The organism is Pseudomonas sp. JUb52 (genome assembly GCF_004341115.1).
GTDB lineage: Bacteria > Pseudomonadota > Gammaproteobacteria > Pseudomonadales > Pseudomonadaceae > Chryseomonas > Chryseomonas oryzihabitans.
On record NZ_SLYS01000011.1, the window covers coordinates 112,044 to 158,835 of the forward strand.

General features: G+C 68.0%; 37 protein-coding genes, 1 other RNA gene, 1 pseudogene and 1 riboswitch (1 of these 40 running past the window's edge). Of the genes and pseudogenes, 13 read left to right on the forward strand and 26 right to left on the reverse strand.

What is annotated here, in order from left to right:
* The 6 genes and pseudogenes from EC839_RS18295 to EC839_RS18315 all read right to left on the reverse strand — a co-directional run.
* Positions 1-117, reverse strand: partial view of an AI-2E family transporter gene (locus tag EC839_RS18295; RefSeq protein WP_007161081.1) — the beginning only. The gene continues 894 nt to the left of window position 1, outside the view; 117 of the gene's 1,011 nt are visible here — the first part of the coding sequence; it begins with the start codon at positions 115-117; the stop codon falls past the left edge of the window.
* A gap of 131 nt (positions 118-248) precedes the next feature.
* Complete coding sequence (locus EC839_RS18300; protein ID WP_007161082.1) at positions 249-1,190, reverse strand: diguanylate cyclase domain-containing protein; 942 nt, start codon at positions 1,188-1,190, stop codon at positions 249-251.
* Positions 1,187-6,049 carry a PAS domain S-box protein gene (locus EC839_RS18305; RefSeq protein ID WP_007161083.1) on the reverse strand — a complete coding sequence of 1,621 codons (4,863 nt, stop codon included), beginning with the start codon at positions 6,047-6,049 and terminating at the stop codon, positions 1,187-1,189. The genes EC839_RS18300 and EC839_RS18305 overlap by 4 nt, the downstream gene beginning before the upstream one ends.
* Before the next feature lie 344 nt (positions 6,050-6,393).
* Entirely contained in the window at positions 6,394-7,158 is a 765-nt protein-coding gene (locus EC839_RS25080) for a methyl-accepting chemotaxis protein (RefSeq protein WP_372237672.1), read from the reverse strand.
* 93 nt (positions 7,159-7,251) lie between these two features.
* Positions 7,252-8,286, reverse strand: a pseudogene (locus EC839_RS25085) (cache domain-containing protein); the annotation flags it as partial.
* A 183-nt stretch (positions 8,287-8,469) separates the two neighbouring features.
* Positions 8,470-9,411, reverse strand: coding sequence for an AEC family transporter (locus EC839_RS18315; protein ID WP_039975957.1), 942 nt, complete (start codon positions 9,409-9,411; stop codon positions 8,470-8,472).
* 333 nt (positions 9,412-9,744) lie between these two features.
* Between EC839_RS18315 and EC839_RS18320 the strand changes: the two genes are divergently transcribed.
* From EC839_RS18320 to EC839_RS18360, 9 genes are all read left to right on the forward strand, one after another.
* A complete protein-coding gene (locus EC839_RS18320; RefSeq protein ID WP_132832949.1) occupies positions 9,745-12,177 on the forward strand; it encodes a glucose/quinate/shikimate family membrane-bound PQQ-dependent dehydrogenase in 2,433 nt (810 codons plus the stop codon).
* Positions 12,178-12,448: 271 nt separating this feature from the next.
* On the forward strand, positions 12,449-14,839 hold the full coding sequence (pqqF, locus tag EC839_RS18325; RefSeq protein ID WP_007161087.1) for a pyrroloquinoline quinone biosynthesis protein PqqF: 2,391 nt from the start codon (positions 12,449-12,451) through the stop codon (positions 14,837-14,839).
* 184 nt (positions 14,840-15,023) lie between these two features.
* Positions 15,024-15,095 carry a pyrroloquinoline quinone precursor peptide PqqA gene (gene pqqA / locus EC839_RS18330; RefSeq protein WP_003243383.1) on the forward strand — a complete coding sequence of 24 codons (72 nt, stop codon included), beginning with the start codon at positions 15,024-15,026 and terminating at the stop codon, positions 15,093-15,095.
* A 55-nt stretch (positions 15,096-15,150) separates the two neighbouring features.
* On the forward strand, positions 15,151-16,062 hold the full coding sequence (pqqB, locus tag EC839_RS18335) for a pyrroloquinoline quinone biosynthesis protein PqqB (protein ID WP_007161088.1): 912 nt from the start codon (positions 15,151-15,153) through the stop codon (positions 16,060-16,062).
* Positions 16,063-16,067: 5 nt separating this feature from the next.
* On the forward strand, positions 16,068-16,817 hold the full coding sequence (pqqC, locus tag EC839_RS18340; RefSeq protein ID WP_007161089.1) for a pyrroloquinoline-quinone synthase PqqC: 750 nt from the start codon (positions 16,068-16,070) through the stop codon (positions 16,815-16,817).
* Positions 16,814-17,089, forward strand: coding sequence for a pyrroloquinoline quinone biosynthesis peptide chaperone PqqD (pqqD, locus tag EC839_RS18345; protein WP_007161090.1), 276 nt, complete (start codon positions 16,814-16,816; stop codon positions 17,087-17,089). Before pqqC ends, pqqD begins: the two co-directional genes overlap by 4 nt.
* Before the next feature lie 22 nt (positions 17,090-17,111).
* Positions 17,112-18,263 (forward strand): pyrroloquinoline quinone biosynthesis protein PqqE, encoded by a 1,152-nt coding sequence (pqqE, locus tag EC839_RS18350; protein ID WP_007161091.1) that lies wholly within the window; start codon positions 17,112-17,114, stop codon positions 18,261-18,263.
* 161 nt (positions 18,264-18,424) lie between these two features.
* Positions 18,425-18,949: a GNAT family N-acetyltransferase gene (locus tag EC839_RS18355; RefSeq protein ID WP_007161092.1), complete on the forward strand. Its 525-nt coding sequence runs from the start codon at positions 18,425-18,427 to the stop codon at positions 18,947-18,949.
* Positions 18,950-19,068: 119 nt separating this feature from the next.
* Entirely contained in the window at positions 19,069-20,475 is a 1,407-nt protein-coding gene (locus EC839_RS18360) for a YncE family protein (protein ID WP_007161093.1), read from the forward strand.
* Between the two features lie 878 nt (positions 20,476-21,353).
* On the opposite strand, the gene pcaC is transcribed toward EC839_RS18360, so the two are convergent.
* The 7 genes from pcaC to EC839_RS18400 all read right to left on the reverse strand — a co-directional run bounded on the left by pcaC (position 21,354) and on the right by EC839_RS18400 (position 28,337).
* Positions 21,354-21,749 carry a 4-carboxymuconolactone decarboxylase gene (pcaC, locus tag EC839_RS18370; RefSeq protein ID WP_007161094.1) on the reverse strand — a complete coding sequence of 132 codons (396 nt, stop codon included), beginning with the start codon at positions 21,747-21,749 and terminating at the stop codon, positions 21,354-21,356.
* An 11-nt stretch (positions 21,750-21,760) separates the two neighbouring features.
* The gene (gene pcaD, locus EC839_RS18375) at positions 21,761-22,549 is read right to left on the reverse strand and encodes a 3-oxoadipate enol-lactonase (RefSeq protein WP_007161095.1); all 789 of its coding nucleotides are present in this window, start codon (positions 22,547-22,549) and stop codon (positions 21,761-21,763) included.
* Positions 22,550-22,565: 16 nt separating this feature from the next.
* A complete protein-coding gene (locus EC839_RS18380; RefSeq protein ID WP_007161096.1) occupies positions 22,566-23,924 on the reverse strand; it encodes a 3-carboxy-cis,cis-muconate cycloisomerase in 1,359 nt (452 codons plus the stop codon).
* 16 nt (positions 23,925-23,940) lie between these two features.
* Entirely contained in the window at positions 23,941-25,233 is a 1,293-nt protein-coding gene (locus tag EC839_RS18385; protein WP_007161097.1) for an MFS family transporter, read from the reverse strand.
* 255 nt (positions 25,234-25,488) lie between these two features.
* Positions 25,489-26,703 (reverse strand): 3-oxoadipyl-CoA thiolase, encoded by a 1,215-nt coding sequence (gene pcaF / locus EC839_RS18390; protein WP_007161098.1) that lies wholly within the window; start codon positions 26,701-26,703, stop codon positions 25,489-25,491.
* Positions 26,700-27,485, reverse strand: a complete 786-nt coding sequence (locus EC839_RS18395; protein ID WP_007161099.1) for a CoA-transferase subunit beta — start codon at positions 27,483-27,485, stop codon at positions 26,700-26,702. The genes pcaF and EC839_RS18395 overlap by 4 nt, the downstream gene beginning before the upstream one ends.
* A 3-nt stretch (positions 27,486-27,488) precedes the next feature.
* Positions 27,489-28,337 carry a CoA transferase subunit A gene (locus tag EC839_RS18400; protein WP_007161100.1) on the reverse strand — a complete coding sequence of 283 codons (849 nt, stop codon included), beginning with the start codon at positions 28,335-28,337 and terminating at the stop codon, positions 27,489-27,491.
* A 207-nt stretch (positions 28,338-28,544) separates the two neighbouring features.
* Between EC839_RS18400 and EC839_RS18405 the strand changes: the two genes are divergently transcribed.
* A complete protein-coding gene (locus EC839_RS18405; RefSeq protein WP_007161101.1) occupies positions 28,545-28,766 on the forward strand; it encodes a VF530 family DNA-binding protein in 222 nt (73 codons plus the stop codon).
* A 99-nt stretch (positions 28,767-28,865) separates the two neighbouring features.
* Here the strand turns inward: EC839_RS18405 and EC839_RS18410 are convergent, their stop codons facing one another.
* Positions 28,866-29,813, reverse strand: coding sequence for a class I SAM-dependent methyltransferase (locus tag EC839_RS18410; RefSeq protein ID WP_007161102.1), 948 nt, complete (start codon positions 29,811-29,813; stop codon positions 28,866-28,868).
* A 232-nt stretch (positions 29,814-30,045) separates the two neighbouring features.
* On the opposite strand from EC839_RS18410, the gene EC839_RS18415 reads away from it, so the two are divergent.
* Together EC839_RS18415 and EC839_RS18420 are read left to right on the forward strand one after the other, a co-directional pair.
* Positions 30,046-32,199, forward strand: a complete 2,154-nt coding sequence (locus EC839_RS18415) for a TonB-dependent siderophore receptor (protein WP_007161103.1) — start codon at positions 30,046-30,048, stop codon at positions 32,197-32,199.
* A gap of 61 nt (positions 32,200-32,260) precedes the next feature.
* A non-coding RNA gene (locus EC839_RS18420) (sX9 sRNA) lies at positions 32,261-32,336 on the forward strand.
* Between the two features lie 19 nt (positions 32,337-32,355).
* On the opposite strand, the gene EC839_RS18425 is transcribed toward EC839_RS18420, so the two are convergent.
* From EC839_RS18425 to EC839_RS18445, 5 genes are all read right to left on the reverse strand, one after another.
* Entirely contained in the window at positions 32,356-33,153 is a 798-nt protein-coding gene (locus EC839_RS18425; protein ID WP_132832950.1) for an ABC transporter ATP-binding protein, read from the reverse strand.
* A complete protein-coding gene (locus tag EC839_RS18430; protein ID WP_007161105.1) occupies positions 33,150-34,208 on the reverse strand; it encodes an iron ABC transporter permease in 1,059 nt (352 codons plus the stop codon). Before EC839_RS18430 ends, EC839_RS18425 begins: the two co-directional genes overlap by 4 nt.
* A complete protein-coding gene (locus EC839_RS18435) occupies positions 34,205-35,227 on the reverse strand; it encodes an ABC transporter substrate-binding protein (RefSeq protein ID WP_007161106.1) in 1,023 nt (340 codons plus the stop codon). The genes EC839_RS18430 and EC839_RS18435 overlap by 4 nt, the downstream gene beginning before the upstream one ends.
* Positions 35,228-35,585: 358 nt before the next feature.
* Positions 35,586-36,962 (reverse strand): MFS transporter, encoded by a 1,377-nt coding sequence (locus EC839_RS18440; protein ID WP_007161107.1) that lies wholly within the window; start codon positions 36,960-36,962, stop codon positions 35,586-35,588.
* Positions 36,963-37,080: 118 nt separating this feature from the next.
* Positions 37,081-37,935, reverse strand: coding sequence for an IclR family transcriptional regulator C-terminal domain-containing protein (locus EC839_RS18445; protein ID WP_007161108.1), 855 nt, complete (start codon positions 37,933-37,935; stop codon positions 37,081-37,083).
* Between the two features lie 143 nt (positions 37,936-38,078).
* Between EC839_RS18445 and EC839_RS18450 the strand changes: the two genes are divergently transcribed.
* Complete coding sequence (locus EC839_RS18450; protein ID WP_007161109.1) at positions 38,079-38,597, forward strand: DUF962 domain-containing protein; 519 nt, start codon at positions 38,079-38,081, stop codon at positions 38,595-38,597.
* On the opposite strand, the gene EC839_RS18455 is transcribed toward EC839_RS18450, so the two are convergent.
* The 7 genes from EC839_RS18455 to cobG form a co-directional block, all read right to left on the reverse strand.
* Entirely contained in the window at positions 38,582-39,346 is a 765-nt protein-coding gene (locus tag EC839_RS18455; RefSeq protein WP_007161110.1) for an ABC transporter ATP-binding protein, read from the reverse strand. The genes EC839_RS18450 and EC839_RS18455 overlap by 16 nt on opposite strands.
* Positions 39,343-40,377, reverse strand: coding sequence for an iron ABC transporter permease (locus EC839_RS18460; RefSeq protein WP_007161111.1), 1,035 nt, complete (start codon positions 40,375-40,377; stop codon positions 39,343-39,345). Before EC839_RS18460 ends, EC839_RS18455 begins: the two co-directional genes overlap by 4 nt.
* Entirely contained in the window at positions 40,374-41,390 is a 1,017-nt protein-coding gene (locus EC839_RS18465; RefSeq protein ID WP_007161112.1) for an ABC transporter substrate-binding protein, read from the reverse strand. The genes EC839_RS18460 and EC839_RS18465 overlap by 4 nt, the downstream gene beginning before the upstream one ends.
* A 30-nt stretch (positions 41,391-41,420) precedes the next feature.
* Positions 41,421-41,568, reverse strand: a riboswitch (cobalamin riboswitch).
* Positions 41,569-41,574: 6 nt separating this feature from the next.
* Positions 41,575-43,245, reverse strand: a complete 1,671-nt coding sequence (gene cobJ, locus EC839_RS18470) for a precorrin-3B C(17)-methyltransferase (protein ID WP_039975927.1) — start codon at positions 43,243-43,245, stop codon at positions 41,575-41,577.
* Positions 43,233-43,973, reverse strand: coding sequence for a precorrin-2 C(20)-methyltransferase (locus EC839_RS18475; protein ID WP_007161114.1), 741 nt, complete (start codon positions 43,971-43,973; stop codon positions 43,233-43,235). Before EC839_RS18475 ends, cobJ begins: the two co-directional genes overlap by 13 nt.
* On the reverse strand, positions 43,973-44,599 hold the full coding sequence (locus tag EC839_RS18480) for a precorrin-8X methylmutase (RefSeq protein WP_007161115.1): 627 nt from the start codon (positions 44,597-44,599) through the stop codon (positions 43,973-43,975). Before EC839_RS18480 ends, EC839_RS18475 begins: the two co-directional genes overlap by 1 nt.
* Positions 44,592-45,878 (reverse strand): precorrin-3B synthase, encoded by a 1,287-nt coding sequence (cobG, locus tag EC839_RS18485; protein WP_080568390.1) that lies wholly within the window; start codon positions 45,876-45,878, stop codon positions 44,592-44,594. The genes EC839_RS18480 and cobG overlap by 8 nt, the downstream gene beginning before the upstream one ends.
* Between the last annotated feature and the right edge of the window lie 914 nt (positions 45,879-46,792).

The following is a 46,792-nucleotide window of genomic DNA, read 5'->3' on the forward strand; positions in this document are numbered from 1 at the left end:
CACCAGCAACCCGGCCAGCAGGCTGGGCAGGAGCTTGAGCGGGAGAACCAGATAGAGCGCGGTGAAGACGATGATCCAGCTGGCCAAGATGGCCTGGCGTTGCGTGAAGGCGTACATAGATTACCGGCGGCAGAATCCCTGCCCGCAGTCTGACAGTCTGCCGCCTCGCCGCCCAGCCTGGATAACGAAGAAAGCCCGGACCTCTGTTACCCGGCGTTACCCGACCGGGTGCTTTGGCACCCCTCGCCTCAGCCGGCCAGTTCTGCGGCGCAGACCCGGGCGCGGCCCTGGTGCTTGGCCGCATAGAGCTGGGCATCGGCGGCGGTGATCAGGGCGGCCGGATCGACGGCGGTGGGCGGCAGCGCCGTGGCCACGCCCAGACTCAGGGTGACGTAGCCGGTCACCGAGGAATAGCCATGGGTCAGGCGCTGGTCGCGCACCTGCTGCAGCAGCCGTTCGGCGACCTGGGTGGCGCCTTCCAGGTCGGTGCCCGGCAGCAGGCAGCCGAATTCCTCGCCGCCATAGCGCGCCAGCAGGTCGTAGGGGCGGAACAGCCCCTGCCCCAGTGCCTGGGCCACCTGGCGCAGGCACTGGTCGCCGGCCAGGTGGCCATAGTGGTCGTTGTAGGCCTTGAAGTGATCGATATCCATGAGAATCAGCGAAAAGGGCGTGCCTTCGCGCTGACTCTGGCGCCAGCCGCGCAGCAAGGCTTCGTCGAACTGGCGACGATTGGCGACGCCGGTGAGGCCATCGACCAGGGCGATGCTGCGCAGGGCGTCGCGCTGCGCCTTGAGGGTCAGCTGGGTGCGCACCCGGGCGCGGACGATGACCGGATTGATCGGCTTGCTGATGAAATCCACCGCGCCCAGCTCCAGGCCGGTCACCTCTTCGTCGGGGCCCTCCTGGCCGGTGACGAAGATCACCGGGATGGCGGCGGTGGCCGGATCGGCCTGCAACCGGCGCAGGACCTCGTGACCGTCAAGCTGGGGCATCATCACGTCGAGCAGGATCAGGTCCGGCTGCTGGGTCAGGGCCAGTTGCAGGGCCTGGGCGCCGCTGGTGGCCATCAGCGTCTCGCAATCCTGGCGAAAGAGTTCGTGGAGGATGCGGATGTTCAGCGGTTGGTCGTCGACGATCAGCAGTTTGGGTTTGCTGCGCCGCCCAGCGGCCTCGGCGGTCAGCGGAGTCATAGGGCTTCCTTCAGGTCAGGCAGGGTGGTGAGCGCCGCGGCGAAGTCGAGGGTCTCGACCTGGGCGCGCAAGAGGTCGTAGCGCACCTGGGCTTCGGCGCGGCAGTGCACGGGCAGCTCGGCGATCAGCGCCAGGGCGTCGAGATTGCCCTGGCTGAGCAACGCTTCGAGTTCGTCGAGTCGGGCGCGCCAGTCGACCGGGGTGTCTCCGTCGGTTGGGCTGTCCGCTTCGGCAGGCGCAGGCACGGCAGGCGGCAGGACCTCGGCCAGGGCGCCGCGCAATTCGCCGAGGGCTTCGTCGAGCAGTTGTCGCAGGGTCGTCAATTCCACCGCCACCTCCGTGGGGACACCCGCTCCGGCCTTGCCGGCGCGTTCGCCCTCGGCGGCGCGCGCGGCCAGGCGCTGGGCACCCATGGTGCCGGCGCTGCCCTTGAGGGAGTGTAGTACCGCCACCGCCGCCTCGCTGTCGGCGGTATGCCAGGCCTGGGCGAGCCTTTCCAGCAGGCCGGCGGAATCCTCGGCGAAGCGTTCCAGCAGCGAGCCGAACAACCGGGCATCGCCGCCAAAGCGGCGCAGGACGATGCTCAGGGGCTCCACCTGGCGATCCTCGATGACCGGGGCGGCAGCGGGCGCTGCGCTCACCTCCTGGCCGGTCAGGCGCCGCAGGCGGGCGACCAGCAGTTCCAGGTCGATGGGCTTGCCGATATGGTCGTCCATGCCGGCGGCCAGGCAGGCGTCGCGATCGGTGTGGGAGGCGTTGGCGGTCATCGCCAGGATCGGCAGGGTGCGGAAGCGCTGGTCGGCGCGGATGCGGCGGGTGGCTTCCAGGCCGTCGATGTCGGGCATCTGCATGTCCATGATGACCACGTCCAGCGGCCCGCCCGAGAGCACCCGCTCGACGCCTTGCAGGCCACCCTCGGCCAGTTCCACCTGGGCGCCCTGGGCCAGCAGCAGCTCGGCGGCCACCTGGCGGTTGAGGGCATTGTCTTCCACCACCAGCAGGCGCAGGCCGGCCAGGCGATGGCTTTCGTCGACCACCGCGGCGGCGTGCACGCCGGCCGGGATCTCCGCGCCCAGAGCGCGCTCCACCACCTCGACGATCTGCGCCGGGGTCACCGGCTTGGTCAGGTAGTCGTCGAAGGGCGCATCGTCGCTCTGCTGGGCCTCGGTAAGGAAGTCGCGACCGAAGCCGGTGAGCATGATGACCTTCGGTCGGTTGTCGGCCTGCCGCTCACGCAGCTGCCGGGCCGCCAGCAGGCCATCGCCGTCGGGCATGCGCCAGTCCATCAGCACCGCCTCATAGGGCTGTGCCTGCTGCTGGGCCTGGGCGACCCGCGCCAGGGCGGCGGCGCCGCTGGTGACCAGATCCACCTGCCAGCCGAGAGCCGCCAGGGTCTCCACCAGCACCTCGCCAACCAGGGTGTTGTCGTCGGCCAGCAGCACCCGTCGGCGTACCGGCGCCAGCTGGGCCTCGCCCTGGCTATCCACCGCCAGGGCGGCATCGAACCAGAAGCGGCTGCCCACGCCCAGTTCGCTTTCCACCTGCAGCTGGCCATCCATCAGCTCCACCAGGCGCTTGCAGATGGCCAGGCCCAGCCCGGTACCACCGAAGCGCCGGCTGATCGACGCCTCGGCCTGGGTGAAGCCCTGGAACAGCTGTTCCTGCTGGGCCGGACTGATACCGATGCCGGTGTCCTGCACCGAGAATTCCAGGCGCAGCTGACCGTCCGCGCGCGACAGCTGGCGCACGCTGACCAGTACCTGTCCCGCTTCGGTGAACTTGAGGGCGTTGCCGGCCAGATTGATGAGGATCTGCTGCAGGCGCAGGCTGTCGCCGATCAGGGCGGTGGGTAGCCCGGCGTCCAGGTGGTAGTTGATCTCGACGTTTTTCTCGCCGCTGTTGCCCGAGAGCACCACGCCCAGGTTGCGCAGCACCTGCTCCAGGCTGAAGGGATGGACATCCAGCTGCAGCTTGCCGGCTTCGATCTTGGAGTAGTCCAGCACGTCGTTGAGCAGCCCCAGCAGCGAACGCGCCGCTTGCTGGGCCTTGGTCAGATAGTCGCCCTGGCGCGCGTCGAGCGCGGTGCGTTGCAGCAGCTGCAGCATGCCCAGCACGGCATTCATCGGCGTACGGATCTCGTGGCTCATGTTGGCCAGGAAGGACGACTTGGCCTGGCTGGCCAGGTCGGCACGGGTGCGTTCCTCGCGCAGCCGGTGTTCCAGCTCCAGCTGTTCGGTGATGTCGCGGTTGATGCCCACCACCCGCAGCACCCGCCCGCGCGGATCCCGCTCGGTACGGGCGCCGGCGATGATGTGGCGCAGCGAGCCGTCCTGGCGGCGCACGCGGAACACCGGATCGAACACCGCGCGCCCGGCCATGGCGGCGCCCAGGCGCTCTTCGGCGCTGGCCAGGTCGTCGGGGTGCACGCGGCAGCGCCAGTCGTTGTAGGTGATGCCCTGGGCGCGCTGGGTCTCGGTCCACTCGTAGAGTTCGAACATCCGGTCGTTGCACTGCACCTGGCCGGTGTCGGGCTGCCAGCACCAGATGCCCAGCTGGGCGACGTCGGCAGCCATGGTCAACTGGTCGCGGGCCTGCAGCAGCGCCTGGCGCTGGCGGCTCTGCTCGGTGATGTCGGCGATGATGGCCACCGCCAGGCGCTCGCCGTCGGTCCACATCACCCCCAGGCTCAGGGTGAGGGGGAAGACGCTGCCATCCGCGCGGCGCCCTTCCATCTCCTGGCCCTGCGGGCTGGCCTGGTCGTCGGGGATCTCCTGCGGGCAGCTGAACAGCGCTTCGTAGCCGGCCAGGTAGCCGGGGATCAGCCGGCGGACCGGCTGGCCCACCACCTCGGCGGCGCGATAGCCGAAGATGCGCTCGCCAGCAGGGTTGAAGGAGCGCACCAGGCCCTGGCTGTCGACGGTGACGATGGGGCTGACCGCGGTGTCCAGGATCGCCCGGGTCAGGGCCAGGCTGGCCGCCAGTTCCTGCTCGGCGGCCTTGCGTTCGGTGACGTCCGAGGCGATGCCCAGGTAGCCGCTGATCTGCCCGCCGGCGTCGCGCATGGTGGTCACCACCAGGCTGACGTCGCGGTGCTCGCCGTCGCGGCGGACGAAGGTCCACTCGCGGGCGTCGGCGCCGGTGCGCTCGGAGCGCTCCACCAGCACCCGGAAACCGGCGACCGGCAGGCCGTACTCGGCTTCCAGGGCCGCACCTTGGGTGGCCAGTTCTTCCGGCAGATGGAGGTCACTGGCGTGCCAGCGCCCCACCACCTCCTCGGCGCGATAGCCGAGCAGCCGCTCGGCGCCCTCGTTGAACAGGGTGATCAGGCCGTCGCGGTCGGTGGCGATGATGCCCACCTCAGAGGCCGCGCGCAGCACGTCGCCGAGCAGGCGGTTGGTCTGGCTGAGTTCGGCGGTGCGCTGGGCCACCTGCTCTTCCAGGCGGGCGTTGAGCGCCAGGATCTCGGCCTGGGCGGCCTTCTGCAGAGAGATGTCGCGCACCGTCTTGGAGGCGCCGACCACTCGGCCGTCACGGCCACGCATGGGCGAGACGCTGACCAGGACATCGATCAGGTGACCGTCGCGGTGCTGGCGACGGGTCTCGAAGTGCGGCACCGGCTCGCCTCGGCCGATGCGTTCGAGTACCCACCACTCCTCGTGTTCCAGCTCGGTGGGCACCACCAGATCGAGCAGGCGCTGGCCCACGGCTTCGCTGGCCGGATAGCCGAACAGCTCTTCCGCCGCGTGGTTCCAGCTCAGTACCACACCGTTGAGGTCCTTGCTGATGATGCCGTCGGAGGAGCTTTCCACCACCGCGGTGAGGTTGGCCTGGTCCTGCTGATACTGGCGCCGCCGCTGGCGCGTGGTCAGCACGGCGAAGGTGAGGCCGGCAGCCAGCAGGCTGACCAGTTTGCCGACCAGATGGACCAGAGGTATCGAGACCAGATTGAGGCCGGCAACAAAGGCCGGGGTCGCGGTGAAGGCCATCTGCCAGCTTCGCCCATAGACCTCGCGGGTGAGGATCACTTCCGAGAGCCCCTCGGCAGCCGGCTCACTGGTATCGCCACGGGTATAGAACAGCGTGGGGCTGGCAGGCTCGGTCACGTCGGTCAGGCGGATCAACAGACCCGGGATGTCCAGGCGCAGGCTGCCGAACAGCTCCTGGATGCTCAGCGGCACATAGGACCAGCCCAGGGTGGCGCCCTCGCGTTGCGCCGGGTCCTTGGGTAGCAGGCCGTCACGATAGATCGGCAGCATCAACAGCAGGCCGCGCTCCGGTGGCTGATAGGCCTGCAACTCCACTGGCCCGGATAGGTGCATGCTGCCGCGTTGCATGGCCAGCACGGCCGTTTCACGGCGGACCGGCTCGGACGCCGCATCCATGCCGACGGCGCGCTGGTTGAGCGCTACCGGCTCGACGTACTGGACGACAAATCTGTCACCGTCGTGGGGTGCGAAGCTGCGAATGGCGAAATTCGGCCAGCCATCGGCGCGTGCGGCGTGGATGAAACGCTCTTCCTCGCCAACGGGAACCCGGCGGATGAAACCTATGCCACGCGCACCGCGAAACTCCTGATTCAGGTCGTGGGTACGACCATAGTGCTGTAGCAGTTCCCGCGACAGCCCCGCGCCGGCCACCACGATGACGTCACGCATGCCGCTCAGGCTGTACTCATAGACCCGCAGCCGCTCGGCGATCTGCTCGCGCACGTCGGTCGCCGCCGCGTTGAGGGCCGCATGTATCTGTCGCTCGTTGCGCTCGGTCAGATGGCGCATGGTCAGGCTGGTCAGCAGGACGCCGAACAGAAAGACGCCGAGACTCCAGCGTACGCGAGAGGATTTGCACAGCCTGCTGAACATGGAGCCCCTGGTGGCAAAAGGTGCCACGCCGTTGGTTAGGCGGTGCCAGGAGCGGGAAGCGCGAACGGAACGGGGCCTCCACCAGACCTGGCGGTAACAGCTAGCCCATCGGCGGGAAAAAAGGCTTTCTTGATACCGCGGATCGGCCGCCGGGCTGAAGCGCAGCGGCGGGTGCGTGCAAAGCGGCAGTCCAGAGCAAGTTCACGCGCTAATTAGTTTTACTGTTTCTGACGAGTGGTCGAGGAAAGATCGGCATTCACACAAGTCTTCCTGACCTTCCGGACAGCAAAAAGGGAGAGCCGACCTGACGTCGACTCTCCCTTTTTGCTGACTTTTCGCGCGAATCAGATGCGGAAGCCACCCACCAGGCGCTGCAGGCGACCGGCTTCGGCTTCCAGGGCGGTACAGGCCGCCAGGGTGGCCTGGAGGTTGTCGACACCCTGCTGGTTCAGCAGGTTGATCTCGCTGATGTCCATGTTCAGGGTCTCCACCACCGAGGTCTGTTCCTCGGTCGCGGTGGCCACCGACTGGTTCTGGCCATCGATCTCGCCGATGCGCTCGGTCACGCTGCCCAGCCGCTCGCCGGCGCTCTTGGCCACCTGCATGCTATGGGCGCTCTGCCGCTGGCTTTCCTGCATCAGGGCCACGGCGTCGCGCGAACCGCTCTGCAACTCCTCGATCATCTGCTGGATCTGTTGCGCCGAACTCTGGGTACGGCTGGCCAGGGAACGCACCTCGTCGGCCACCACGGCGAAGCCACGCCCGGCCTCACCGGCCCGCGCGGCCTCGATGGCGGCGTTGAGCGCCAAGAGGTTGGTCTGCTCGGAGATGCCGCGGATGACCTCGAGGATCTGGCCGATGTTGGCGGTCTTGCCGTTGAGTGCCTCGATATGTTCGCAGCTGGTGCCGATCTTGGCGGACAGCGCCTGCATGGCGTGCAAGGCTTCGTCCAGCACCTCGCGGCCCTCTTCGCCTTGGGCGCGCGCCGTGCTGGCCTCGCCGGATGCATGGGCGGCATTGCGGGCGATCTCCTGGGCGGCGGCGCCCAGTTCGTTGATCGCCGCGGCCACGCTGGTGGTGCGCTGGGCCTGGATATCCGACTGCTGCATGGACGATTGCGAAGACTCCAGCACGCGCCGAGTGCTCTGATTCAACTCGCCAGTGGTCTGGGCTACGTCACGGATCGAGGTGTGGATGCGCGCCACGAACTTGTTGAAGGCCTCGGCCAGGGCGCCGAATTCGTCGCGGGCCTGCACCGGCAGCCGGCGAGTCAGATCGCCCTCGCCTTCGGCGATGTCGGCCATGGCACGGGTCAGGTCGTGCAGCGGACGCAAGAGGACGCGGATCAGCAGCCCCAGCAGCAGGATGATGGCGATCACCGCCACCAGGGTGGCGACGATGGCCAGGTTGCGCGCCTGGGTCACCGGGGCATAGGCCTTGGTCTGGTCGATGGACAGCGCCAGGTACCACTTGACCGAGGGCAGGCCCGCGACCGGAGTAAAGCTCACCAGCCGCTCGCTGCCGTTCTGCATGACGTGGTGGAAGCCGGGGGCCAGGCTCGGCGTCTGCTCCGGGAAGATCTCCTTGAGCGATTTCAGCACCTGGTCGGCGTGGCTGCTGACCAGGATCTTGCCGTCGCCGTCCACCAGGAAGGCTTCGCCCAGACCGCCGGCGTCCAGCGAGGTGATCATCTTCATCAGGCTGTCCATCACCAGGTCGCCGGCCACCACGCCGATCAGCTTGCCGTTCTGCAGGACCGGCGCGGCGATGGTGATGCACAGAAAGCTCTGCGGCGGCGCGGTCAGGTAGGGCTCGGTGAGGATGGGACCGCCGGCGCTGACCGCGGCCTTGTACCAGTCGCGCTGGCGGGCATCGTAGCCGGCCTCCATGGGGCTATGGGGGCGGTCGGTGAAGGTGCCATCGACCTCCCCCAGGTAGGTGGAATCGAAGTTGCTCGTGTAGAGCTTCTCTTCCAGCAGGCCCACCACGTTGGCCGGGCTGCTGTCGCGGCTGAGCGCCTGGGCCTGGCTGTCGATCAGATTGACCCGCGCGTCCAGCCAGTAGGCGATGTTGCCGGCGGTGATGCGGCCGATCTCGCCCAGCGAGGCTTCGAGACTTTGGGTGATGGCCTGGCGCTGCAGATAGGCGTTGAAGCTGGCGAAGCCGGCCAGGGCCAGGGTCACCACCAGGGCGGCCGCCAGCAGGATCTTGTGGCTGAATTGGAGCGAGCGTTTCATGGTTACCACACGTAAGATTTGGGGAGTGGGCGGCCGCTCTCCTCGCACATACTTATTGCGATAGGCATCGAGAGGGCAAATCGACCGGGGACGGTCGAGGCCGCACTATTACGCATAAATCGGACTTTTAGCTGGCGCCAACCGATAAACGTTCTCACAACGCCGATGTCTGGGCGGCGTGCCCTACAGCAGGCTGAAACCTTTCAGCAGGAGCAACCCCAGGTTGGTGGTCAGCACCCCGCCCAGGGTACTGAGCACCACGATGGTCGCCGCCAGCTGGGCATTGCTGCCGGCGGCGCGGGCCATGACGAAACTCGACGCCGCCGTCGGGCACCCGAGGTAGAGAAAAAGAATGCCCAGCGCCGGTCCTTGGATGCCCAGCGCCAGGGCGCCCAGCACGCCCAGCAGCGGAATCCAGACGATTTTCCACAGGCTGGCGCCCACCGCCAGGCCGCTGCTCTCGCGCAGCGAGGCCAGCGACAGGGTGGCGCCGATGCACATCAGCGCCAGCGGCAGGGTAAGCCCGGCGAAATAGCGCGCCGAGGTGTCCAGCCAACGCGGCAATTGCCATTGGAAATAGGCGAAGGGAATCGCCAGCAGGATGCCAATGATCAGAGGATTGCCGAGGATGCTGCGCAGAAGAGTGCGCCAGTTGGCCTCCAGGTGCGGACTGTAGATCGCCAGTACGATGGCCGAGAGCACGTTGTAGAAGAGGATGACCATGCCGGCCATGATCCCGCCCACCGACAGCCCATAGTCGCCGTACTGGGTCGTCGCCAGGGCCAGGCCGACGATGCCGCAGTTGCCACGAAAGGCGCCCTGCACATAGACCCCGCGATCGGCATGGGGACAGCGCCAGATCGCCCAGCCCCAGGCGGCCAGGAAACTCGCCACCGTGGCCAGGGCGAAATAGCCCAGCAGCAGCGGCTGCAGCGCCTCGCCGAGGTCGGCCTTGAGGATGCCGAGAAACAGCAGGGTCGGCATGGTGGCGCGAAACACCAGGGCCGAGGCGGTGTTGATGAAGGGGGTGTCGATCCAGCCCAGCCGCTTGAGCACGCAGCCCAGCAGCACCAGGGCGAAGACCGGGGCGGTGACGTCGAAGGTCGCCTGGACCAGGGCAAGCACGTCGGACATGGCGGAAGGCATCGCGGGAACGGCTCGCGATGGTAGCAGGCACGACGCGCCACGGGCCCCTTCCTTCCGTCATCGCGAAGTGACATCAGTCAATGCTTAGCTTACTATCTACCCGCCCGATTCAGACGACGCCCCCGATCCATCCCCCGCTTCGCCTCAGCGCGACCGCTCTAGCTTCCTGCCAGGGAAGCCGGCGAAGGGGTGGAACAATAAGACAGACAACAGGTTCAGACGTAGCAGACGACAGATCCGCATGCGGTTCCGATTTGCGATGTCGTCGATCGAGTCGAAGTCTCTTTTCACGATTGCATTGCGAGCGCTGCCATGACTGTCACTTCCAACGCGAGACCGGGAGGCCTGCCCGCCAGGTTACTCGGCATCCTGTTCATCCTCCTGGGCTTGGCCCTCTTGGGGCTGGGCATCAAACTGGCCACCCTCGGGGGCTCCCTGTACTACCTCGGCGGCGGCGTGCTGCTCGCCCTGAGTGGCTACCTGCTGTGCATCCGGCGGGCCAGCGGGGTCTGGGTCTATGCCTTCTTCCTGGTGATGTCCACCGCCTGGGCCGTACTGGAAGTCCAGTTCGACTGGTGGCAGCTGGTGCCGCGCCTGGCGCTCTGGTTCGTCCTCGGCCTGGTGCTCTTGATCCCGGTGTTCCGCCGTCCGCTGGACAGCCGTAGCGGCGGCCTGCCGCTGGTCGGCTCCCTGGTGATCGCCGCGGTCGTCGCCCTGGTCGCCCAGTTCGTCAACTACAACCGTCTGGACGGTGACCTGGGCCGCGACACCGCCGGCACCGAGAGCGCCGCCCCGACCGCCGCCGATGGTGACTGGCCGTCCTATGGCCGCACCGCCTTCGGCGATCGCTACTCGCCGCTCAAGCAGATCGACGTCAACAACGTCAAGGATCTGCAACCGGCCTGGACGTTCCGTACCGGCGACATCCCCGGCCCGAACGATCCCCAGGAGACCACCGCGGAAAACACCCCGCTCAAGGTCAACGGCATGCTCTATGTCTGCACGCCGCACAGCCAGGTGATCGCAGTGGACCCCGACAGCGGCAAGGAAATCTGGCGCTTCGATCCCAAGCTGAGCACCCAGCACGCCGACAGCTTCAAGGGCTGGGCGCACATGACCTGCCGTGGCGTGGCCTACCACGACGACGCCACCTACGCCGGCACCACCACCGCGGGCCAGAGCCCGGCTACCGGCAGTGCCGTCCCGGTCGACGAGCAGAGCACCCCGGCCGCCAGCAGCTGCCCGCGCCGCCTGTTCCTGCCCACCGCCGACACCCGCCTTATCGCACTCAACGCCGATACCGGCAAGGTGTGCAGCGACTTCGGCGACAACGGCCAGGTCGACCTGACCGCCAACATGGGCAGCTTCACGCCCGGCGGCTACTACTCCACCTCGCCGCCAGCCGTGACCCGCAACCTGGTGATCATCGGTGGCCACGTCACCGACAACGTCTCCACCGACGAGCCGTCCGGCGTGATCCGTGCCTATGACGTGCACACCGGCAAGCTGGTGTGGAACTGGGACAGCGGCAATCCGGACGCCACCGCGCCCATCGCCGCCGATGGCATCTACACCCGCAACTCGCCCAACATGTGGTCGATGATGGCCGTCGACGAAAAGGTCGGCATGGTCTATCTGCCCATGGGCAACCAGATGCCCGACCAGTGGGGCGGTGACCGTACCCCGGCCTCCGAGAAGTACAGCGCCGGCGTGGTCGCCCTCGACATCGCCACCGGCAAGGTGCGCTGGAACTACCAGTTCACCCACCATGACCTCTGGGACATGGACGTGGGCGGTCAGCCGACCCTGGTGGATATCAAGACCGAAGGCGGCGTGAAACCCGCGCTGATGGCCTCGACCAAGCAGGGCAGCATCTATGTGCTGGACCGCACCAACGGTCAGCCCATCTACCCGATCACCGAAACCCCGGTGCCCCAGGGCGCGGTGGAAGGCGACCATACCTCGCCGACCCAGCCGGTCTCCTCGATCAACCTGGCCGCGCCGACCCTCAAGGAAAGCGACATGTGGGGCGGTACGCCCTTCGACCAGGCGCTGTGCCGCATCGCCTTCCGCGAGCACCGCTACGAGGGCATCTACACCCCGCCGTCCACCCAGGGTTCGATCGTTTATCCGGGCAACTTCGGCGTGTTCGACTGGGGCGGCATCTCGGTCGATCCGGTACGCCAGATCGCCTTCCTGAATCCCAGCTACATGGCCTTCACCTCCAAGCTGGTACCGCGTGACGAGATCGCCAACCAGCCGGCGCGCAAGGGCGAGACCGAGGGCATCCAGCCCAACAAGGGCGCGCCCTATGGCGTGATCCTGTCGGCCTTCCTGTCGCCGCTGGGCCTGCCCTGCCAGGCACCCGCCTGGGGCTACGTGGCCGGTCTCGACCTGACCACCGGCAAGCTGGTCTACAAGCACAAGAACGGTACCGTGCGCGACAACTCGCCGGTTCCGCTGCCCCTGCCCATGGGCGTGCCCAGCCTGGGCGGCACCGTCACCACCGCCGGTGGCGTGGCCTTCCTCAGCGGCACCCTGGACCAGTACCTGCGCGCCTATGACGTGAAGAACGGCAAGGAACTGTGGAAAGGCCGCCTGCCGGCCGGTGGCCAGACCACCCCCATGACCTACACCGGCAAGGACGGCCGCCAGTACGTGCTGGTCTATGCCGGCGGCCATGGCTCGCTGGGCACCAAGCAGGGCGACTACGTGATGGCGTTCGCCCTGCCCGAGAAGAAGTAAGGGCGCCCGCGCCCGAGCTCCCCTCTCCTCCGGGAGAGGGTCAGGGGCGAGGATGCTTCGAGCATTTTTGACATCCTGTTGGAACCCCCCTCGCCCCACCCCGAAATCCCGGCCCAGCCGGGATTTTTTTCGTCTGGTTTTTTTCCATAGAGGCCGCAGGGAGCGCTCTTCCCCCTCTACCCCCAGGGAGAGGGTCGGGGTGAAGGCAACCCCGGGCACCAGCGCCAACTCCATCAACCGTCGTTCAGACCGACTCGGTTAAGCTACCCCCATGCCCACCTCCGCTCCCCTCCACCGCCGGCTGCGCCTGGCCAACGGCCTGGCCGTCGCCCTGCTGCACGATCCCGAGCTGCCCCAGGCCGCCGCCCTGGTGCGCATCGGCGCCGGCAGTCACCAGGCGCCGCGGGCCTTTCCGGGGCTGGCGCACTTTCTCGAACACCTGTTCTTTCTCGGCAGCCGGCGCTATCCGGCGGCGGACGGCCTGATGCCGCTGGTGCAGCGCCTCGGCGGCGAACTCAACGCCAGCACCCGCGAGACCACCACCGACTTCTTTTTCGCCCTGCCCCCCGAGCACCTGGCCGCCGGACTCGCCCGGCTGCTGGACATGCTCGCCGCGCCGCTGCTGGCAGCCGACGCCCAGCGCCGCGAGCGCGAGGTGCTGCACGCCGAATTCATCGCCTGGTCGCGCAGCGCAGATACCCGCCGCGACCTGGCCCTGGCCGCCGGCCTGCCCGCCGACCATCCGGCCGCCGGCTTCCATGCCGGCAACCGTTACAGCCTGCCGCTACAGAACCCGACCTTCCAGGTCGCTCTGCATGACTTCCAGCACCAGCACTACCGGGCGGAAAACGCCCTGCTGGTGCTGGCCGGGCCGCAACCGCTGGCCGAACTGGCCGATCTGGCCCGGGAACAGGGCGCCCTGCTGCCCCCTGGCCCGGCGCCCAGCGCCGTAATCCCGCACGCGCTCCCGGCTGCAGGCGAATGCTGGCAGACCATCACCGCCACGCCGCCACAGCTGGCCGTGCAATTCGCCCTCGATGACCTGCCACCCGGCAGCTGGGAAGCGGCGGAATTGCTGGAAACCCTGCTGCTCGGCGACCATCCCGGCGGCCTGCCGGCCCTCCTGCGGCAGGCAGGCCAGGCCGAACGACTGAGCCTCGCCTGGCCCTACCGCCAGGCGCGCCAGGGCCTGCTCCGACTGGATCTCACGCCCGGCCCCCAGGCCAGCCCCAGCCACCTGACCGGCATCCTGTGCGCCTGGCTGGACGCCCTGCGCCAGACACCCCTTGCCGCACTGCAGCAGGGCCACGCCGAACGCATCCAGCGCCTCTGGGCCACCCTGCCCGCCCTGGCGCTGGCAAGGCGCCTGGGTGAACGCCTCTGGCTGGATCGGCAAGGAAACGCCTGGCCAAAACCGGCGCTCTCCCCTGCCGCCCAGGCCGCCTGGCCCCGGCTGCTCGCGCAACTGGTCCCCGAGCGCCTCAGCGGTTTCGCCGCCGGCCTGACCGATGCACCGAACCGGGCGTCGCCCGTCGCCACCCCCTTTGCGCTGCCACCGCCCAATCCGCTGCTCATCGAGCCCGTTACGCCGAGCGCCCCGACGAGGCAGTCCTGGCCGATCAGCCAGGCCCTCGCCCCTCAGCAGCGCGAAGGCCTGCTGTTTCTACGCTGGCAATGGCCGGGACCGGCACCGGTCGCGCCCGATGTCCGGGTGCTGGGCGCGCTACCCCGGCTGGCCGCCGAAGCGGGCGTCACCCTGCGCTGGAGTCCGCCCGGGGCACCCTGGGAATTGCGGCTACAGGGCTGGGCCAAGGCGCTGCCGGCGGTGCTGGAGCAGGCGCTCGGCCGCCTGACGAAGGCGCTGGACGTTTCCCAGCCGCTCCCCGCAGCCTCGAGCGAGCCCATGCTGATCCGCCAGTTGCTCAAGGTCCTGCCCGAGCGACTGACTGCGGTCATGCCGCTGACAGTCAATGAAGCAGACCCGCGCTGGCAGGCCCTGGCCTGCGGCCTGCCCCAGGCGGCGCAGGCATCCCTGGCCGCCCTCACGCCGCCGCCTCAGCCCCAGGCAGGACCGCTAGGCGAACCGCCCGGCTGCACCGGTCGCCACTGGCGGCAGGAGCCCAGCGCCGAAGCCCAGCAGGCGCTGCTGCTGTTCTGTCCGCAACCCGATGGGCGCCCCGCCACCGAAGCGGCCTGGCGGCTGCTGGCGGCGCGCCTGCAAGGACCACTGTTCCAGCGCCTGCGCAGCGAGCGGCAACTAGGCTATGCGGTGTTTTCCGCCTATCGCCTGCTGGGCGATCACGGTGGCCTGCTGATCGGCGTGCAGTCGCCCCAGGCCCGGGCGGCGGTGATCCTGGCGGAAATCGAGAGCTGCCTGGCCGACAGCCTCAAGGCGGTGATGGCCGAGGCCGCGACGCTGGCAGAGAACATCGGTCAGCTGGTGCGCGACTTCAGCCCCGCCACCCCTCAGCGCGCCGCCCTGGCCGAGCGGCTCTGGTGGGGCTTCCAGCGCAGCGGGGCGCTGGACCTCGCGCCCCTGCAGCAGGCCCTGGCCGCCCTGGATGACGGGGCTCTGCAGCAGGCCTGGCAACAACTCACCGCCAGCGCCGCGCCGCGCTTCGCCCTGGCCAATGCCCACGCGCCATCCGGCTGGATGTCATAGCTTTCAACACTTTCCCGGGAGCGTCGGCCAGCCTTGGCGGTCAATCTGTTGCAGGATCGGTAAGACAGTTATGTCCGCCGGACCGCCAGCGATTCGTCGCGGCAAAAACCCTTAGCTAGGTAACATTTGTTAGACTTGATGACCGGATCCTTCCGGCTTTCGCAGTCAAAAGAGGAGACCTCCCATGTGGACCAAGCCTGCTTACACTGACCTGCGCATCGGCTTCGAAGTCACCATGTACTTCGCCAACCGTTGATGCGCCCCACGCCCCGGTTCGCCGGGGCGTACTTTTTCCAGGTTTAGCCTTTCCCATGCATATCCAGATTCTCGGCTCCGCCGCCGGCGGCGGCTTTCCCCAGTGGAACTGCAATTGCGTCAATTGCGACGGCTTCCGCAAGGGCACCCTCAGGGCCCAGGCCCGTACCCAGTCTTCCATCGCCCTGTCCGACGACGGGGTGAACTGGATCCTGTGCAACGCCTCGCCCGACATCCGTGCCCAGCTGGCCGGCTTCGCCCCGCTGCAGCCGGCGCGGGCCCTGCGTGACACCGGCATCCGTGCCATCCTCCTGCTGGACAGCCAGATCGACCACACCACCGGCCTGCTCAGCCTGCGCGAAGGCTGCCCCCATGAGGTCTGGTGCACCGAGATGGTCCACCAGGACCTCACCACCGGCTTTCCGCTGTTCAACATGCTCGAACACTGGAATGGCGGTCTCAGCTGGCAGCCCATCGCCCTGAGCGGCAGCTTCACCATCCCGGCCTGCCCGAATCTGGAATTCACGCCCTTCCCGCTGCGCAGCGCCGCGCCGCCCTATTCGCCCCATCGCCACGATCCGCACCCGGGCGACAACCTGGGCCTGCTGGTCCATGACCGACGTACCGGCGGCAAGCTGTTCTATGCCCCGGGCCTGGGCCAGCCGGACGCCGCCCTGCTGGAGCTGATGGGCCAGGCCGACTGCCTGCTGGTGGACGGCACGCTCTGGACCGACGACGAGATGCAGCGCCGTGGCGTCGGCACCCGCACCGGCAACGAGATGGGCCACCTGCCGCAGAGCGGCCCCGGCGGCATGCTGGAGGTGCTGGCCGGCTTCGAGCGTCAGCGCAAGGTGCTGATCCACATCAACAACACCAATCCGATCCTGGACGAAGACTCCCCCGAACGCGCCATCGTCGCGCGCCAGGGCGTGGAAGTCGCCTGGGACGGCATGTCCATCGAGCTGTGAACGCCATGCCCAACGCCCTTACGCCCGCCGAATTCGAAGCTGCCCTGCGCGCCAAGGGCGAGCTCTACCATATCCACCACCCCTATCACGTGGCCATGTACCAGGGCCGCGCCAGCCGCGAGCAGATCCAGGGCTGGGTGGCCAACCGCTTCTACTACCAGGTCAACATCCCGCTCAAGGACGCCGCCATCCTGGCCAACTGCCCGGATCGCGAGATCCGTCGCGAATGGGTGCAGCGCATCCTCGATCACGACGGCGAGCCCGGCAGCGAAGGCGGCATCGAGGCCTGGCTGCGCCTGGCCGAGGCGACCGGCCTGGACCGCGAGCAGGTGCTCTCCCAGGAACTGGTGCTGCCCGGGGTGCGCTTCGCGGTGGACGCCTACGTCAACTTCGCGCGCCGCGCCTCCTGGCAGGAAGCCGCCAGCAGCTCCCTGACCGAACTGTTCGCGCCGCAGATCCACCAGTCGCGCCTGGACGCCTGGCCGACCCACTATCCCTGGATCGATCCGGCCGGCTACGAGTACTTCCGCACCCGCCTGGGCCAGGCCCGTCGCGATGTCGAGCACGGTCTGCAGATCACCCTGCAGCACTACACCACCTGGGAATCCCAGCAGCGCATGCTGGAGATCCTGCAGTTCAAGCTGGACATCCTCTGGACCATGCTCGACGCCATGAGCATGGCCTACGAACTGCATCGCCCGCCCTATCACAGCGTCACCGCCGAGCGCCGCTGGCACCGAGGAATCGACCTATGAGCTTCGACCGCACCCAGGTGCCGCGCTGGCGCCCTGGCTATCGCTTCCAGTTCGAGCCGGCGCAGGACGCCCATGTGCTGCTCTATCCCGAGGGGATGATCAAGCTAAACGACAGCGCCGCCGCCATCGGCGGGCTGATCGACGGCCAGCGTGACGTGGCCGCCATCATCGCCGTCCTCGACGAACGCTTTCCCGGCGTGCCCGAGCTGGGCGCCGACGTCGAACAATTCATGGAGGTCGCTCGTGCAGAGCACTGGCTCCTGCTCGGCTGATACCTCGCTGCCTGGGGTGCCCATGCAACTCCCGCAGCCGCCGGCGGTAGGCAAGCACAACGTCGGCCTGCCGCTGTGGCTGCTGGCCGAGGTCACCTATCGCTGTCCGCTGCAGTGCCCCTATTGCTCCAATCCCCTGGACTTCGCCGCCCAGGGCCGCGAGCTGACCACCGAACAGTGGTTCAAGGTGATGGCCGAGGCGCGGGAGATGGGCGCGGCCCAGATCGGCTTTTCCGGCGGCGAACCCCTGGTGCGCCAGGACCTCGCCGAGCTGATCCGCGAGGCGCGCCGGCTGGGCTACTACACCAACCTCATCACCTCCGGCATCGGCCTCACCGAGGCGCGCATCGCCGAATTCAAGGAGGCCGGCCTGGACCATATCCAGATCAGCTTCCAGGCCAGCGACGAACAGGTGAACAACCTGCTGGCCGGCTCGAAGAAGGCCTTCGCCCAGAAGCTGGCCATGGCCAAGGCGGTCAAGGCCCATGGCTATCCCATGGTGCTCAACTTCGTCACCCACAGGCACAACATCGATCGCATCGACCAGATCATCGACCTCTGCCTGGCCCTGGAAGCCGACTTCGTCGAACTCGCCACCTGCCAGTTCTATGGCTGGGCCGAGCGCAATCGCGCCGGTCTCCTGCCGACCAAGACCCAGCTGGAGCGCGCCGAAGGCATCACCAATGACTACCGCGCGCGCCTCAAGGCCGAGAACCATCCCTGCAAGCTGATCTTCGTTACCCCGGACTACTACGAAGAGCGCCCCAAGGCCTGCATGGACGGCTGGGGCAAGCTGTTCCTGACCATCACGCCGGACGGCACCGCCCTGCCCTGCCACGGTGCCCGGCAGATGCCAATCGCCTTCCCCAACGTGAAGGAGCAGGACCTCAGGCACATCTGGTACGACTCCTTCGGCTTCAACGTCTACCGCGGCTACGACTGGATGCCCGAGCCCTGCCGCTCCTGCGACGAGAAGGAAAAGGACTATGGCGGCTGCCGCTGCCAGGCCTTCATGCTCACCGGCGATGCGCGCAACGCCGACCCGGTCTGCGCCAAGTCCCCGCACCACGACCTCATCCTGGCCGCCCGCGCCGAAGCCGAGACCGCGACCCAGCGGATCGAAGATCTGCAATTTCGCAACGAGCGCAATTCGCGGCTGATCGCCAAGGCCTAGTGCCAGAGGCGGCGCCAGACACGCCGAGGTCGCCGCTGGAATCCGGTCCTCCGCGGCCGCGGCGCAGGATCTGCATCGGGACTCACCACAGCTCCGAGGCATTTGCCTCCCGGCCAGGCAGTGACCATACTGCCCGGCCGGATCTTTTCCCCCGCCTCGTCATGCCCTCGATACGCCCGCTGCGCCCTGCCGATCTCCCGGCCGTTCTCGCCATCCAGGCGGCCAACTACCCCGCCGACCTGCTCGAAGACCACGCCTTCTATGCCAATCGCCTGGAGCTCGCCCCGGAACACTGCTGGGCGGCCCTGGACGCCGAGGCGCGGCTGCAGGGCTATCTGATCGCCTATCCCTGGGACGACGGCCTGCCACCGGTGCTGGGCGCCCGCCTGGAGCAGCTGCCGGGCGCGGCCTCGATTTGGTTCCTGCACGACTGCGCCGTGCACCCCGCCGCCCAGGGCCAGGGCGTGGCCGGGCGGCTCTATCGCCACGCCAAGGGCCAGGCCCGACGTGCGCGCCTGCGCCAGGGGCGGCTGGTGTCGCTGTCCAACGCCATCGGCTACTGGCAGCGCCATCACTATCACCCGGTTCCGACCGATGCTGCGCTCGAGGCCAAGCTGGCCGGCTATGGCGCCGGCGCCTGCCTGATGCAGCGCACCCTCGATACCCCGGACAGCGACCAAGCGTAAAACCTGCAAATCTAAATGCAAGTATTTCGCTTTCGCCTTAACATGGCTTAGCCCAGGAGGGCCTCCGCTGCCCGGCGCTCTGGCGCGGGTATCTTGATCGCCGCTACAAGGAATCCCTGATGAACATCGCTCCAGCGTCTTCGGCCAAGGGCCGGCGCGTCTTTTCCGTCAGCCTGCTGGCCGCCCTGCTGGCGCTGGGCGGGCAAGCCGCCCAGGCGCGCTCCAGCTTCGAAGCCCCCGATCCGGACTACCACGGCGAGATTAAGGCCAGTCCCGTCACCGGCACCGCCATCCTGGCCGGCAGCGAGGTCGCGCTGGACGGCCGCGGCTTCACCCCCGGTCAGCAGATCACCCTGTCGCGCGGTGGCGTGGCGCTCAACCCCGACGCCGCCTACGTGGCCGACGCCCAGGGCAACTTCAAGGCGACCCTGCGCATCCCTGAAGACGCCGCCCCCGGCCAGCATCCCATCGTCATCAGCACCGCCCAGCCCTCGGGCGCCGCGGTCTTCCCGCTCAAGGTCTCGCCGGTGGTGCCGCTGTCCGGCGCCGAGGCCTATAGCCTCACCGCGGTCAAACTGGTCCCCGGTCTCTACCAGGTGGACAGCAGCGCCAAGACCGGCGCCCTCTTCGTCACCTCGGCCGTGGGCCGCCCGCCGGTCAAGGTCTCGCAGCTGCTCAAGCTCGATCCCAAGGACCTGTCCATCCAGCGCCAGATCACCCCGGCCGCCGCCCCGGGCGAGGACGCCGGTGTCTACGCCGTCTACGGCGTGGGCGTGGACGATCGCAACGGCACCGTCTGGACCACCAATACCCGGCAGAACACCGTGGCGGTCTATCGCCAGAGCGACCTGGGCCTGGTCAAGCAATTCGAACCCGGCCTCGTGCCCCATGCCCACACGGTGGTGGTCGACGAGAAACTCGACCGCGCCTTCGCCTCGGCGGCCATGACCCCGGACATCGTCAGCTTCGACGCCAAGACCCCGGCCGTGCGCAAGCACATCGCCATCGAATCGGGCGTGCGCGGCGAGCAGTTCGCAGTGGTCGGCATGCACCTGGACCCGGCGGTGCACAAGCTCTACGCCGTCAGCCTCAAGACCAACGAAGCCGCGGTGATCGATGCCAAGACCGAGACCGTCGAGAAGGTCTTCCCGATCCAGGGCGCCAAGACCCCCATGGGCGTGGCCCACGATCCCCAGACCGATCGCCTGTTCATCACCGCCCAGGGCAGCGACAACCTGCTGATCGTCGACGCCAAGACCGGCAAGACCCTGCACAACGTCACCACCGGCGCCGGGGCGCTGAACGTGGCCTTCGACCCGGTCAAGCGCCTGGCCTACGTGACCAACCGCGGCGCCGGCACCCTGACCGTGGTCGATCCGGACGGCACCATCAAGGCCAACCTGGAACTGGGCACCTATCCCAACCATGCGGTGGTGGATGGCAAGGGCGTGGTCTACGCGGTCAACAAGGCCAAGGGGCAGGATGATGCCGAGGGGGATCGGATTACGCGGGTGATGGCGAAGTAACAGGCCTGCAGCCCCCTGCCTGGGCTGGGGGCTGCTTTCGGCTTCGGTTTCGGTTTTCGTAGACTGGGTTGAGCGACGCGAAGCCCAACAAAGCGGAGCTGCCTTAGCTGGTTCTCGAGTGCTTTGAAGGTTCTTGTTTCGCCCATCCGGGCGAGTCACTTTTTTCAAACGCGGCTACGCGCCGCGGACAAAAGTAACCAAAAACGCTGTCCCCACGTTTCGGCCCTCGCTCCGGCGTCGCTCCAGGGGCACGGCACAAAGGGGCCTCCTGCCCCTCGCGCCTTGCTCGGCGTCCTGCCTCGCATCCCCCTCCGCGACACCTGCACTCGGCCTCACTGACGGGGACGGGGCGCTAGCCTGGGAGTTCGTGTTTTCAGGGAGAACCCATAGCGATTCGTAGCATGGAAAACCGCGCAGCGTTTTCCACTTAGGGGGTACGCTTAACACGTGGACAAGGCTGCGCCGTTGTCCACCCTACCGGTTTGCACCCAAGGCATCAGGCGCGTGAATCGCCCCGTTCAGCAGGGCGAACGCCAGCGTCGTGGAGCGGGTCGAGCCGCAGGGATGCGGCGAGAGGTCCAGTGGGCCATGGACGGCCCATCTGGACCGACCCCGGAACGGCACTGGCGTGAGCGGACCCGGAGCGAAGCGGAGGGCCGGATAATCGGGGCAAGCGTTTTTGCTTACTTTTTTGGCGACTGAAAAAAGTGAGTCGCCCGGGTGGGCGAAACCAAAACCATCAAAGCACTCGATAACAAGCCAAGGCACCCAATGCCCCACACCGTTGGGCTTCGCTAACCTACGCCCGCCCCCAAAACAATGACGCCCACCAGATCACTCCAGCGGGCGCCATTCAAGGGGGCGACAGAGGGGTACCCTCACCCCTCCAGCGACTCCACCCCCAACTCATCCCACACCGCCTCCGCCAGATGGAAGGTGGCATTGGCCGCCGGGATGCCGCAGTAGATGGCGCTCTGCATGATCAGCTCCTTGAGCTCCTCCCGCGTCACCCCGTTGCTGCGCGCGGCACGCAGGTGCAGGCGCAGTTCGCCTTCGCGATTCATGCCGATCAGCATGGCGATGGTGATCAGGCTGCGGGTGTGCCGCGGCAGGCCCGGGCGGGTCCAGATGTCGCCCCAGGCGTGGCGGGTGATCATCTCCTGGAATTCTTCGTTGAAGGGGGTCAGCTTTTCCAGGCTGCGATCGACGTGGGCGTCGCCCAGCACCGCGCGGCGGACCTGCATGCCGGCTTCGTAACGTTCTTTTTCGTCCAAGATCGACTCCTTCAGGCGCTGAGGAAGGCCAGCACGCGCTGGGTAAAGGCAGCGCCCATCTGCACGTTGGACAGGTGGGCGGCGGGAAACTCGACGTACTCGGCGCCGGGGATGCGCTCTTGCAGGAAGCGCCCGTCGGCCGGGGTGGTCACGGCGTCATGGCTGCCGGCGACGATCAGCGTCGGGGCCTGGACGGCGTCCAGCACCTCACGGAAATCGGCATCGCGCACCGCCGCGCAGTTGGCGGCATAGCCCTGGGGCGAGGTGCCGGCAAGCATGGCGACGATGCGGTCGACCCGATCCGGCTCGGCGCTGGCGAAATCGGGAGTGAACCAGCGACCGATGGAGGCGTCGCGCAGGTCGCGCATGGCCTGCTCGCCGCCGGCTTCGACGGTCTGGATGCGGGTATTCCACACCTCGGGGGTGCCGATCTTGGCGCCGGTGTTGCACAGCACCAGACGGGTGACCCGCTCGGGGGCGTTGATGCCCAGCCACTGGCCGATGGAGCCACCCATGGACAGGCCACAGAAGGCGAAGCGGTCGATACCCAGGGCGTCGGCCAGGGCCAGGACGTCACGGCCGTTCTGATCCATGCGATAGGGGCCGGGCGTCACCAGGGAGGCGCCGTGACCGCGGGTGTCGTAGCGCAGCAGGCGAAAGCGCTCGCTGAAGGCGGCGGCCTGGTCGTCCCACATGGCCAGGTTGGTGCCCAGGGAGTTGGACAGGATCAGCACCGGAGCGCCCTCGGGGCCCTCCAGCCGGTAGTTCAGGTCGCCATCGGCGAGACGTACACTGGGCATCAGGCAGTCCTCTGGTTTAGGAATGGGTAGGCAGGGTGCGGTGTTCGGCCAGGGCGCGGGCCACCCAGGCCCGGGCCTGGCCCTGGTAATGGGCGGGGTCCAGCAGGCGATCCAGCTCGGCGCTGGAGAGTTCGGTTGTGACCTCGGGGGTATCGCCGAGCACCAGACGCAGATGGCGACCCTCCTGGACGGCGCGCTTGCAGCTCTGCTCCACCAGGTGGTGTGCGGCCTCGCGCCCCAAGCGTCCGGCGAGGGCGATGCTGACCGCCTCGGCCAGCACCAGGCCGTGGGTCAACTCCAGATTGGCCTGCATGCGCGCGGCATCCACCTCTAGCCCGGCGACGATGGCCTGGGCCTGCTGCAGGGCACCGGAGACCAGGCAGAACAGCTCCGGCAGGGTTTCCCATTCGGCATGCCAGAGTCCCAGGCTACGTTCGTGCTCCTGGGGCATGGCGGAAAACAGGGTGCTGACCAGTCCCGGCGCGCGGGTGGCAGCGGCGATCAGCACCGCGGCGCCCACCGGATTGCGTTTGTGCGGCATGGTGGAGGAACCACCCTTGCCCGGCGCCGAGGGCTCGAACACCTCGGCGGCTTCGGTCTGCATCAGCAGCGACAGATCGCGCCCCAGCTTGCCCAGGCTGCCGGCCACCAGGCCCAGCCAGGCGCCGACCTCGACCAGGCGATCGCGCTGGGTGTGCCAGGGTTGCTCCGGCAGGCTCAGCTCCAGCTCGCGGGCCAGGGCCTCGGCCACCGGCAGGGCGTCAGCGCCCAGGGCGGCCAGGCTGCCCGAGGCGCCGCCGAATTGCAGCACCAGCACCCGCGGCCGCAACTCGGCCAGGCGCTGGCGGTGCCGGGTGATGGCGCCCAGCACCCCGGCCAGTTTCATGCCGAGGGTCACGGGCGTCGCATGTTGCAGCCAAGTCCGGCCGGCCAGCACGGTATCGGCATGGCGCTCGGCCTGGGTGGCCAGGGCCTCGGCCAGTTGCGCCAGGTCGGCGTCCAGCAGGTCCAGCGCCTGGCGAATTTGCAGCACCAGACCGCTGTCCATGGCGTCCTGGCTGGTGGCACCGCGGTGCACATGGCGCTCGGCCTCGGGGTCCTGGGCGGCGATCTGCCGGCCCAGGGCCTTGACCAGCGGAATGGCGGAATTGCCGGCGCTGACCACGGCCCGGGCCAGCTCGGCCGCGTCATAGCGCTCGGCGCGGCAGGCGGCGGCGATGGACGCCACCGCCGTCTGGGGGATCACCCCCACCGACGCCTCGGCGCGCGCCAGGGCCGCTTCGAAGTCCAGCATGCCCTGCAGTCGCCCCTGGTCACAGAACACCGCACGCATGGCGGCCTGGGTGAAGTAGGCGTCGAACAGCAGGTTGGACATGGGGATTCCTCGGGGCTCAGTGGTCGTGATGCAGGTAGGTGGCTTGCCGCGGCAATCTCAGGCTGACCAGGAAGGCCACCGCCAGCATCACCGAGACGTAGATGTAGAAGACTTCCTCGTGCCCCTGGGTCTTGAAGCTCAGGGCGACGAATTCCGCCGAGCCGCCAAAGACCGCGTTGGCCACCGCATAGGACAGGCCCACGCCCAGGGCGCGCACTTCCGGCGGGAACATCTCCGCCTTCACCAGGCCGCTGATGGAGGTGTAGAGGCTGATGATGGCCATCGCCAGGCAGATCAGCAGGAAGGCCACGAAGGGACTCTGGACGCTGGCCAGCGCTGTGAGGATCGGCCAGGTGCAGACCGTGCCCAGGCCGCCGAACAGCAGCATGGAGGCGCGCCGGCCGATGCGGTCGGAGAGCATGCCGAACAGCGGTTGCATGAGCATGAACACCAGCAGGGCGCAGGTCATCACGGCACTGGCGGTCTTGGCGTCCATGCCGCTGGTGTTGACCAGGTACTTCTGCATGTAGGTGGTGAAGGTATAGAAGATCAGCGAGCCACCGGCGGTGTAGCCGAGCACGGTGAAGAAGGCCGCCTTGTGGTGCTTGAACAGGCCGCTCAGGGTGCCGGCTTCCTTGTTGGCGCGGGTCTCGGCGGTGGTGGTCTCTTCCAGCGAGCGGCGCAGGAACAGCGAGATCACCGCGGCGGCGGCGCCGACCAGGAAGGGAATCCGCCAGCCCCAGGCGCGCAGGTCGGCGTCGCTCAGCACCTGCTGCAGGATGACCACCACCAGCACCGCCAGCAACTGGCCGCCGATCAGGGTGACGTACTGAAAGGAGGCGAAGAAGCCGCGCTGGCCACGCAGCGCCACCTCGCTCATGTAGGTGGCGGTGGTGCCGTATTCACCGCCCACCGAGATGCCTTGCAGCAGCCGCGCGAGCAGCAGCAGGGCCGGCGCCGCCACGCCGATGCTGGCATAGGTGGGCAGGCAGGCGATGGCCAGGGAGCCCGCGCCCATCATCAGGATGGAGATCACCATGGAGGTGCGCCGGCCATACTTGTCGGCGACGCGCCCGAAGATCCAGCCGCCCAGGGGCCGCATCAGGAAGCCCGCGGCGAAGACGCCGGCGGTGCTCAGCAACTGCACGGTAGGATCGCTCTTCGGGAAGAAGGCGGCGGCGAAGTAGATGGAGCAGAAGGCGTAGACGTAGAAGTCGAACCATTCCACTAGGTTGCCGGACGAGGCGCCGACGATGGCGAAGATGCGCTTCTTGCGCTCCTCGAAGCTGTAATGCGGGTGAGTGCTCATGGAGATCCTTAATTATAGGTATGGATGGACGGAAGACAGCCTACCGCCATCGGACCAGGAGAGACACACGCGGTTACAGAAGGTGTGGGCATGGATAGAGGCTAGGGGTAGATGAAGTCTTGGTAGGTTGCTGCGGCGACCGCTCTACGATCAGCTTTGGCTATCGCGGCCATGCCGGTGCGCCGTAGCGACCGCTCCTACAGATACATCGAGCTCTTGTAGGAGCGGCCGCGATGAAACCGGCACAGGAAAAACCTAAATCGAATCCATCCGCTCCACCGCCAGCGCCAAGCCCTGGCCGACGCCCACGCACATGGTGGCGAGACCCAGGCGGCCACCGGTCTTTTCCAGATGGTGCACCGCAGTGAGCACCAGGCGGTTGCCGCTCATGCCCAGGGGATGGCCCAGGGCGATGGCGCCGCCGTTGGGATTGACCTTGGGGCTGTCGTCGGCCACGCCCAGCTCGCGCAAGACGGCCAGGCCCTGAGCGGCGAAGGCTTCGTTGAGTTCGATGACGTCGAAGGCGTCGATGGTCAGGTCCAGTTGCTTGAGCAGCTTGCGCACGGCCGGGGTCGGGCCGACGCCCATGATGCGCGGCGCTACCCCGCCACTGGCCATGCCCAGCACCTTGGCCCGCGGCGTCAGGCCGTGCTGCTTAACGGCCTCCGCCGAGGCCAGGATGATGGCCGAGGCGCCGTCGTTGAGCCCCGAGGCGTTGCCGGCGGTCACGGTCTTATCCGGGCCGTTGACTGGCTTCAATTTGGCCAGGCCTTCGGCGGTAGTGTCCGCACGCGGATGCTCGTCGCGCTCCACCACCACGTCACCCTTCTTGCCCTTGATCGTCACCGGGACGATTTCCTCGGCGTAATAACCGGATTCCTGGGCCGCCGCGGCGCGCTGCTGGCTGCGCAGGCCGAAGGCGTCCTGGTCGGCGCGACTGACGCCATAGTCGGCGGCGACGTTGTCGCCGGTGACCGGCATGCTGTCGACGCCATAGGCCTCCTTCAGCGCTGGATTGACGAAGCGCCAGCCGAGGGTGGTGTCTTCCAGCTTCTGGCCACGGCCAAAGGCGCTGTCGGCCTTGCCCATCACATAGGGCGCGCGGGTCATGGACTCCACCCCGGCGGCGATCACCAGGTCCATCTCGCCCAGGGCGATGGCGCGGTAGGCCTGACCCACCGCTTCCATGCCCGAGGCGCAGAGGCGATTGAGGGTCACGCCCGGCACCGTTTCCGGCAGTCCCGACAGCAGCACCGCCATGCGCGCCACGTTGCGGTTGTCTTCGCCAGCCTGGTTGGCGCAGCCCATGAACACCTCGTCCACGGCCGTCCAGTCCACCTGCGGATTACGTTCCTGCAGCGCCTTGAGCGGAATGGCCGCCAGGTCGTCGGCGCGTATCGCCGAGAGGCCGCCGTTGAGCCGGCCGATGGGGGTGCGGACGGCGTCGCAGATATAGACGGGGCGGCTCATTCCTCACCTCCCTTCTGGCCGCCGTGGGCCGCCGCGGTGCGTGCCTGCAGATCGCGCAGGGCCTCGAGTTCGGTGGCGGTCGGCGCCTCGGTGGTGGCGACCTGATCGGCGAAGCGGAGGGCCCAGCCGGTGGCGGCCACCACCTGCTCGCGGGTCACCCCGGGATGCAGGGCAGTCACCACGAATTCGTTCGTGCCGGCTTCCGGCTCCATGATGCAGAGGTCGGTGATGATGGCGGTCGGGCCCTTGCCCGGCAGGCCCAGCTGCTGGCGGTGATCGCCGCCCTCGCCGAAGCCCACCGAGGTGATGAAGGCCAGCTTGTCGACGAAGCTGCGGTGCGACTGCTTGAGGATGATCAGCACCTCCTTGGCCGAACCGGCGATCTCCGGCGCGCCACCGGCGCCCGGCAGGCGCACCTTGGGCTGGTGGTAGTCGCCGATCACCGTGGTGTTGATGTTGCCGAAGCGATCGACCTGGGCGGCGCCGAGGAAGCCGACGTCGATGCGCCCGCCCTGCAGCCAGTAGCGGAAGATCTCGCCGGTGGGCACCACGGTGTCGGCGGTCTCGGCCAGCTCGCCGTCGCCGATGGACAGCGGCAGCACCGAAGGCTTGGCGCCGATGGGGCCGGATTCGTAGATCAGCACCACGTCCGGCGCATGGGTCAGGCGTGCGAGGTTCGCCGCAGTGGATGGCAGGCCGATGCCGACGAAGCAGACGCTGCCATTGCCGAGGCGGCGCGCGGCGGCCACGGTCATCATTTCATTGGTGGTGAAGTCGCTCATGATTCAGGCCTCCGCAGCCAGCTTCGCCTGGAAGGCGGCGAAGTCCGCGGTACCGCGGATGTAGGTGTCGATCCACTGGGTAAAGGTGTCGCGGTCGCGGGCGATCGGATCCCAGGCCTGGTAGAAGCGGTTGTCGCGCTCGTAGTAGCCATGGGCATAGGACGGATGCGCCCCGCCCGGCACCAGGCAGACCGCGCTCAGGGCCCAGGTCGGCAGCACGCAGGCGTTCATCGGCGCCTGGAGGTCGTCGACGATTTCTTCCACGGTGACGATGCAGCGCTGGGCGGCCAGGGCCGCTTCCTTCTGCACGCCGAGGATGCCCTGGATCAGCACGTTGCCCTGGCGGTCGGCCTTTTGCGCATGAATGACGGTGACGTCCGGGCGCACGCTGGGCACCGCGGCGAGCTGCTCGCCGGTAAAGGGACAGGCGATGAACTTGATGTCCGGATTGACCTTGGCCAGGTCCGAGCCCTGGTAGCCGCGCAACACGGCGAACGGCAGGTTGGAGGCGCCGGCGACATAGGCGTTGGCCAGGGCCGCGTGGCTGTGCTCGGAAATCTCCAGCCGGTGCGGCCAGCCCTTCTCCACCGCATCGCGCAGCCGGTGCAGGGAGCCGACCCCGGGGTTGCCACCCCAGGAAAAGATCAGACGCTTGGCACAGCCGGCACCGATCAGCAGGTCGTAGACCAGATCGGGGGTCATGCGCACCAGGGTCAGGTCGCGCCGGTTCTGGCGGATCAGCTCGTGGGCGGCGGCGGTCGGAATGAGATGGGTGAAGCCTTCGAGGGCGACGGTCTCGCCATCGTGGACGAAGCGCTGGATGGCTTCGCTCAGGGACAGGATCTGGGCCATGGATTGTCGACTCGCGTCTTTGTTGTCGGCGCCGCCCGGTGCGGCGGTCTGGGGTCAGACTACAAAGCCCCATCGGCGCAAACAATCCGATAATCGACTAACAGTTCGATTATCGAACAGCATCGTTCCGCAGGCGGGCGACCGCTTCGCTGCGCAGCGCGACTTCGCAACGGCTACACTGCCCTGCCCTCACCCAGAGCCCTGCCGATGTCCGACAAGCCCCGCGCCTCCCTGGAAGGGATCACCCTCGAAGCCCTGCTCACCCGCCTGGTGGAGCATCACGGCTGGGAAGAACTCGGGCGGCGCATCCCGCTGCGCTGCTTCACCCATGAGCCCTCCATCAAGTCCAGCCTGACCTTCCTGCGCCGCACGCCCTGGGCACGGGAAAAGGTCGAACAGCTCTACCGGCGATTGCCGAAGCAGAATTGAGCACCCGGCGCAGGTTGGGTTGAGACGGCTCCACCGTCGAAGCCCAACGAGCCAGAGTCGAACCTGGGCACCGTTGGGCTTCGCTGCGCTCAACCCAACCTACGACACGTGGTCCTGCTGGAACACCAACACCTTGAGACCGCCCTCAGGATCTTCGTCGGCGAATTCCGGTGGATTGGCCAGGCGCTCGACGAAGGCCAGCCCGGGGGCTTCCTGGGCCATGCCGGCGATGAGGAAGTCCGCGCCCACGCCGGGATCGTTGACGCAGGCCAGCACCCGGCCGCCGGGGGTGAGCAGTTCGGGCAGGCGGCGCAGGATGCGGGCGTAGTCCTTGGTCAGGGCGAAGCTGCCCTGCTGGAAGCTCGGCGGATCGACGATCACCAGGTCATAGGGCCCCAGCTTGCGCACCTTGCCCCAGGACTTGAACAGTTCGTGACCGAGAAAGCTGACCTTGCCCAGGTCATGGCCATTGAGCCGGTGATTCTCGCGGCCGCGGGTCAGGGGCCCGCGGGCCATATCCAGATTGACCACCTGGGCCGCGCCGCCGGCCAGAGCGGCCACCGAGAAGCCGCAGGTGTAGGCGAACAGATTGAGGATGCGCAGGCCGGCGGCCTGCTCGCGCACCCAGCGGCGGCCCAGGCGCATGTCGAGGAACAGCCCCATGTTCTGGTGGCGGGTGAGGTCCAGGCCGAACTTCAGGCCGTCCTCTTGGATGACGTGCTCGCCCACCGGCGCGCCGATCAGCGCCTCGCTGGCCGCATCCAGGCGATAGCGATGCTGCAGCAGCAGGCTGCGGGCACCGCTGGCCATCCACACCGGGGTCTCGCCCAGGGCGGCCAGGGTGGCGCGCAGGGCGTCCAGCTCGGCCGCGGGCAATTCGCGAAACAACCCCACCCGCACCACGCCTTCCAGCCAATCGACGGTAAGTTGCTCCAGCCCCGGCAGCAGCCGGCCACGCCCATGCACCAGTCGGCGTGCCTCGACGGGCGGCGAAGCGAGGGCGGTAAGCAGGAGCTTGGAGAGGCGGGCAAGGGTGGCGGTATTCATGGGCGGTCACGACGGCAAAGGAGCGGCATGCTACGGCATAAGCGCCGGCCCCGCCTCCCGCAGCGGGCCCGGTAAACGTCTGCCGGCGGCTCGGCGCTGACCTCCCTGGCAGGATGTCGCCCACGAACCGACCAGCCCGATGAAAATATGTCTCAGGCGGTAACGACTCGCAGTTGTATCCACTTTGTAAGCCGCTCTAGAATCCGCCTCCCCGAACCCCAGGACGATAACAATGCGCCGGCTGGTCCCCGCCCTCTATCTGCTGCCCCTCTGCGCCCTCCCTCTCACCGCCCATGCCCAGGAAAAGACGGAGGATTCGCCTCAGGCGCTGTCCGATCTCACCATCGTCGGCGCGGCCGAATCCCCTACCGGTCCGGTCGAGGGCTACAAGGCAGAGCGATCCAGCAGTGCTACCCGCACCGACACTCCGCTGCACGAGACGCCTCAGTCGGTGAGCGTGGTCTCCCGCGAGGCCCTCGACGACCTTTCCGCTAGCCGCCTGCAGCAGGCGCTGGACCAGGCCGGTGGCGTCGGCCGTGGCAACAACTTCGGCGGTCAGGGCCTGACCAGCTACACGGTACGCGGCTTCACCAGCTCCGAATATTTCCGTAACGGCTTCCCCATGAACCGCGGCTATCCCAGCGCGCCGGATGCCGCCACCCTGGAGCGGGTCGAGGTCCTGCGCGGCCCGGCGGCGACCCTCTATGGCCGCAGCGATCCGGGCGGCACCTTCAACGTGGTCACCAAGCAGCCCCTGGGCGAGCGCAAGACCACCCTCGGCAGCCAGTTCACCGACCAGGGACTGCGGCGTGGCACCCTGGACACCACCGGCCCGGTGGATGAAGACGGCCGCCTGGCCTATCGCCTCAACCTGATCGCCGAAGGCGGCGACAGCTTCCGCGACGATGTCGAGCACGAGCGCTATGAAGTGGCTCCGGTGCTGAGCTGGCAGGCCACCGACGCCACCCTCATCACCTTCGAGGCGGACATCATCCGCAGCAACGCTCCGCTGGATCGCGGTCGCACCAATTACCTGACCCAGCGCGCCGAAGCCAGTCGCTCCACCAACGCCTGGGAAAAGGGCACCACCAACCTGCTGCACAACGACAGCGAGGCCTATCAGCTGCGCTTCGAGCACCAGTTGAACGACGCCTGGACCCTGGCCGGCGGCTTCCAGTACCTCGACGGCAGCCTCAAGGGCAATGCCGTGGAAGCCAACGGCGTGCAGGCCGATGGCGTGACCCTTAGACGCAACTTCAACTACCGCAAGCTGGAATGGAGCGACCGCGACCTGCAGCTGAACCTGACCGGTCGCTTCGACACCTTCGGCCTCGGCCACACCCTGATCACCGGGATCGAGGTGGAAGACTACGACTATCAATCGATCATCCAGCGCTCTGACCCAGCGGTCTCGCCTTACCCGGTTAATCTGCGCAACCCCGTACTCGGTCAGCCGCGCCCGGCCCTGACCCTCATCCCCACCCACGACCACGAGACCCTCAAGACCTGGGCCGCCTTCGTGCAGGACCAGATCGCCCTCACCGAGCGCCTCAAGGTGCTGGGTGGCGTGCGCCTGGAGCGCTTCGAGCACGATTACGATAACAAGAGGCCACCTCAGGTCCTTGCCAACGGTCAGGTTGTCAGCGGTGACTGGAGCAAGGACTCGAATGCCGTCACCCCGCGCCTGGGCGTCAGCTATGACCTCACCCCGGAGCTGGCTCTCTACGCCAGCGCCTCCAAGTCGTTCAAGCCCAACACCGGCGCGGCGTTCCAAGGTGGTGGTTTCGATCCCGAAGAAGGCAAGGCCTACGAAGTGGGCATGAAGTGGGCGGCGCTGGACGGCCGCCTCAGCGTCGACACGGCGATCTTCCATACCGTCAAGGAAAACGTCCTGACCCCGGACCCGGCCAACACAAACTTCAACGTCGCCACCGGCGAGGTGCGCAGCCGCGGCTTCGAAGTCAACGTGACCGGCGACCTGACGCCCAACTGGCGCATCCTCGGCGGCTATGCCTTCACCGATGCCGAGGTCACCAAGGACAACACCCTGGCCCGCGGCACGCGTCTGACCAACATCCCGCGCAATGCCGTCAACCTGCTCAACGTCTACGAATTCCATGACGGCGTGCTGCGCGGCCTGGGGCTGGGCGCCAACGTCAAGTACGTGGGTGAGCGCGAAGGCCAGAAGACCGCGGTCAGTGACTACACGATGGACAGCTACACGGTCACCGACCTGCTGAGCTTCTACAAGGTCGACGAGCACCTGCGGCTGAACCTGGACGTGCGCAACGTCTTCAACAAGGGCTACGACGAAAGCTCCTGGAACGCCTACAGCTATCCGGGCGAGCCGCGTACGGTACAGGCCGGTTTCACCTACACCTTCTAAGAGCCCCCAACGAAACTACTGCGCGTCCGCCAGGCGGGCGCGTGCAGTGCTCAAAATCCTCATGTACCACTCGTACATTCCGATTTCTGCGCGCCGCGCGCACCCGCCTGACAGCCGCTCGCTACGTTTTTTTAGCCGCTTTACGGCTCTCTGGAGTCAGGCCTCGCTGAAGGCCTGACCGGTCAGCGGCTGCACCACCGGGCGGCCTTGGCGGTCGTGGAGGATGTCCACCGCCACGCCGTAGGTGGCTTCCAGCAGGTCGGCGGTGACGATGGCGGCGGGGCGGCCGGCGGCCAGCAGGCCACCGTTGACCAGCACCAGCAGCGAATCGGCGTACTGGCAGGCCAGATTGAGGTCGTGCAGCACCACCACGGTCACCCGATCATGCAGACGGGTTTCGTGCCGCACGCGATCGAGCAGGTTGATCTGGTGCCGCAGATCGAGGGCGCTGACCGGCTCGTCCAGCAGCATCACCTCGGGTTCGCGCATCAGCACCTGGGCAAAGAACACCAGTTGCCGCTGCCCGCCACTCAGGGCGCCCAGCTGGCGCGAGGCCAGATGGCCGATGCCCACCTCGTCGAGCTTGCCCAGCGCCCGCTCCAGCAGGGCGTCGTCCAGGTGCAGGGTCAGCCGTTCCAGGCTACCCATGGCCACCGTCTCCAGCACCGACAGCGCCGCCTCGGCATGGGAATCCTGGGGCATGTAGGCCACGCCCTGGCGCCAGCCGTCCCGCTGCCCGCGCAGCGAAGCCCCCGCCACCAACCGCCTGGCGCCGCGCTCGATCTGGCCGGCCGCCAGCGGCAGGTCACCGGCCAGGGCGCGCAGCAGGGTGGTCTTGCCGGTGCCATTGGGGCCGAGGATCACATGCACCTGCCCTGCGTGCAGTTCGGTGCAGAGTCCGGAGATCACGGTGTGATCGCCGCGCTTCAGCGCGAAGTCCTGGAGGCGGATCATAGGCTGGACCTGCGGGGGGCGAAGATGAGCCAGAGCAGAAAGGGCACCCCGACGATGGCGGTGACGATGCCCACCGGAAACAGCGCCCCGGGCAGGATCGACTTGGACAGCACCGAGGCGAAGGACAGCATCAGGGCGCCGCAGATGGCCGACAGCGGCAGCAGGAAGCGCTGATCCTCGCCCACCTGCCAACGGGCGATATGGGGCGCGACCAGGCCGACGAAGCCGATCACCCCGACGAAGCTGGTGGCCGTGGCGGTCATCACCGCCACCAGGATCAGCACCTTGAGGCGCAGCCGGCGGATGTCCACACCAAGGCTCTCGGCGCGGGCTTCGCCCAGGCGCAGGGCAGCCAGCTTCCAGGCATCGCGCAGGAGCAGGATGCAGCACAGCAGGGTTACCCCGGCGACGATGGCCAGGGTGGTCCAGGTGGCACGACCGAGGCTGCCGAACAGCCAGAAGAGGATCTGCTGGGACAACTCCGGCGAGGAGAGGAATTGCACCAGCGACAGCAGCGACTGGAAAAGGAAAAGCAACGCGATGCCGCCGAGGATGATGGTGTCGCTGCCGGTGCGCTTGAGCGAGGCCAGGGCGAAGAGAAACAGCGCCGCCAGCATGGCGAAGGCGAAGGCGCCCAGCGGCACACCTATCAGCGCGCCCAGGCCGAAGCTGCCCAGCGCCAGGCTGAGGGCGGCGCCACAACCGGCGGCGGCTGCCATGCCCAGGGTGTAGGGGCTGGCCATGGGATTGTTGAGCAGCGTCTGCATCTGCGCCCCGCCCGCGCCGAGGGCCGCGCCCACCGCCAGCGCCATCAGCGCCACCGGCAGGCGCAGGTCGCGGACGATGGCGTCGGTCATCGGCTGCCGCTCGCCGAGCCCGGTCAGCGACTTGAGCACCTCCAGCGGCGAGAGCAGCGACGGCCCGGTGGCGATGTCCAGCACCAGACCCGCCAGGGTCAGCAGCAGAAACACCCCGCAGGCCCGCCAGCGGCGGCGCTCGCGGGCGCGTTGCTCGGCGATGGCGTTGCCATGGCTGGCGTTCGCGGCCTCGGTCATGGCGTCAGGCCTATGGCAAAGGTGCCCTCAGGCTGGATCGGCATGTAGCGGCGATAGTACTCGCGGTAGTTAGCCATCGGATCCACGTCCTGGAACAGATCCGGATAGAGCTGCTTGGCGATGAACTGCAGCATGGCGAAATCTTCCAGGCTGCGCGAGGCGCCTTGGTAGACGGCATAGAGACGCCCGTCGCGGATCGCCGGCAGATTGGCCCAGCCCGGTCGCTGCATGAAGGCGCGCAGGTGGCTGCGGGCGTCGTCGGCGGTGACCCCGGGGCCCATGGGCAAGGCGGTGGGATTGCTGTTGTCCTCGCGCCCGGAAATGAAGATGACCTCCGGCTGGGCCAGGAGCACCTGCTCCGGATTCATCACCCCCCACCACTGGATGAAGGGCGCGGCGATGTTGTCGCCACCGGCCAGGGTGACCATGGCGCCCCACATGTTGCGACCATAGGTGAAGGAGTATTCGGCCGGGCCTTTGTTGCCGAACTCGGCATAGACCCGCGGTTTCGGGCGATGGGCCGCCGCGATGCGGGTCTGGATGTCCTGCACCACCTTGGCGTAGAAGTCGGCCAGCTCGGTGGCGCGCGCCTCCTGGCCGGTGATCACGCCGAGCAGGCGGGTAGAGGCCAGGTGACGCTCCAGGGTCTGGGCGTTGTAGTCGATCGCCACCACCGGGATGCCGAGCTGTTCCAGGCGCTTGACCTCGCTGTCCAGCGCCTGGAATTGCCAGGCGGCCAGGACCACCAGGTCCGGCTTGAGGGCGAGGACCTTTTCCACGGAGAAGCTGTTGTTTTCCGTCTCCCCCACATCGGGAAGGGTGGCCAGGGAGGGCCGGTGGGCGACGTTGAGCGCCCAGTTGGCCGGCACCTTGCGCTCCCATGCGCCGCGGGAGACACCGACCACGGCGTCGAAGGCCTGCTCGCCGCCGACCGCCAGGTAGTCGCCATAGTGGAAGCCCAGCACCACCCGTTTGGCGGGTGCCTCGATGGTCACCGTGCGCCCGAGGACGTCGGTCACCTGGCGCGTCTCGGCAAAGGCCGGCGCAATCAGAAAGCAAGCGATAAGCGTTACCAGCCGGACAGCCCACTGCCCGCTACGAGCGAAACCTTTCATGGAACCCCTTGGACGTCTGCACCTGCTCTAGACGGGTGACTGCGGAGCATGCAAAGGGTGCAACTTTACGCGGTGGCAGCGCCTGCGCCTAGCGCCCGCCACACTCCCAGAGCCTGCTTATAATCTCGCGAGCTAGAGCTAAACAAGGCGAAGGCCCTAGGAAACGGAGTTAGCCACGTTAAATGAGCATTCCGACCGGGCTGGCGACCCAGGGCCTTTTCAACGCAGTTTGGCCGACGCGCAGTAGATTAGGAGCGGGCTCTCAGGTCGCGTCGGCGTGACTGACCACGCCCTTGATCAGCACCGCCAGGGCCGCGAGACCCGCCGGCAGGAGCAGCGCGGTGAGTACCTGGGTGAAGGTCCAGCCCAGGCCCAGCAAGGTCGCGCCCATCCAGGCACCGGTGATGGCGCCGAAGCGGCCGATGCCAAGCATCCAGGAGACTCCAGTGGCGCGGCCGTGGGTCGGGTAGTAACGCGCCGCCAGCGAGGGCATGGCCGACTGGGCGCCGTTGATGCACATGCCGGCCACCAGCACCAGGGTGGCGACCAGGGCGACCTGGTCCAGGCTCTGGCCGACGCAATAGGCGAAGACGCCGGCCAGGACATAGAACAGGCCGATCACCTTGTGCGGATTGAATCTGTCCATGGCCCAGCCGACGAACACCGCGCTGAGCACCCCGCCGAACTGGAACAGCGCACCGATCAGGGCGGCCTGCTCCAGGCTGGCGCCGGCGTCGCGCATCAGCGTCGGCAGCCAGCTGGTGAGCAGGTAGACGATCACCAGGCCCATAAAATAGGTCAGCCACAGCAGCAGGGTGCCGGCGCTGTAGCTGCGGTTGAAGACCACCGCGAAGACGTTGCCGGTCTTGACCGACTTCTGCTCGGGCACCACGAAGTGCCGCGCCTCGGCGGCTTCGCGGCCGATGGGCGCCAGCACCCGGCGGATGCGCTCGGCGCTCTTGCCGTGCACCACCAGATAGCGCGCCGATTCCGGCAGCCAGAGCAGCAGCACCACGGCCAGCGCCAGGGGCAGCACGCCGCCCAGCACCAGCAGGCTGTGCCAGCCGTAGGCCGGGATCATCCAGGCCGAGACGAAGCCGCCGCCAGCCATGCCCAGGTTGAAGCCGCAGAACATGCTGGTCACCAGCAGCGACTTGAGGCGCTCGGGGGTGTATTCCGAGAGCAGCGTGGTGGCGTTGGGCATGGCGGCGCCCAGGCCCAGGCCGGTGAGGAATCTCAGGATCACCAGCTGTTCGAGGTTGCTGCTGAAGGCCGACAGCAGGCTGAAGCCACCGAAGATGAAGGTGGCGACCACCAGCACGCCCTTGCGACCGAAGCGATCGGCCAGGGGACCGGAGCCGAGGGCGCCAAAGACCATGCCGCCCAGGGCGGCGCTCATCACCGGACCCAGGCTGGCCCGCGGGATGCCCCACTCCACCGACAGCGCCGGGGCGATGAAGCCCATGGCCGCGGTGTCGAGGCCGTCGAGAAAGACGATGAGAAAGCACAGGGCGACAATGCGCCACTGGTAGGCGGACAGCGCCTGGCGATTGATGAAGTGCTGGACATCCAGAGTGCCGGCTGTCGCCGTGGCCGGCTGCTCGGCCAGGGGCACGGCGCCCGAGAGGGTGTGCGTCATGGTGGTCTGCTCGTGTTGTTGTTATCGGCGTAGTGCGCCACTGCGCCGACGTTAAGCCCAACCCCAGACAGCTGACAATTCGATTATCGGCGATGTGGCCGATAATCGACCGGATTCGCTAGTGAAACAGCCGAGTACTCAATTCCTGGCTGGCGGCCAGCAGCACCGGCAGAAAGCGCGTCTCCAGCTCCTGGCGACTGACCCGACTGGCGTGGGTGCCGACGTTGAGCGACGCCAGCACCTGGCCGGCGGCATCTCTCAGGGGCACCGCCAGGGATCTCAACCCCACCTCCAGCTCCTGGTCCACGATGACGTAGCCCTGCTGGCGCACCTGGCCCAGGCACTCGATGAGCGCCAGCGGCTGATAGAGGGTGCGGCTGGTCTTGGCCTGGAGATCAGCGTGTTCCAGGTAGTCGTGCAGGGCGGCATCGTCCAGGGCGGCGAGCAGGATGCGGCCCATGGAGGTGCAATAGGCCGGCAGCCGGCTGCCGACGCTGAGGTCCACCGAGATCAGCCGCTGCGGCGTCGCCGAGCGGGCAATGTAGAGGATCTCGTCGCCTTCCAGGGTGGCCATGGAGCAGGCTTCATGCAGTTGTTCGCTCAGGCGATCGAGCACCGGTTGGGCGGTGACCGCTAGCGGCGTCGACGACAGATAGGCATGGCCCAGGGTCAGCACCTTGGGCAGCAGCGAATAGGTGCGACCGTCGGTGGTGACATAGCCCAGCTTCATCAGGGTGTGCAGGCAGCGGCGCACCGCGGCGCGGGGGATCTCGGTGCGATGGCTGATCTGGGCGATGGTCAGCTGGCGCTTGCGCTCCTGGAAGGCGTGGATGACCGCCAGGCCGCGTGCCAGGGAGGTCATGAAATTCGGGTCGCCGGTGAAGGCTTCGATGCGCTTGGCCGGCGAGGCGATGATGGGCGGCGCGGCCAGTGGCGGCAGGCCGGTGGCGTGAGCGGTGCGGTTATCGTCCATCGACCCTATCCTCGGCAGGCTTTTGATCGATTATCGAGCGAGGGGGCGATTATCGCAATCGCATTTCTGCCGACACCCGCAGACGCGCAGGGGCATCCAGGTGCATGCTGAGGCTTCCCGCCCAGCCGCCTGGATGCCTGTCGATGAAGACCCTGGAAGATCATCTCAGCCAGTACGCGAGCTACCACCGCGATCCGCGCAACATCGCCAGCCACTTCCCCGGCATCCTGCTGATCGTGCTGGCGGTGGCCATCCTGCTGTCGCGACCGGTCTTTACCTTGGCCGGCTGGCCGCTGTCACCCGCGGTGCTGGTGGCCGGTGCGGTGGCGCTCTTCTATCTGCGCCTGGATCGGCCGCTCGGGCTGCTGATGAGCGTCCTGCTCGCGCTCGCCCTCTGGCTGGGTGTCGCGCTGGCGGCCCAGACCACGAGTGTCTGGCTGGCCTGGGGGCTGGGTCTGTTCCTGGTCGGCTGGGCCATCCAGTTCGTGGGTCATCACTACGAGGGGCGCAAGCCGGCCTTTCTCGACGACCTGGCCGGCCTGGCCATCGGCCCGCTGTTCATCGTCACCGAAGCCGTCTTCTGGCTGGGGGGTCGCCAGCGGCTCAGGCAGGCGATCGAAGAACGGGCCGGCCCGGTGCGGCGCAGTCAGCCCAGTCGATAGCGGATCGACGGCCGACCGTCGGGACCGTCCAGCGTCACCTGAGCCCTCACCCCCCAGACCTGCTGGATCAGCTCGGCCGTCAGCACCGCGGCCGGGGCGCCTTCGGCGACCAGGCGGCCGTCGCGCAGCACCGCCAGGCGATCGCAGAACAGCGCGGCCAGATTGAGATCGTGGATGGCCAGCACGCAGGTGGCCGGCAGGCGGCGGACCAGGTCGAGGATCTCCAGCTGGTGCTGGATATCGAGATGGTTGGTGGGTTCGTCCAGCAGGAGTTCGCTGGGCTCCTGGGCCAGGGCGCGGGCGATCTGGGCGCGCTGGCGCTCGCCGCCGGAGAGGCTGTGCCAGCGCCGTGCCGCCTTGTCGACCAGACCGACCTGGGCCAGGGCGCGCTGGCAGACCTCGGCATCACGCACGCTCCAGGCATCGAGCAGGCCGCGATGAGGCGTGCGCCCCAGGCGCACAACTTCGGCCACCGAGAGATCGGCCTCGGTACCGGCCTGCTGCTCCACCAGGGCGACCCGGCGCGCCAGATCGCGCCGGCGCAGCTCGGCCAGCGGCGTCGCGTCGAGACTGACCCGGCCCTCCTCCGGCCGCCGCAGCCCGGCCAGCAGCCGCAGCAGACTGGACTTGCCCGAGCCATTGGGGCCGAGCAGCCCGAGCACCCCGCCGGGTGGCACCTCCAGGGTCACCCCATGGAGGATCGGCTGGCCACCGGCGCTCCAGGCCACGTCGCGCGCGGCGAGACTCATCGGACCTCCCGTGCGCGATAGAGGATGAAGGCAAAGGCCGGGGCGCCGACCAGGGCGGTGACCACGCCGATGGGCAGGGTCTGCTTGGCCACCAGGGTGCGGGCGACGATATCGGCCAGCACCATGAACAGCGCGCCGACCAGGGCGCAGGTGGGCAGCAGCCGACCATGCCCCGGACCGACCAGGAAGCGTGCCACGTGGGGGATCACCAGGCCGACGAAGCCCACCGCGCCTACCAGGCTGACCAGGCAGGCGGTGATCAGGCCGGTGACCGCCAGCAGCAGCAGGCGCAGCGGTCCCACCGCCACCCCGAGGCTGGCGGCGGCGTCTTCGCCAAAGGCGAAGGCGTCCAGCGCCCGGGCGCAGGCCAGGCACACCAGCAGGCCGGCGAGCACCACCCCGGCGGCCAGCCAGACATCCGGCCAGCGCACGCCGGCCAGGCTGCCGAGCAGCCAGAACATCACGCTGCGCGCCTGCTCGGCATTGGCTGCGGTGGCGACGATGTAGGCGGTCAGGGCATTGAACAGCTGGGAGGCGGCCACCCCGGCGAGGATGATGCGGGTGCTGCCGCCGCTGCCGAGAAAGGGCAGCACCACGGCGAAGGCCAGCACCGCGCCGAGAAAGGCGCCCAGGGACACGCCGAGCACTCCGCCACCGACGCCCAGCAGCATCACCAGCACCGCGCCGGTGGAGGCGCCGGCCGACAGCCCCAGCACATAGGGTTCGGCCAGGGCGTTGCGCAGCAATGCCTGGAGGATGGCACCGGAGACCGCCAGGCCCGCACCGCAGCAGGCGGCCACCAGGGCGCGACTGAGGCGGTATTCCCAGACGATGCCCTGGACGATGCGCTCCACCGGATAGGGCCCCAGGCCGAGGCCATTGGCGATGGCCTGCAGACTGGTAAGGGGCGCGATGGGCATCTCGCCGAAGGACGCCGCCAGCACCACGCTCGCCGCCAGCGCCAGCACCGCGGCCAGGCCCAGCAGCCAGCGCCAGGGCCGGGCCCCCTCCGCCGCCAGGGGCAGACTCATGGTTGCGGCTTGGCCAGGTCGGCGGCCAGGGTCTCGACGCTGTCCACCACCCGCAGCGAGGGATTGAGGGTCGGGGCGTCCACCACCAGCAGATGGTTCTCGCGCACCGCGCGCAATTCGCGGGTCAGGGGATCGCTGCGCAGGAAGGCCAGCTTCTTGTCGACGTCATCGGCCGGGTAGAGACGGCGGTCCATGCGCGCCACCACGATATAGTCGGGATCCAGACTGGCGATGCGCTCCCAGCTCACCGCCGGCCATTCCTCGGCGCTGTCGACCACGTTGCGCAGGCCCAGGGCCCGGGCGATCCAGGCCGGCGCGCCGAGATTGCCGGCGACCCAGGGATCCCCTTCCAGCCGCGGACTGGAGAACCAGAACAGCACCGAGCGGCCCTGCACCCCGGCGGCTTTGGCCTGCTCGCCCGCGGCGGCGATACGGCGGTCCAGGTCGGCGACCAGGCGCTCGCCGGCCGGCTGCACATCGAGGATGGCCGCCAGCTCCCGGGCTTCACGGGTCACCAGCTGCATGTCGAAGGGCGCGCTGCGGCTGCCATCGCTGTTGGAATCGGCGGTCACCGCCTTGCCCTCGCAATCGCTGGGCGCCACATAGGCGGCGATGCCCAGCTTGGCGAAGCGCGGGAAGTCCGCCACCTCGCCACCAGGGCCGACGTGATAGGTGTACTGGGCCGCCACTAGGTCCGGCCGGGTGCCGACCACGGCCTCGAAGCTGGGGGCGTTGTCGGCCAGCCGCGGAATGCCCTTGCCCGCCGCCTGCAGGTCCGTGGGCAAGCCGCCGAACCAGACGCCGGTGCCCACCAGCCGCGCGCCCACGCCCAGGCGCAAGAGCAACTCGGTGCTGGCCTGACCGAGGCTGACCAGCCGCTGGGGCGCGCGCTCGAAGACCAGCTGGCGACCGCAGTTGTGCACGGTCAGTGGATAGGCCGTGGCCGCCTGGGCGGTGAGAGAGGCAGCGGACAACAGGCCGGCGGCGAGCAGCGGCAGAAGACGGCGAAACATGGACTCTCCTTGGGATGACGCGTCCCTTGTGGATGTTGAATAGCCCCTGGCAAGGTCTGGCTCGCTTCTCGGGAAGCTCACAGTGGCGCGACCGCGCCGGAGTTGCACCGGCTTCCCGCCAGGGAACAGGAAGGTCGCCGAGGGTGAGCCAGCGGCGACCAGGATTCAAGCACTAAATGTTACTTTATAACAATTCCGGATCGTACCAGCGCGGCGTATAGACCCACTCGCCGCCATCGGCCCGCGGAAAACGCCGGGTATGGCTGGAGCCGAGGATCACCAGGGTGCGTGAATCCACCATGTCGCTGCGCAGCGCGCCGAGGCTGGTGTATTCGAGACCGCCACCGGGACGGCCGACGTCGCGGCCGAGGATCACCGGGGTGTTCGCCGGACGGCAGCTGCGCAGGACGTCCAGCGCCCGCTCCAGCTGATGCGGCCGGGCCTTGGAGATGGGGTTGTAGAAGGCCATGGCCAGGTCGGCCGCGGCGGCCTGGCGCAGGCGCTGCTCGATCAGCGCCCAGGGCTTGAGGTTGTCGGACAGGGAGATCAGGCAGAAGTCGTGCCCCAGGGGCGCGCCGGCCAGGGCGGCGCTGGCCATGGCCGCGGTGATGCCCGGCAGGATCTCCAGCTCCACCGCCGCCCAGCGCGGATCGTCGGCGCCTTCCAGCACCTCCAGCACCGCGGCGGCCATGGCGAAGACGCCCGGATCGCCGGACGACACCATGACCACCCGGCGACCGCTGGCGGCCAGTTCGAAGGCGTGGCGGGCGCGCTGCAATTCTTCGCGATTGTCGCTGGCATGGGCCAGCTGATCCGGGCGCAAGGGACCGGCCATCTGCACGTAGGTGGCGTAGCCGAGCACGTCCTGAGCCTGGTCCAGGGCGCGGCGCACCACCGGTGCCATGAGCTCCGCCGCACCGGGGCCGAGGCCCACCACGCTGAGGCGACCGCGGCGCTGGCCGAGGTCCTCGGCGTCCAGCGGCCGGTCATGCAGGTGCAGGGCGAGACCCTGGGCCTGGGCCCGCGCCACCGACGCCTGGGCGAAGTCCGGGGTGCGGGCGTCGACGAATCTCAGGGGTACGGCCAGCGCCTGGCTCAGCTCGGCGAGGCCTGGCGCGGCCATGTCTTCCGCCCGCGCCAGCAGCAGCGCCACGGCGCCTGGCGCATAGTCGGCGCTGGCGAGCAGCGCGGTGACGGCGGCGGCGGTGGCATCGGCGCGTACCGCCACCAGCACGGCGCGGGGATGGATCAGCAGGGTGTGGTCGTCAGCGCTGGTCAGTGGCGAGACCAGGATGCGCTGCCGCGCCGCGGGATCGCGGGCCAGGGGCACCTCATCCAGCCAGGGCGCCTCGCCCTCGATGCGTACCGGGGCGCCGGCCAGCAGATCGGCCACCCGGTGCTTGGCCACGTCGACGTCGGCCAGGGCATAGCCGGCCGGCGGATCGAGCAGGCAGGTGCCGAATCTCAGTTCGCCACTGGTGGTGATGGCCGGGGCCACGTTCAGCAGCATACCAAGCTGACGAGCCAGGCGATTGGCGCCGGCCAGGCCGCCCAGCAGCGGCACCACGGCGCTGCCGTCCTCAGCCACGGCCAGCACCGGCGGCTCGGCGGTCTTGTCGTCCAGCAAGGACGCCAGGCTGCGGATGACGATGCCGGCGGCGCAGAGCACCAGCAGCGGGCGCTGTTGCCGATAGAGCTCGCGCAGATGATCGCCAAAGTTCGTATAGCTGACGTCGCCCTCGACCCGCCCGGCCAGGCCGTGCACCAAGCTGCCCGGCAGGCCGGCCTGCAAACGCCGGGCGGTGGCCAGGGCACCGGAGCCAAGGATGACGATGGCCGGGCTCAACCCTTCCATTTCACCCCCGGCACCACCACCAGCGAGAAATACGGCGAGGCCATGGGGTCGACGGCGTCCAGCGCGACGATGCGCTGATTGTCCATGGTGGCGCGCTCGATGTAGCGGGCGCGCTCGTCCAGACCCAGCTCACGCAGCACCTGGCGCACCTTCTCGAAGTTGCGCCCGAGCTTCATCACCACGGCGGCGTCGGCGCTGGCCAGGCGCGCCTTGAGCTCTTCCGCGGAGAGCACCCCGGAGAGCACCGTGAGGGTCTGGTTGCGATAGACCAGCGGCAGGCCGAGCATGGCCACGCCGCCGAGCATGGAGCAGACCCCCGGCACCACCTGGGCCTCGTAACGCTCGGCCAGGCGGTCGTGCAGGTACATGTAGGAGCCGTAGAAGAAGGGATCGCCCTCGCAGATCACCGCCACGTCGCGGCCGGCGTCCAGATGATCGGCCACCTGGGCGGCGGCGGTGTCGTAGAAGTCGGCGATCACCGTCTCGTAGGACAGCGGCGGCGCCAGCTTCTCGGTGGTCACCGGATAGACCAGCGGCAGGCGCTGCTGGCCGTCCAGCAGATAGCCCTCGATGACGCCATAGGCATTGCCGCCCTGGCCCGCGTTGGCCTTGGCCTTGGCGACGAAATAGGCCACCACCGGCGCGCCCTGCAGCAGGCGCAGGGCCTTGAGGGTGATGAGTTCCGGATCGCCGGGGCCGACGCCCAGGCCGAGCAGGCGGCCCGCCATCACTCCACCTCCGTGGCCAGGGCGTTGACCGCGGCGGCGGCCATGGCACTGCCGCCCCGCCGACCGCGGACGATGACATAGGGCACGCCGCGGCTGTCGGCGGCCAGGGCGTCCTTGGACTCCATGGCCCCGACGAAGCCCACCGGCATGCCGAGAATCAGTGCCGGCCTGGGCGCCCCGGCGTCGAGCATTTCCAGCAGATAGAACAACGCGGTGGGGGCATTGCCGATCACCACCACGCTGCTGGCCAGATGCGGCCGCCAGCGCTCCAGGGCCACCGCCGAGCGGGTGTTGCCCTGGGCCACGGCCAGTTCGCGGATGCCCTCGTCGTGCAGGGTGCAGATCACCTGATTATTGGCCGGCAAGCGGGTACGGGTGACGCCCTCGGCGACCATGCGCGCATCGCAGAGGATGGGCGCGCCGGCCGCCAGGGCCGCGCGCCCGGCCGCCCCGGCGCCCGGGGAAAAGGCCAGGTCCTGGACCACGTCGACCATGCCGCAGGCATGGATCACCCGCACGGCGAGCTTTTCCAGGTCGGCGGGGATGGCCGAGAGATCGGCCTCGGCGCGGATGGTGGCGAAGGATTGGCGATAGATCGCCTGGCCGTCGCGTTCGTATTCAAGCATCACGGGGACTCCGGGCCAGCCAGGCGGCGGCCTCGTCGAGGGACAAATGGGTGGCGCGCCGCCGGCCCGGACCGGGCTGGGTGGCGTCGCGCACGAAGAGGTCATAGCGACCGGGGGCTACGGCCAGCAGGGTGTGGGGCGCCTGGCCGGCCAGGGCGCAACTGCGCGGGCAACCGGAGAGGTGCACCTCGACGTCCGCCGGCAGCCCCTCGGCCAGGCGCAGGGCATCGCCCTTGGTGTCGGCCTGGCCCTTGGCGCAGCCCTGGCTGCCGGTACAGGCGACCAGCCGGGCCAGGGGCGCGGCGGGATCGGTGGTCAGCTCCAGGGCGGCCAGAGCGGCGAGCAGCTTGGCGGCCTGGTCGACCGGTACATCGGGCAGCAGCAGGCCCTGCCAGGGGGTGAGGTGCAGGTCGCCATTGCCGTGGTGTTCGGCCAGGTCGGCGACTGCCTCCAAAGTCGTGGCCGGCAGGCGGCCCAAAGCCGGTTGGGCGCCGACCCAAAACAGGCCGGATTGCAGCTGAGGATGGCTACCGAGGCGTCCTGCGATTTCCGCTGGCGCACGTGGGTGGCTCTGAGTCGGCAGCAGACCAAGACCGGCCAGCAGCTCCTCGACCGGCCGTTGCGCAAGCAGCTGTCTCATGCGGCTCTGTTCAGGGTCAGCCAGGTCAAGGAAGCGATGCAGCAGGGTCGCCACCGTGGCCACCTCGCGTCCCGCGGGGATCAGGCCCAGGGGCGCATCCGCTGGGGTGCCAGCCAGGCCAAGGACATAGCCCTCGGCGCGCGCCGACAGCCAGACATCATGGGGATGGTCGAGCCGGGCCAGGGCTTCGCCGCCGTCCAGTTGCAGGGCAAACTTGGCCGACAGCCCATGCAGGCGGCGGTCGCCTTCCAGCAGGGCGAGCAATTCGGCGGCCAGGGGACGAACGTCGCGCAGCTGCTGCGGATCCCTGCCGGCAGACGGGCTGAGCAGCAGATTGCGCACGTCATCGGCGGCGGGATCGGCCGGCCCCAGACCGGCGGCCTGCAGCTCGGCCACCAGGGCAGCGGCGCCGTCCTGGCGTACACCACGCAATTGCAGATTGGCTCTGTTGGTCAGCTCCAGAACCCCGCTCGCCCAGCGCGCGCTGGCGGCGGCGATGGCCCGCGCCTGGGCTGCCGTCAGCCGGCCCCCCGGCAACTTCACCCGGCACAGGCCGCCATCGCGCGCGGGCACGATGCGCAGCAGCCCCGGACAGGCCGAAGGCCGCGGGACGAGGGCGGAAGGAGACGGAGGATTCACGGCGGAAGGTCGGGCTGAACGGGGAAAGACGTTATTATGCCCGCTTTGGTGCGACACGTATGCTCGTGTTGTGCTTGGTCGACCAGCTTAGCCTTGGCGCCGAAACCCTTGTTCTACAGGGGTTTGAAGCCTAAATAAAGCACGAGAGCCGGCTCTGCCGCGCCTGATTCGACCCACTTGTGGGGACAATGCGATCCCTGCTTGCCAGGGTAAGTACGTCTCAAATTTGGCCATTTTTGGCTATAAATTGATCAATCAGACGTAACAGAGAGCAGTTTCCGCCAAGGAAATTGTATCTAAATGTAACAAGACTCCCTGCGGGTGATTTGACCCCGCAAGGGGTCAATCCATCTTTGGGATGCCTTGGTCTCATTTGGCCCATGCCAACGTCGTGAGACGTTAGGGTATCTCGTCCAAGCACGGAGCAACCGCTCCGCTGTGCATTGCTCAACTTCGCTGACATAGGAAGTACCGAGCCTGGCATGTACCTGCCAGTTCACTACATCGGCATGCGTCGGGGGCCAACCCTGGGGTGTGAAGCCCGATCGACAATGTCCTATCCCGTAAGGGACACGCTTGACTGGCAACAGCTTCGTGAAGCTTCCGAACTGCACGGAAGCTTAGGGCTAGTGACCCAACCCGTATGGTTAACGCATGTGAACCGTTGCTAGACCCCTCGTAAGCATAACTGGGCCTACGGCAGTTAATAGGCCCTGGCCAAAATCGGCAAAGCAGTCTGGCGCTCGTTGTCAAAGCTAACGACGCGGTACCACTACGACTGTCGGGGGAGAGACGGAACCTAACCGGGGAATCGATGCACAGCGGGGAACGTGGCAATCCCGACCACCCGCCTAACCAGCAACATCGGAAGGCAGGCAATCCGCAAGGAAAGCTGTTGGGTGTGGGGAATGGGA

Excerpts from the sequence above, each read along its gene's own strand:
- EC839_RS18300 (WP_007161082.1), bottom strand. The coding sequence starts at position 1,190 with ATGACTCCGCTGACCGCCGAGGCCGCTGGGCGGCGCAGCAAACCCAAA.
- EC839_RS18305 (WP_007161083.1), bottom strand. The coding sequence starts at position 6,049 with ATGTTCAGCAGGCTGTGCAAATCCTCTCGCGTACGCTGGAGTCTCGGC.
- EC839_RS25080 (WP_372237672.1), bottom strand. The coding sequence starts at position 7,158 with ATGCAGCAGTCGGATATCCAGGCCCAGCGCACCACCAGCGTGGCCGCG.
- EC839_RS18320 (WP_132832949.1), top strand. The coding sequence starts at position 9,745 with ATGACTGTCACTTCCAACGCGAGACCGGGAGGCCTGCCCGCCAGGTTA.
- pqqF (WP_007161087.1), top strand. The coding sequence starts at position 12,449 with ATGCCCACCTCCGCTCCCCTCCACCGCCGGCTGCGCCTGGCCAACGGC.
- pqqB (WP_007161088.1), top strand. The coding sequence starts at position 15,151 with ATGCATATCCAGATTCTCGGCTCCGCCGCCGGCGGCGGCTTTCCCCAG.
- pqqC (WP_007161089.1), top strand. The coding sequence starts at position 16,068 with ATGCCCAACGCCCTTACGCCCGCCGAATTCGAAGCTGCCCTGCGCGCC.
- pqqD (WP_007161090.1), top strand. The coding sequence starts at position 16,814 with ATGAGCTTCGACCGCACCCAGGTGCCGCGCTGGCGCCCTGGCTATCGC.
- pqqE (WP_007161091.1), top strand. The coding sequence starts at position 17,112 with ATGCAACTCCCGCAGCCGCCGGCGGTAGGCAAGCACAACGTCGGCCTG.
- EC839_RS18355 (WP_007161092.1), top strand. The coding sequence starts at position 18,425 with ATGCCCTCGATACGCCCGCTGCGCCCTGCCGATCTCCCGGCCGTTCTC.
- EC839_RS18360 (WP_007161093.1), top strand. The coding sequence starts at position 19,069 with ATGAACATCGCTCCAGCGTCTTCGGCCAAGGGCCGGCGCGTCTTTTCC.
- pcaD (WP_007161095.1), bottom strand. The coding sequence starts at position 22,549 with ATGCCCAGTGTACGTCTCGCCGATGGCGACCTGAACTACCGGCTGGAG.
- EC839_RS18380 (WP_007161096.1), bottom strand. The coding sequence starts at position 23,924 with ATGTCCAACCTGCTGTTCGACGCCTACTTCACCCAGGCCGCCATGCGT.
- EC839_RS18385 (WP_007161097.1), bottom strand. The coding sequence starts at position 25,233 with ATGAGCACTCACCCGCATTACAGCTTCGAGGAGCGCAAGAAGCGCATC.
- pcaF (WP_007161098.1), bottom strand. The coding sequence starts at position 26,703 with ATGAGCCGCCCCGTCTATATCTGCGACGCCGTCCGCACCCCCATCGGC.
- EC839_RS18395 (WP_007161099.1), bottom strand. The coding sequence starts at position 27,485 with ATGAGCGACTTCACCACCAATGAAATGATGACCGTGGCCGCCGCGCGC.
- EC839_RS18400 (WP_007161100.1), bottom strand. The coding sequence starts at position 28,337 with ATGGCCCAGATCCTGTCCCTGAGCGAAGCCATCCAGCGCTTCGTCCAC.
- EC839_RS18405 (WP_007161101.1), top strand. The coding sequence starts at position 28,545 with ATGTCCGACAAGCCCCGCGCCTCCCTGGAAGGGATCACCCTCGAAGCC.
- EC839_RS18410 (WP_007161102.1), bottom strand. The coding sequence starts at position 29,813 with ATGAATACCGCCACCCTTGCCCGCCTCTCCAAGCTCCTGCTTACCGCC.
- EC839_RS18415 (WP_007161103.1), top strand. The coding sequence starts at position 30,046 with ATGCGCCGGCTGGTCCCCGCCCTCTATCTGCTGCCCCTCTGCGCCCTC.
- EC839_RS18425 (WP_132832950.1), bottom strand. The coding sequence starts at position 33,153 with ATGATCCGCCTCCAGGACTTCGCGCTGAAGCGCGGCGATCACACCGTG.
- EC839_RS18430 (WP_007161105.1), bottom strand. The coding sequence starts at position 34,208 with ATGACCGAGGCCGCGAACGCCAGCCATGGCAACGCCATCGCCGAGCAA.
- EC839_RS18440 (WP_007161107.1), bottom strand. The coding sequence starts at position 36,962 with ATGACGCACACCCTCTCGGGCGCCGTGCCCCTGGCCGAGCAGCCGGCC.
- EC839_RS18445 (WP_007161108.1), bottom strand. The coding sequence starts at position 37,935 with ATGGACGATAACCGCACCGCTCACGCCACCGGCCTGCCGCCACTGGCC.
- EC839_RS18450 (WP_007161109.1), top strand. The coding sequence starts at position 38,079 with ATGAAGACCCTGGAAGATCATCTCAGCCAGTACGCGAGCTACCACCGC.
- EC839_RS18455 (WP_007161110.1), bottom strand. The coding sequence starts at position 39,346 with ATGAGTCTCGCCGCGCGCGACGTGGCCTGGAGCGCCGGTGGCCAGCCG.
- EC839_RS18460 (WP_007161111.1), bottom strand. The coding sequence starts at position 40,377 with ATGAGTCTGCCCCTGGCGGCGGAGGGGGCCCGGCCCTGGCGCTGGCTG.
- EC839_RS18465 (WP_007161112.1), bottom strand. The coding sequence starts at position 41,390 with ATGTTTCGCCGTCTTCTGCCGCTGCTCGCCGCCGGCCTGTTGTCCGCT.
- cobJ (WP_039975927.1), bottom strand. The coding sequence starts at position 43,245 with ATGGAAGGGTTGAGCCCGGCCATCGTCATCCTTGGCTCCGGTGCCCTG.
- EC839_RS18475 (WP_007161114.1), bottom strand. The coding sequence starts at position 43,973 with ATGGCGGGCCGCCTGCTCGGCCTGGGCGTCGGCCCCGGCGATCCGGAA.
- EC839_RS18480 (WP_007161115.1), bottom strand. The coding sequence starts at position 44,599 with ATGCTTGAATACGAACGCGACGGCCAGGCGATCTATCGCCAATCCTTC.